Origin of the sequence: Ancylobacter koreensis (assembly GCF_023016525.1) — a bacterium.
GTDB lineage: Bacteria > Pseudomonadota > Alphaproteobacteria > Rhizobiales > Xanthobacteraceae > Ancylobacter > Ancylobacter koreensis.
In genome coordinates, this window is sequence record NZ_JALKCG010000002.1 from 1 (window position 1) to 57,076 (window position 57,076).

Below are 57,076 nucleotides of genomic sequence, written 5' to 3' on the forward strand. Positions count from 1 at the left end.
CGCTCCGCACGCCCGAGAGGGAAAATCCAACCGTCAGGGCGAACTCACAGCTGGATAGAAGTTGGGGGCAACGTCACGACGGAAATATATTGATGCGCTGCTGGACGAGGAAGTGGCTACCGGAGTGCTGACGCTCGATCCGCTGACATCCGATGAGATGGCGCAATCTCAGGCGGGCAATTTCCGCCATCGTCGGGACGGGCTCTCCTTACGGCTTGCCGACGACGTGCGCGAGGGACGCAAAGTCCCCCGAAAGCGCGTCGCGCCTGGGGAGATACCGCTTCCATTTCTGCGTCGCAGGATTGTCCGACTGCGCCGCCGTCTTGCCGCGAAAAGTCATGCGGCATTTCTAGAGGCTCTTCGGGAGGAGGATTTCTCCATATATATTCATCGAATCTCGCCGTTTAAGGCAGCTATGAGGCGTGTATATTTCTATAATAAGCTTTTATCGTCAAATGCGATTTTCTCTAAAATACGAAAAATTATCAATATAAGATCTTAGTTTTGCAAGCCTCCCGCCGGAGCGGTGATCGATAGCCCCCTCCCGGGAAAAAAGGGGCTATTTGAGACGTTTCAGCATCTCTGCCTTGACCTTCTTCGCCCACACATCCCAGTTAAGCCGGTCGCGGGAATCTGCGAGGCAGTTTTCAGAGAAGCGTCGATAGCGGTCCTTGTCGCGGACGAGTTCGGCGATAGCGTCGGCCATCTCCTCGGCGGAGCCGTCGACAGGGAAAAGCAGCCCCGTCTCACCGTCCTTGACCACCGAGGGCACGCCGCCGGTTCGTGTGCTGATGATCGGCAGGCCATAAGTGGCCGCCTCCGCGAAGACCATGCCGTAGCATTCGAACTGGGTCGGCATGATGAAGAACTGAGCCTGATCGTAGAGTTCGTTCAGGCGCGCAAACTCCTCCGCATTGGATTTCTTCAACCGACCGTGAAACGTTACGCCGTCATGCGTCTCGCGCAGGCCGGTCGGCCGGTAGCCCACGACATCCAGCCGCGCCGAAATTCCTCTCTCACGCAGAATACGCGTCACTTCGACCGCCTTCGGTCCGCCTTTTCGGTGCCAGGAGATTCCCACGAACAGGAGCCGCAATTCGCCGCCGAGTTCGCGTACCCTGCCTCTCAACTCATGTTGGAGATTGGGTCCCCAGGCGATCTCAATAACGTCGTCCGGTGATTTTCCGTAATCATGTATTGCTGATGTGCACGCCCAAGAGGATGGGTATAGGCAAAATGAGCTTTCCGTAACCGATTCCGTAGAAAAACTTATCAAATTTCTCCTAAAATAAGACAATAAACGATCGTACTCAGGGTAATAAGAAGAAATAAGTTTTCCAGTGGCGTCATTTATATTAATTGTACGATGTTTTTCCGAAAGTATTTTACAGATCGAAGCGCAGCCAATGACGAAGATATAATCGCAATCGACGGCCGCCAGCCGCCGCCGGGCGGGCAGTGTGCCCAGCCACGCGGCCAGAGGTGACCAAAGGAGGTTGATGCGTCCGCCGGTAATGCGGCGTACTATCTTGAGAACGGCCATATATAAAAATAAAAATGGCCTGCGTTCGACGTATACAACGTTCGTATACTCGGACAAGTATTTTACCATGTAATACGGCGTCCCCGACCACAGAATGGGGTTGAGGACGTCGCCCGCGCCGACAATGGCGATGCGCACGTTGCCGGTCTTTCTATCCTCAGGCATCGATATGGATGTCTCTGTAACTGAAGAGCGTCCGAAATCGTCCAAGTCTTTGGGCCTTGTCTGAGTTGGAGCACTTCGCTTTCCGGGGGAGGCTCAGCCGGCGCTCGATTTGCGTCTAATGCACGCGGCTGGCTTTCGGTCAAGCTGATCGGAGCTCCGCAGATGTTTCCGATTTGAGCATTTGCCGAAAGGTGACCAATCCAGGACGCTCGGTCCGATACCGACTTCGATCGCCTCGGGTCGTCTGCGCGCGCTGGGTCACGATCGAGCGCCCAGCTCAATAGGCGTTGCGGTGAATGATGACCCGTGGCGTCATCGCCAGGATCTTGATGTCGAGCCATAGCGACCAGCCATTTATATATTCGAGGTCAGCCGCCACGCGCTGCTCGATATCCTCCCGGCATTCTGTGGCGCCTCTGAGGCCGCGCACCTGCGCAAGCCCGGTGATGCCGGGTTTCATCGCGTGCCGGCTCCAATATTCGGGCACCACGTCCCAGAAGAGCTGCTCCTCGGCGCGCGAGCCGAGCGCGTGCGGCCGGGGGCCGACGAGGCTCATCTCGCCGGCCAGCACGTTGAGGAGCTGCGGCAACTCGTCGATGCTGGTCAGGCGCAGGAAGCGGCCCACACGGGTGATGCGGGCGTCGGCGCGCGCCGTCGAGGCCGAGCCTTTCGTATCCAGCTTGTGGACATGCATGGTGCGCAGCTTGATGCAGCGATAGGCCCTGTTGTTGCGCCCCACCCGGGGCTGCAGGAAGAAAACGGGCCCGGGGGTATCGATCCTGATGGCGATTGCCGCCACCGCGAGGATCGGCAGCACGGCCGGCATCAGCGCGAGCGTCACGACGAGGTCGAACAGGCGCTTGGCGGCGCGCTCGGCGGTGGAGAGCGGCCGGCGCGAGATGATGAGGGTGGTGTGTCCCTCCCAGTGCGACAGGTCGAGCGGCCGGACATCGCCGAGATCGGCGACGATCTCCGCGTCGAAGCCGCTAAGCTGCATGACCGCGCTCCACTCTACCCGTTCGTCCGGGTCGTCGAAGGACAGCACGATGCGGTCGGCGTCCTGGACGATACCTGTCAGCCTGCCGAAGAACCTGGGGTCACGGATCGCCGGGACGAGGCCTTCGGTGCGCACGTTCAGCGTCCGCGTGAAGCGGTCGGGTGCGGCATTCGAGGACGACAATCCATCGGTCATGACCAGCGTCCGCGTCGCGACGATGGCGTTGAAGAAATATTTCATCAGCCAGCGGAGCAGCGACCTGGCAATGACGAGAAGCAGTATGGCGACGATCAGCGTATAGCCGGTCGCCAGGCGCGAGGCTTCGTTCGATATCTTAAGCGCGAAGACGACGGCCAGGCTGAACGCGACACTGACGAGGAGCGCGGAGATCGAGGCGAAGACTGAGCGCGCTACGGAAAGCAGGGTTTTCAGCGCGTAGCCGCGCAGAACCAGCGAAGTGAGAAAATAGACTGGAAACGCCAATATGAAGGTCTGCAGCCAATCGCCGGTCCCCAGCGCGCGAAAGCGTATCCATTCGCCGATCAGGCACGCGAGGAGAATAACCACGGCATCGAGTACCATCGCGCCGCACGAAACGCCCAGCCGAACCGCTTGTCGCAAGGATGTCTTCATCGCCGGTGTTCGTTCTCCGTCCGCGTCGAATCGCTATTCAGGAATAACAATGTTGTTCACCGTGAAATACTAAAATCCAGACGAAAGCGCAAAAATATATGCACGCAATCGATTTCAATTCATATGGAATCTCGCATAGGTTGTCTTGATGTTAACTTTAGGAATATCAGATGCGACATGAATGCCTAACATTATGAGGGGCGTTGTCTCTCTGCCGCGGGTGCGGCGCGTGATGGTATCTAATTGCTATTTCGCGATAGTCTTTCAGGTCGAGGGACAGGCGGTCACGACGTTTTTCGTCGGGGGGGGGGGGGGGCTGTTCAATGCGGTGATCGCACAGGGGCCATCGTTCACGCGAGCGCCCGTTCGAGGTAGGCGGCGGACTGCTCGCGCAGCGAAGCAAGCCTAGGCGCCACGGCCGCGTAATCAATGGCCGTCGCCGCCAGCCGCTCGATCTCTGCGGGGCTCGGCCGCACCACCAGCCGCTCCAGCAATCCCAGCTGGCCCAGCAGAGAGGTGAAGCGGTCGGCACCCCGTCCCTCGTTCAGAATCGCGATGAAGGGCTTCTCGAAGAGGATCGAGAACACCGTGCCGTGAAAGGAATCCGTCACGACGAAGTCGGTGTCCATGAAGGAACGGAGCCAATCCGGGATGCTGCCTGCAATGTGAGATTCATGTATCGAAGTATGAAGGGTACAATAGCTTGGACCGAGTGCTTGTAGTGCCGTACTGAATATCGAGTGACTGGCTGGCGTGTTGTCCAGGATATATTGGAGAACAGAATGTCCACCTACCTCACGACGAGCCGCCGCGAGGTGATCGTAAAAAGCGCAATCGTGAAGTAGTGTTGGATCAAGTACGTGGATGGCGTCCTGCCGGTTGAATGTATCCGAGCATATGGCAAGCCCCGAGTCTTCTCGGACCGAGATTGAATTGAATTTCTCCAGAAGCATAGTCACTCTGGATGTCCATTCCGGGTATCGCCATTCGCCATACCCAAAGGAGGCGGCATATGAAATCTTTCGCAGGGGCATGTCCTCTGCGAAGCCGAAGAAAAAATCGCCTTCCATGCCTCGGGGAAGATAATCGAGGCGCCAGACCTGATCGGATCCAACAATCAGCGTATCGAGATCGAATTTTTTCACCGCTCCAATCATTTGACGCGAGTCATCAATAGCACCGGAGCGAATGCTGATATGTCGGTTGATAAATGATCTGAATCGACCCTCGACTTGCAATCGGACAATCTTCTGAATTGTCAGTCCGAGATATTTATCATAAAATGAGTGTATATTATCGAAGCAACTTAGTTTAAGTCTTGCCTTATACTCAAATATAAATGATAAATCCGGCATACGGGCGAGCGTGATTGATAATTTACTCAATAACAATTGACGACGTGAGGGTGAGTGGCGCGCCTCTAGAAGTACAACAGTGTGCCCAGCATCGGTCAAGTGCTTGTACAGAGCAAGGGCCTGAAGAATGCCCCCGTAATTATGCCTCAGTGGTAGTGTCAAGAGACCGATACGTCTGACCACGCTAAGCTTCCTATCATTTCGTCTCGCGCCCGCGCCATCGGCTCCGGCGGTTCAGCTAGCGCCCATAATAATCGCGATACCACGCCACGAACCGGGCGACGCCTTCGCGGAACGGCGTTGCCGGCCGGAAGCCGGTCAGCGACTGGATCAGCGCCGCATCCGCCCATGTCGCCGGCACGTCGCCGGCCTGCATGGGCAGGTAGTTGCGGATCGCCTTGCGGCCGATCTCGGCCTCGATGGCGTCGACGAAGTCGAGCAGGCGTACCTTGTCGGAATTGCCGATATTGACGACGCGGAACGGCGCCGCCGGGCTCAGGCTGTCGCCGGGCACGGCCTCGTCGCGGGCACCGGGCAGCGGCGGCACGGTGTCGATCAGCAGGCGTATGCCGCGCGCGAGGTCGTCGACATAGGTGAAGTCCCGCCACATCTCGCCGTGATTGTAGATATCGATCGGCGTGCCTTCGAGGATGCCGCGGGTGAACTTGAACAGCGCCATATCCGGCCGTCCCCACGGTCCGTAGACCGTGAAGAAGCGGAACATCGTCGTCGGCAGGCCGTAGATGTGGGCGTAGGAATGGCCCATCGCCTCGCCCGCCTTCTTGGTCGCGGCGTAGATGGTGAGCGGCGTGTCCGCCTTGTCGGTCTCGCGGAACGGCATCTCCTCATTGGCGCCGTAGACCGACGAGGTCGAGGCCATCAGGAGGTGCTGCACCGGCACGGCGCGCGCGCATTCCATCACGTTGAAGGTGCCGACGATGTTGGCGTCGATATAGGCGCGCGGATTCTCCAGGCTGTAGCGCACGCCAGCCTGCGCGGCGAGATGGACGATGATGTCGGGGCGAAAGCTCTCGACCGCGCTGCGCAGCGTCTCGAAATCCTCCAGCATCGCCTCGGTGGCGCCGAAGCCCTCATTCTGCGCCAGCATGGCGTGGCGCCGCTGCTTGAGGCGCACGTCGTAATAGTCCGTCATCCCGTCATAGCCGTGGATGACGAAGCCTTCCGAAAGCAGCAGGCGCGCGAGGTGGAAGCCGATGAAGCCGGCCGTGCCGGTGATGAAGACGCGTCGTCCGGCCAAGCCGCTCTCCCAGTCTCGCGCCCGCGTGCCGTAACGCTACGGTCCGGAGTCGTGAGGGTCCGGGCCGGAGTGTTACGTCGTGTCACGCGGCTTGGGAAGCGGGATCGCCGCGGCGCGTCAGCCCACCGCGCGCAGATGGCGGATCGGCCGGCCCGGCGTCATCGCCTGCGCGGCGCGAGCGATGCCCTGTGCGTCGATGCCGAAATGGCGGTAGAGATCGGCAATCGTGCCCGTCTGCCCGAAATGCTCGACACCCAATGCGCGCGAGCGGTGGCCGTGGACGGAGCCGAGCCAGGCCAGCGTCGCCGGGTGGCCGTCGACCACGGTGACCAGCGCGCAGCCGGCGGGCACCGCGTCGAGCAGGCTCTCGACATGGGCGCGGGCACCGTACTCGCCGGCCTCGCGCGACCGCTGCGCCTGCGTCCAGCCCGCGTGCAGCCGGTCGGCGGAGGTGACGGCGAGCAGCCCGACGTCGCGGCGGTCCTCGGCGATCAGCCCCACCGCCTCGATGGCTTCCGGCGCCAGCGCGCCGGAATAGGCGACGACGACCTGCGCGTTCGGTCCCGGCCGGCGCAGCCAGTAGCCGCCCTGCACGATCTCCTCCGCCAGTGCGGCGTTGATGGTCCGGCGTGGCTGCTCGATGGTGCGGGTGGAGAGGCGCAGATAGGCCGAGCCGCCATCTTCCGCCTGGGCGTGGGCGAAGGCGAAGCGCAGGATCACCGCCAGTTCGTCGACGAAGGCCGGCTCGAAGCTCGCCAGCCCGTCCTGCGCCATGCCGATCAGCGGCGTGGCGATGGACTGGTGCGCGCCGCCCTCCGGCGCCAGCGTGACGCCCGAGGGGGTGGCGGCGAGGATGAAGCGGGCGTCCTGGTAGCAGGCATAGTTCAGCGCATCGAGCCCGCGCTCGATGAAGGGGTCGTACAGCGTGCCGACGGGCAGCAGCCGCTCGCCGAAGATGGAGTGCGACAGGCCGAGCGCCGACAGCATGGTGAACAGGTTCATCTCGGCGATGCCGAGCTCCATGTGCTGGCCCTTGGGCGAGAACTCCCAATTATAGGTCGAGGGGATGCGCTCCTTCCTGAAGGTATCGGTCAGCTCCTCGCGGGCGAAGAGTTGCCGCCGGTTCACCCAGGCGCCGAGATTGGTCGAGACGGTGACGTCCGGCGAGGTGGTGACGATGCGGCGGGCGAATTCGTCGTCGCGCTTGCCGATCTCGTTCAGCAGCAGGCCGAAACCCTGCTGGGTCGACATGGCGGGCTGCAGCGGTACGTCGAGCGCCGCCGGCACCGGGACGGGTGCCGCCTCATACCGGCGCGGGCCGTGTGCGATGAACGGCACTGCCTTGAGGAAGCCCTCCAGCGTCGCCGCCGGCGTCGCCAGCCCCTCGAACCTGTCCCATTCGTGGCCCTGACGCACGCCGTGGCGCGCGCGCAGGCTCTCCACCTGCGTCGGCGTCATCAGGCCGGCATGGTTGTCCTTGTGGCCGGCGAGCGGCAGGCCGAAGCCCTTGATGGTGTAGGCGATGAAGCAGACCGGGCGGTCATGGCCGCGCGCCGCCTCGAAGGCATCGACCAGTGACGGCAGGTCGTGGCCGCCGAGATTTCCCATCAGAGCGGCCAGCTCGTCGTCGGTGCGGCGCTCCAGCAGGGCCGAGACCGCGCCTTGGTCGCCAAGGTCGTCGGTGAGGCGCTTGCGCCACGCCTTGCCACCCTGGAAGGTCAGGGCCGAGTAGAGCTGGTTCGGGCAGCTGTCGATCCAGTCCTTCAGCGCCTGCCCGCCCGGCTCGTTGAACGCCGCCTGCTGCAGCCGGCCATATTTGAGGATGACGACGTCCCAGCCGAAGCTGCGGAAGATGGACTCGAAGCGCTCCCACAGCCCCTCGCGCACCACGGCGTCGAGGCTCTGGCGGTTGTAGTCCACGATCCACCAGGTGTTGCGCAGGCCGTGCTTCCAGCCCTCCAGCAGCGCCTCGAAGATGTTGCCCTCGTCCATCTCGGCGTCGCCGACAAGGGCGATCATCTTGCCCTCCGGTCCGTGGCCGAGCCCCTTGGCGGTGAGATAATCCTGCACCAGCGAGGCGAACAGCGTCTGGGCGACGCCGAGCCCGACCGAGCCGGTGGAGAAGTCGACGTCGTCAATGTCCTTGGTGCGCGAGGGATAGGACTGCGCGCCCTTGTAGCCGCGGAAATTCTCCAGCTTCGCGCGCGTCTGGTTGCCGAACAGGTACTGGATGGCGTGGAAGATCGGGCTCGCATGCGGCTTCACCGCCACCCGGTCCTCCGGCCGCAGTGCCTTGAGGTAGAGCGCCGTCATGATGGTCGCCATGGAGGCGGAGGACGCCTGGTGGCCGCCCACCTTCAGCCCGTCCGTGCTGGGCCGCACATGGTTGGCGTTGTGGATCGTCCATGTGGCGAGCCACAGGATCTTGCGCTCCAGCTCCTCCAGAATGGCGAGGTCGTTCGCGCTCGTCTCGGCGGTCTTTTCGGCGATGCTGGCCATGGTCGGCGCTCCGGGCTTGCCCATGGGAACAGCCTAGGCACGGGCGTCGGGCGTTTGGAGCTATTCTTGGCCGCCGGCTGGGCCTAAATTGGCTCAAATCACCAAGCTGACGCCATTGAGCGGTGCTTCATGCCAGAATCGAAGATCGACGAGACCGACCGCAGGATCCTCGCCGCGCTCCAGCAGGATGCGCATATGACGATGGAGCGCCTCGCCGAGCTGGTCGGCCTGTCGCCCTCGCCCTGCGCGCGGCGTGTGCGCAATCTGGAGGCCGCCGGCGTCATCAAGCGCTATGTCGCCGTGGTCGATCAGGAAAAGGTCGGCCTGCCGGTCAGCGTCTTCGCCTCGATCCGGCTGGAGCGCCAGCGCGAGGACGAGCTCGACCGCTTCGCCCGCGCCATCGCCCGCTGGCCGGAGATCGTCGAATGCTATCTGATGACTGGCCAGCGCGACTATCTGCTGCGCATCGTGGTGAAGGACCTGCCGGCCTACGAGGCCTTCCTCAAGCGCACGCTGACCCGGCTGGAGGGCGTCGCCTCCATCGAATCCAGCTTCGCGCTTAGCCAGGTGAAGCACGCCCAGGCGCTTCCCGTCGACTGAGCGCCCCTCGCTCCTAGTCCTTCGCGCCCCTGCCGATGCCGACATAGCGGAAGCCCCGGCTGGTGAGGTCCGCGGGCGGGTAGATGTTGCGCAGGTCGACGACGACGGGCTGGCGCAGCAGCGTCTTCAGCCGGTCGAGATCGAGGGCGCGGAAAGCGTCCCATTCGGTGACGATGACGAGCCCGTCCGCCCCCTCGGCGCAGTCATAGGGGTCGTTGGCGTAGTCAACGGCGGGGGGCAGCACCTTGCGCGCCTCGGCCATGCCGACGGGATCGAAGGCGCGCACGCGCACGCCGCGGTCGAGCAGCGACTGCACGATGTTGATCGCCGGGCTGTCGCGCATGTCGTCGGTGTTCGGCTTGAAGGTGAGGCCGAGCACCGCCACCGTCGCGCCGCGCGGCGGCGTGCCGATGGCGTCGAGCACGCGCCGACCCATCGCCGCCTTGCGGCTGTCGTTCACCGTCGTCACCGTCTCGATGAGGCGCAGCGGCGTGCCGGCCTCCTGCGCCGTGCGCATCAGCGCCAGCGTGTCCTTGGGAAAGCACGAGCCGCCATAGCCGGGCCCGGCATGCAGGAATTTCGGGCCGATGCGGCGGTCGAGGCCGATGCCGCGCGCCACTTCCTGCACGTCGCCGCCCACCTTCTCGCACAGGTCCGCCAGCTCGTTGATGAAGGTGATCTTCATGGCGAGGAAGGCGTTGGAGGCGTATTTGATCAGCTCGGCGGTGGCGCGCTCGGTGAACATGACCGGCGCGGCGTTGAGCGAGAGCGGGCGGTAGAGCGCGGCCATCACCTCCCGCGCGCGGGGGTCGCTGGTGCCCACGACGATGCGGTCGGGCCGCTTGAAGTCCTCGATGGCGGCGCCCTCGCGCAGGAATTCCGGGTTCGACACCACGGCGATATCGGCGTCGGGCGCCTCCTCGCGGATGATGTGCTCGATATCCGCGCCGGTGCCGACGGGCACGGTCGACTTGGTGACGACAACCGTGAAGCCCTGCGCGGCGCGGGCGATCTCGCGGGCGGCGGCGTGGACATAGGAGAGGTCGGCATGGCCGTCGCCGCGCCGCGAGGGGGTGCCCACCGCGATGAACACCACCTCGGCCTCGCGCACGGCCTGCGTCAGGTCGGTGTCGAACTGGAGCCGGCCGGCGGCGGCGTTGCGGCGCACGAGATCGTCGAGGCCCGGCTCGAAGATGGGGATCTCGCCCTGCTTCAGCCGGGCGATCTTGTCGGCGTCCTTGTCGATGCAGACGACCTCGTGGCCGAAATCCGAGAAGCAGGTCCCGGACACGAGCCCGACATAGCCGGTTCCAATCATCGCGACGCGCATGGAAATCTCACTGTCTGCACTCGGAAACGGGACGGAGCCGATGGCGGCCGCGCCCGTTCGTAGCCCATCGTCCGCGCCGTTTCGAGGGGGCCGGCGCACCGTGCGGAACGACGCCGGCCCTGCGCCCGCGCGGGCGAACCTCTTTGCAGAGTCGTGCGTCGGTTTCGCGACAGCACCTTGCCGGCCTGCACGCGGAAGTGATGACGCGACGTCAAGACGACGCCCGCGGGATAAAGTAAAAGAGAATGTATAAATCCAGCAAATCCACATTAGACTAATTAAAAACAAGCAATTACGAAATGTTTAGTTGACACAAAGGGTGCTGCGGGCGGATTAGGCGACCAGAAATTGGTTCCTCGCCGGTGTTTCCCGCCCATGTGCCTGCCCCTGCGTCCGCTCTTCCTTGCCATGCTGCGCGTCTGGTCGGCCAAGGCCGACACCGTGTTGCTTGGGCGGAGGCTGGCGTTCCTGGTGCTGGCCTTCGCCGCTCTGGCTGTGCCGGCGCGCGCCGACATCGCGCTGAAGGACGTCACCGGCCGCGAGGTGACGCTGGCCGCGCCCGCAAGCCGGCTGCTGATCGATGACGGGCGCTTCCTCGTCGCGCTGGCGCTGATCCATCCCGATCCGGTGAGCGTGCTCGCGGCGTGGCCGCGTGACATCAACCGGATCGGCAAGAGCACCTTCGAGGCCTACAAGGCGAAGTTCCCGGCCATCGAGAGTCTCGCCAAGGTGGCGAGCTCAGCCGGCGCGCTCTCGGTCGAGCAGGTGGTGGCGGCCCGCCCGGACCTTGCCGTGTTCTCGCTCGGTTCGCAGCCCTCGCCCGAGGAGCGCGCGCGCATCGAGGCGGCCGGCATTCCGGTCGTGGTGATCGACTTTTTCACCCATCCGCTGGTCAATCTGGAGCCGAGCCTCACCCTGCTCGGCAAGGCGACCGGGCGCGAGGCGCAGGCGCAGGACTTCCTCGCCTTCCGCCGCGCCCGTCTCGACGCGGTGAGCGCGAAGCTCGCCGGGCTGGCGCCCGAGGCGCGTCCGCGCGTGTTCCTCGAACCGCATGCGGCGATGACGGCGGATTGCTGCAATTCGCCCGGCAAGGGCAATGTCGGCGACATCATCGAGGCGGTGGGCGGCACCAATATCGGGGCGGCGGTCATCCCGCGCGCCTTCGGCAAGCTCAACCTCGAATATGTCGTGGCGCAGGACCCGCAGGTCTACATCGCCACCGGCGGCAGCCACATGGAGGGCACCGCCGGGCTGCTGATCGGGCCGGAATACAGCCTTGAGAAGGCGCGCGAGACTCTGGCGCGGGTCGTCGCCCGCCCGGGCTTCTCAGGCCTTGCGGCGGTGCGCGACAAGCGCGTGCACGGCCTCTCCCACCAGATGCTCAACTCGCCGCTGGATCTCTTCACCGTCGAGATCCTGGCGAAATGGATTCATCCCGAACGCTTCGCCGACCTCGACGTCGGCAAGACGGTCGCGGAGGTGAACGCCCGCTTCCTCGCCGTTCCTGTCGAGGGGCCCAACTGGATCGATCTCGACTGAGCGCGCACGCAGCCGGGGCCTGCGCGCTCCCAACGCCCGAAACCTGTCCTCAACGGAGACACCCGATGCCGATCGACGCGACCTTTGCCCGGCCCCGCCTGCGCAGCCTCGCCCTCGCCACCGTCGCCCTGTTCGGCTTCGCCGGCGCGGCCTTCGCCGACCCCGAGTTCGTCAAGTCGGTGAAGCCGGGCGACGGCCTCTACGAGATCGTCTTCAGCGGCGCGACCAACCGCGTCTATGTCGCCGCCGCCGGCGCGCGCGGCGCGAACGAGACCTTCGTCTACGCGCTCGATCCCAAGACGCTGGAGACCAAGGAGACCATCGCGCTCGGCGACGATCCGGTGTTCGGCCTCGGCATCAACAACAAGACCAAGACGCTCTACGGCACCCAGACCCGTGACGGCTCGCTGGCGGTGATCGACCTCGCGAGCGGCAAGGTCGTCGCCAAGATCGCTCAGGGCGAGAAGGCGCATGTGCGCGAGGTGGCGGTCGACGAGGCGGCGAACCGCGCCTATGTCACCATCACCGGCCGCCGTGACAGCTCCTCCTCGGTGTGGATCGTCGACGGCGCCAAGAACGAGATCGTCGGCACCATCGACGATCTGCCGGGCGCGGTGACCGGCATCTCGCTCGACGCCAAGGGTGGGCGGCTGTTCCTCTCGGCGATGGAGGGCAACCTCGTCCACGTCGTCGACATCGCCAGCAAGAAGGTCACGACCTTCCCCTCGGGCGGCGAGGGCGCCATCAACCTCCTCTACGACGCCTCGGGCGATCAAGTCTTCGTCGCCCATCAGGGCTCGGGCGAGGTGGTCGCGCTCGACGCCAAGGACGGCAAGGTGATCAAGAAGATCCCGACCGGCGCCGGCGCGCTGAGCCTGGCCATCGACCCCTCGCGCAGCATCCTCTACGTCACCAATCGGCAGGCCGGATTCACCAGCCTCGTCGACACCAAGACGCTGGAACCCATCGCCAATGTGGTGACCGGCTCGATGCCGCAGACGGTCGCGGTCGATGCCGCCACCGGCAACGCCTATGTCTCCAACAAGCTGAAGACCGCCGGCCGTCCGCGCCCGCCCGCGCCGCCGGCTGATGCGCCCCCTGCCGGTGCGGCTCCCGGCGCTGCGCCGCAGCCCGTCTCCGCGCCCGCCGGTGCGCCCACCGGTGCGCCTCCTGCGGGCGAGCGCGCCCGCCCGGTGCCGATGGTCGACCCCTATGGCGACACCGTCACCCTGATCAAGCCCTGACCGGTCGCCGGAGCCCGATGGTCGATGACGTCTTTCCACGGAGCGACACGCATGCGTGACGGTGCGCAGCCGGCCGGCGCCGACAGGGCGGCCTTCGCCCCGGTCCTGCCCTTCGCGCTGGGTTCCGCCGGCGAGACGCTCGTCGCCCGCGGCTGCCTCGACCTCGTGCCGGCCGGCGATGCGGCGCCGGGCGAGCGGGTGCGCCGCCTGCTCGCCGGCGGCACGGCCGGCCCGCGCCTCGTGGTCGGCGCGCTGCCCTTCGCGGTGGACGCGCCGGCCCATCTCTACCGCCCGGCCGAGGTGACCTTCAGCACCGGCCGGGCCTGCTTCGCCGCCGCCTTCACCCCGCCCGCGCTGGTGAAGGCGCAGGCAAGCCCCGCACCGCGCTGGCAGGTGAGCGCCGAGCCCCCGCTCGCCGCCTATCGCGCGGCGGTTGCGCAGGCGCTCTGCCTTCTCGCCCGCGAGGAGGAGGGGCTGCGCAAGATCGTGCTGTCGCGCAGCCTCAAGCTCGTCGCCGACTGCCCGGTCGAGGCGGCGGCGCTGCTGCGCGCGCTGGCGCGGGACGAGAGCGTGACCGCCTTCTGCGTGCCGCTGCCGCGTGGGCGCATCCTCGTCGGCGCGACGCCGGAGCTGTTGGTGTCGAAGCGCGGCGCGGCCGTGACCTCCCGTCCGCTCGCCGGCTCGGCGCGGCGCTCGTCCGATGCGGGCGAGGACCGGGCGGCGGCGCAGGCCCTTCTCGCCTCGGCCAAGGACCGCCGCGAGCACCGCGAGGTGGTCACCGCCATACTCGACCAGCTCGCCCCGCATTGCGAGGAGCTTTTCGCGCCGGAGCCCGAGCTGGCCGCCACCGCCAGCATGTGGCACCTCGGCACCCCGATTTCCGGCCGCCTGCGCGATCCCTCGTTTTCCGCGCTCGATCTCTCGCTGCTGCTGCATCCGACCCCGGCCGTCTGTGGCTCGCCGCGCCTTCCCGCCGCCCGCGCCATCGCGGCGCTGGAGGGCTATGAGCGCGGCTTCTATGCCGGCGCGGTCGGCTGGTGCGACGCGCAGGGCGACGGCGACTGGCACGTCGCGATACGCTGCGCGGAGATTGCCGGCAACGAGGCGCGGCTCTATGCCGGGGCCGGCATCGTCACGGGTTCCGACCCGGTGGCGGAGGGCGAGGAGACCTCGGCCAAGTTCGCCGCCCTGCTCACGGCGCTCGGCATCGACGAGGACGGCCATCCGCTCGCGGAGGAAGGTGCGTGATACCCCTGAAGCAGGCGTGGCCGGCCGAATTCGCCGCCCGCTACCGGGCCGCCGGTTATTGGCGCGGCGAGACCTTCACCTCTTTCCTGCGCGAACGCGCGGCCGCGATGCCCGAGCGCATCGCCGTGGTCGGCGGCGACCAGCGCTGGAGCTTCGCCGAGCTGGAAGCGCGCGCCGAGCGCATCGCCCGCGGCCTGCTGGCGCTGGGGCTCAAGCCCGGCGACCGGGTGGTGGTGCAATTGCCCAACATCGCCGAATTCCTCTCGGCGGTGTTCGGCCTGTTCCGCGCCCGGCTGGTGCCGGTCTATGCGCTGCCGGCCCACCGCATCGTCGAGATCGCCCATTTCGCCCGCACGGCGCAGGCACGGGGCTACATCGTCGCCGCCGGTCACGAGGGCTTCGACTACCGCACGCTGGCCGCCGAGGCGCGGCGCGAGGTGCCGGCGCTCGACCATGTCGTGGTGGTGGGCGACGGCGGCGATTTCCCTTCGCTCGACACGTTGCCGCCGGGAGACGAGGTGAAACTCCCGGCCGACGCCGATCCGTCCGAGGTCGCCTTCCTGCAGATTTCCGGCGGCTCGACAGGGCTTTCCAAGCTCATCCCGCGCACGCATGACGACTATATCTATTCGTTCCGCGCCAGCGCCGAGATCTGCCGGCTCGGACCTTCCAGCGTCTATCTCGCCGCGCTGCCGGTGGCGCATAACTTCCCCATGAGTTCGCCCGGCGTGTTCGGCGCGCTTTATGCGGGATCGCGCGTGGTGCTCGCGCCCTCGCCGAGCCCGGAGGTCGCGTTCCCGCTGATCGCACGCGAGAGCGTGACCATCACCGGTCTGGTGCCGCCGCTCGCCCTGCTCTGGCTGCAGGCGGCGCCGGGGACGGCGCACGACCTCTCCTCGCTCGACGTCCTGCAGGTCGGCGGGGCGAAGTTCCTCACCGAATCCGCCCGCCGGGTGAAGCCGGTGCTCGGCTGCACGCTGCAGCAGGTGTTCGGCATGGCCGAGGGGCTGGTGAACTACACACGGCTCGACGATGACGAGGAAACCATCGTCTCGACGCAGGGCCGCCCGATCAGCCCCGACGACGAGGTGCTCATCCTCGACGACGCCGGCAGCCCGGTGCCAGAGGGCGAGGCGGGCAACCTGCTGACGCGCGGGCCCTACACCATCCGCGCCTATCACAACAATGACGGCGCAAACGCCCGTGCCTTTACGCCGGACGGCTTCTACCGCACCGGCGACGTGGTGAAGCGCACGCCCGAGGGCTATCTCGTCGTGCAGGGCCGGGCGAACGACCATATCAACCGCGCCGGCGAGAAGATCTCGGCCGAGGAGATCGAGGATCATCTGCTCGGCCATGCGAACGTGTTCGACGCGGCGGTGGTCTCGCTACCGGACGAGTTCCTCGGCGAGCGTTCCTGCGCCTTCGTCATCGCGCAGGGTGAGAGGCCGAAAGCGGCGGCGCTGAAAGCGTGGATGCGCACGCGCGGCCTCGCCGACTTCAAGGTGCCGGACCAGATCGTCTTCGTCGACGCCTTCGAGACCACCGCCGTCGGCAAGGTCTCGCGCAAGGAGCTGCGCGCCAGCTTGCGCCGACGCTTTCTCGAACAGGCGGAGGGCTGAGCATGGCCGCGACCAAGGGGCTGCCGACGATTGCTCCCTACGAGCTGCCGCGCGCCGACGAGCTGCCGGCGGCCCGCGCCCCGTGGACGCTGGAGCGCGACCGCGCGGCGCTGCTGATTCACGACATGCAGAACTATTTCCTGCGCGTCTTCATGCCCGATGCCCCACCTCTCGCGCCCGTCATCGCCAATATCGCGGCGCTGGTCGGCGCCGCCCGCGCGGCTGGCGCGCCGGTGTTCTACACCGCGCAGGAAGGCAACCAGGACCGGCGCGACCGCGGGCTTCAGGCCGATCTCTGGGGACCGGGCATGAGCGCGGCGGCCGAGCACCAACCAATTGTGGCCGCGCTCGCGCCGCAGCCGGGCGACTTCACACTGGTGAAGCACCGTTACAGCGCCTTCCAGCGTTCGAACCTCGAAGCGCTGATGCGCGCGCGCGGGCGCGACCAGCTGATCGTCTGCGGCGTCTACGCCCATATCGGCTGCACGCTCACCGCCGCCGACGCCTTCATGCGCGACATCGAGCCCTTCATGGCCGCCGACGCGCTGGCCGATTTCTCGCGCGCGAAGCACGACCTCGCGCTGTCCTATGTCGCTGATGTCTGCGGCGTGCCGCTGCCGACCGCGCGCATTCTGGAGCTGCTGTGATGGCCATCGAGCCCGGCGACATCAAGCGCATCGTCACCCCGGCCGCGCCGGTGACGCGCGAAAGGATGCGCGCGGACATCGCGAAGATGCTGCACGAGGACCCTGAGGAGATCAGCGGCGGCGACAGCCTGATCGACCTCGGGCTCGATTCCATGCGCGCGATGAACCTCGTGCTGGCGTGGAGCGAGGGCGGGCTCGACCTCGAATTCTCCGAATTCGCCGAAGACCCGACGCTCGACGGCTGGTGGGCGCTGGTCGACGCGCGCCAGAAGGCGCGGGGCGGCTGACGTCATGAACGACCGGCCGGGCGCGGCGCATCCGCTCACCGAGGCGCAGTCGGGCCTGTGGTACGCGCAGCGGCTCGACCCCGCCAATCCGCTGTTCAACACCGGGCAATATATCGAGTTGGCCGGCCCGCTCGACCGCGCGGTCTTCGAGACCGCGCTGGCGCAGGCGGTGGCGGAAGCTGAGGCGCTGGCGCTGCGCATGGTCGACGCTCCCGCCGGGCCGATGCAGATTGTCGATCCCGCCCGCCGCCCGGCGCTGGAGGTGATCGACGTCTCGCAGGCGCCCGACCCGCTCGCCGCCGCCAAGGCCGACATCGCCCGCGACATGGCGGGGCCTGTCGACCCGGCGCGCGACCCGCTGGCCGCCGAGCGGCTCTTCGTGCTCGGCCCCGAGCGCCATGTCTGGCAGCAGCGAATCCATCACCTCGCCATCGACGGCTACGGGATGATCCTGCTCACCCAGCGTGTCGCCGAGCTTTACAATGCGCGCCGCCGCGGCAGCGAGGCGGGGGCAAAGCTTCCCGGCCTTGCCATCGCGCTCGATGAGGATGCCGCCTATCGCGCCTCCGAAAAGCGGGAGAAGGACGGCGCCTATTGGCGCGAGCTGTTCGCCGACCGGCCGGAGGCGGCCAGCCTCGCGCCCGGAATGCCGACCAGCGCGCCGCGCTTCCACCGCAGGGCGGTCGAGATCGACGGCGCCGCCTTCGCCCGGCTGCGGGAGGCGGGCGAGCGCACCGCCGTGCCGTGGCCGGATGTCGTCACCGCGTTGACGGCCGCCTATGTGCGTCGCCACACCGGCACGGCCGAAGCGATTGTCGGCGTGCCCTTCATGGCGCGGCTGGGCAGCGCAGCGGCGCGGGTGCCGGCCATGCTGATGAACGTGCTGCCGCTGCGCGTGACGCCGGACGAGGCGGCGCCGCTCGACGACGTCCTCGGCACGGTGGCGAAGAGCCTGACGCGCGCCCGCCGGCACGGGCGCTACCGCTCCGAGCAGCTGCGCCGCGACCTGCGCCTCGTCGGCGGCCAGCGCCGGCTGCACGGCCCGCTGATCAATCTGCTGCCCTTCGACGAGACGCCGCGCTTCGACGGGCTGGCGTGCCGGCTGGAGGTGCTCTCCACCGGCCCGGTGGAGGACATCACCTTCACCTTCCGCCTGCACGGCACGGAGGGGCTGCGCCTTGAGGTCGACGCCAACCCGGAGCTGTACGACGCCGGCACGGTGGAGGCGCATGCGGCGCGGCTGAAGCACTTCATCGAGGCGGCGAGCGCGGCCGCAACGCTCGCCGAGGTGCCCACCGCCACCCCCGCTGAGGCGCACCGGCACCTCTTCGCGCTCAACGCCACCGACCATGACGTGCCCGACACCACGCTCGCCGCGCTGATCGAGGCCCAGATGCGCGCGACGCCCGATGCGCCGGCGCTGCGTTTCGATGGGCGTACGCTGGACTACGCCACGCTCGATGCCCGCAGCGCGGCGCTGGCGGGTGCGCTGGCGGCGCGCGGCGTCGGTCCGGGCAGCCTCGTCGCGGTGGCGCTGCCGCGCTCCCTCGAACTGGTGATCGCTCTCGTCGCCATCCTGCGGGCTGGCGCGGCCTATCTGCCGCTCGACCTCGCCCAGCCCGACGCGCGGCTTGCCCGCATAATCGGCTCGGCGAAGCCCCGGCTGGTGCTGGCGCAGGCGGATGCCGAAGAACGGTTTGCCGGCGAATATAAGATTTTTCCTCCTGAAAAATGGCCAGCGGTGCTGGCCGATCGGGTGCCCCCCGGACCGGCGCCGGGCGACGCCGCCTATGTGATCTACACCTCCGGTTCGACGGGCGAGCCGAAGGGCGTCGTCGTCGAGCACCGCGCCATCGTCAACCGCCTGCTCTGGATGCGCGAGCATTACGGATTTACCGCCGCCGACCGTATCCTGCAGAAGACGCCGGCGACCTTCGACGTCTCGGTGTGGGAGTTCTTCCTGCCCTTTCTCGCCGGCGCCTGCCTCGTCGTCGCGCCGCCCGAGGCGCATCGCGATCCCGTCGCGCTGGCGCGGATCATCCGCGAGGAAAAAATCACCACGGCGCATTTCGTGCCCTCCATGCTCGCCGCCTTCCTCGCCGAGCCGCACGCGCAGGGTCTGTCGCTGGCCCGCGTCTTCTGCTCCGGCGAGGAGCTGCCGGCGGACCTGCGCGACCGCTTCCACCGCACCGTCCAGGCCGAGTTGCACAATCTCTACGGGCCGACCGAGGCGGCGGTGGATGTGAGCTACTGGCCGGCCGGGGCCGACGACCGCTCGCGCCCGGTGCCGATCGGCTTTCCCGTGTGGAACACGCGGCTCTACGTGCTGGACGAGGCCGGCCGGCCGCAGCCGCCCGGCGTGCCGGGCCATCTCTCTCTCGGCGGCGTGCAGCTCGCGCGCGGCTATCTCGGCCGCGACGACCTGACCGCCGAGCGCTTCCGGCCCGATCCGTTCCGGCCCGGTGCGCGCCTCTACGCCACCGGCGACCTCGCTTTGTGGCGGCCGGACGGGGCAGTGGTGTTCCTCGGCCGCTCCGACCATCAGGTGAAGATACGCGGTCTGCGGATCGAGCTCGGCGAGATCGAGGCGGCGGTGATGGCCTCCGGCCTCGTCCGGCAGGCCGACATTCTCGCGCGCGAGGATCGCGGCACCACGCGCATCGTCGCCTATGTCGTGCCCGAGCCCGGCGCGGACCTCGCCGGGCTGAAGGGCTTTCTCGCCACGCGGCTGCCGGACTACATGGTGCCGGCCGCCTTCGTCGCGCTCGACGCGCTGCCGGTGAACGCCAATGGCAAGCTGGACCGCGGCGCTCTGCCGGCGCCGGATTTCGCCGGCTCCGGCGCGCGCGCGCCCGAAACGCCGAGCGAGGTTCGCGTCGCCGCCCTGTTCGCCGAATTGCTGCGGACGGAGGCGCCGGTCTCCGCCGAGGACGATTTCTTCACGCTGGGCGGCGATTCGCTGCTGGCGGTGGCGCTGCTGCTGCGCGTGCGCGAAGCCTTCGGGCGCGATCCCGGCCTCGGCGCGCTGTTCGCCCAGCCGACGGTCGCGGGCCTTGCGTGCCTGCTCGACGGGGATGAGGGCGTGACCGATGCCGGGCTGACACCGCTGGTCACGCTGGTGGAGGGCGATCCCGCTCTGCCGCCGCTCTTCGCCATCCACCCCGCCGGGGGCATCGCCTGGTGCTATGGAAGGCTGGCGCGCGCGCTTGAACCCCGCCGCACTGTCTACGGCGTGCAGGCGCCCGCGCTCGCCCCCGGCGTGGCGACGCCCGAGAGCCTGGAGGCGCTGGCCGCCGATTATGTCGAACGCCTCCGTGCCGTGCGGCCGGAGGGACCTTATCACCTTGTCGGCTGGTCGGTCGGCGGCATCGTCGCGCAGGCCATGGCGGTACGGCTGCGCGCGCTGGGTCTCGACGTCGGCGTGGTGGCGATGCTCGATTCCTACCCGGCCGACTGCTGGCGCGCCGAGCCGGAGCCGGACGAGGGCGCCGCGCTGAAGGCACTGGTCGCGCTGGCCGGTCACGACCCCGACCGGCTTCCCGCGCTGGCGCTCAACCGCGCCTCGGTGCTCGCCTTCCTGCGCGCCTCGGACAGCCCGCTCGGCATGCTGCCGGATGCGGTGCTGGACGGCGTGGCGCGCGTGGTGGCGTCGAACAGCGCGCTGGTGCGCGGCCATTATCATCGCCGCTACGAGGGCGAGGTGCTGCACTTCCGGGCGGCGCTGGACCACAAGGAGCGCGATCTCTCGCCTTCCCTGTGGGCGGAACACGTGGCGGATATCCGCGTGATCGACATTCCCGCGCTGCATGCCCATCTCACCGGCCCGGAGGCGACCGCTCTCGTCGCGCCCGTGCTGGCGCGGGCGCTGGCGGAGCGCGAGACGAACATCAGGGAGACGACGGCATGCGCGACAGCGGTCTGAGCGGGCGGCTCGCCCTTGTCACCGGCGCGGCCGGTGGCATCGGCACGGCGGTGGTGCGGGTGCTTCTCGACGAAGGCGCCCGCGTGGTGGCGACCGACCGCGACACGGCCGGCCTCACCGCGCTGGCGGACCTACCGGGCGTGACGACGGCGCCGCTCGACGTGCGCTCCAGCGAACAGGTCGACGCCCTCGTCGCCCGCATCGAGCGCGAGAGCGGCCCCATCGACCTGCTGGCCCATGTCGCCGGGGTGCTTTCCTACGAGCCGGTGGTGAGCCTGTCCGATGCCGAATGGGAGCGGGTGCTCGACATCAATGTCGGCGGCGTCTTCCGCGTCTGCCGGGCGGTGGCGCGGGTGATGCAGGAGCGCAAGCGCGGCGCCATCGTCACCGTGTCGTCGAACGCCGCCGGCATTCCCCGCCACGCCATGGCGGCCTATGCCGCCTCCAAGGCGGCGGCGACCATGTTCACCCGCTGCCTCGGGCTGGAGCTGGCGCCGCACGGCATACGCTGCAACATCGTGGCGCCCGGCTCGACGCTGACGCCGATGCAGACCGGCATGTGGGCGGATGCGGGCGGCGCGGCGCGGGTGATCGCCGGCTCGCCGGAGACCTTCAAGTCCGGCATCCCGCTGGGCAAGCTGGCGACGCCAGAGGATGTGGCGGAGGCGGTCGCCTTCCTGCTGTCGGAGCGCGCCAGCCACATCACCATGGCCGATCTCTATGTCGACGGCGGCGCGACCTTGAGGGGGTGACGTCGTCGCCTCACACCGCGCGATCCACGATCACCTGCAGGAAGCCGCGCGAGCAGGCCTCCACCCGGGCCTCCACTCGGTAGACGCGCGCCAGCATCTGCGGCGTGATGGCCTCGTGCGGCGTGCCGTCGGCGGCGATGGCGCCGTTCTCCAGCACGACGATGCGGCGCGCATAGCGGGCGGCCTGCGCGATGTCGTGCAGCACGATGACGACGATGATGGCGCGCTCGCGCGCCAGCTCCTCGACAAGCTGCATGACGCGGAGCTGGTGGTGGATATCGAGCGCGCTGGTCGGCTCGTCGAGCAGCAGCACGGTCGGCTCGCGCACGATGGACTGGGCGAGGCTGGCGAGCTGGCGCTGGCCGCCGGAAAGCTCGTCGAGCCCGCGCAGGGCAAGGTCGGCGATGCCCAGGCGCTCCAGCGCGGCGAGGGCGCGGGCATGCGCCTCGGGCGTGGAGATCGTCTCGTCCCGCGCCGACATCAGCGCCGAGAGCGTCGCCTCGAACACAGTCAGCGCCACGCGCTGGGGCAGGGCCTGCGGCATGTAGGTGACGAAGCGGGCGTGGCCGGCAACCGAGAGCCCGGTCAGCTCGGTGCCGTCGAGGCGGATCGAGCCCTTCGCGGGCACGAGGCCGGCGAGCGCGCGCAGCAGCGTCGTCTTGCCCGCCGCATTGGGGCCGATCAGCGCGGTGACGCCGCCGCCCTCGATGGCGGGGAGGCTCAGCCCGTCGAGGATGCGGCGCTTGCCGTAGCCGGCCGACAGGGCGTCGATGACGAGGCGGGGAGCCGCAAGCGGGTTCGGCGCCATCACAGCCGCTCCCGCCGCGAGAACACCAGCGCCATGAAGAAGGGCACGCCGATCAGCGCGGTGACGATGCCCACCGGCAGCAGCGCGCCGGGCACCAGCGTCTTGGAGGCGACGGAGGCGAGCGACATGATCGCCGCCCCCGCCAGCATGGAGGCCGGCAGGAAGAAGCGGTGGTCTTCGCCGACCAGCAGCCGGGCGATGTGCGGCGCCACGAGCCCGATGAAGCCGATGGTGCCGACGAAGGCGACCGAGGTCGCCGCCAGCAAGCTCACCCGCAGCAGCGAGAAGAAGCGCAGCCGTGCGACCGAGATGCCGAAGGAGCGCGCCCGGTCCTCGCCGAGCCGCAGCGCCGTCATCCGCCAGGAGGCGCGCAGCGCAAAGGGCGCCACCGCCAGCAGCATGATGCCCAGCACGCCGAGCTTGGGCCAGGTGGCGCGCGAGAGGCTGCCCATGCTCCAGAAAACGAGCTGCTGCAGCGCCTCTTGGCTGGCGACGAACTGCACCAGCGCCACCAGCGCGTTGAAGGTGAACACCAGCGCGATGCCGAACAGCACCAGCGTCTCCACCCCGGTGCCGCGCAGCCCGGCGAGCGCTTGCAGCAGCAGCACCGAGCCGAAGGCGAAGAGGAAGGCGAAGGCCGGCAGGTTCCAGTCGGCCGGCAGCAGCGGCAGGCTGACCCCCAGCACCAGCGCCAGCGCCGCGCCGAAGGAGGCGGCGGAGGAGACGCCGAGCGTGAAGGGGCTGGCCAGCGGGTTGTTGAGGATGGTCTGCATTTCCGCCCCCGCCAGCGCCAGCGCGGCGCCGACCAGCACCGCCATCAGCGCATAGGGGAGACGCACTTCCCAGATAATGACGCGTGCGGGGGCGTCGAGCGCGGCAGGGTCGAGAAGGCCGATCACGACAGTATGCACGGACAGGTTGGACGGGCCGGTGGCGATGTCGAGCACCAGCGCCACCAGCATCAGTGCGCCAAGCCCTCCGAGGATGGCGAGCCGCCGCCGCACGAGGCGCGCATAGGCGGCCAGATGTGCGTGGCGCGCGGCATCCGGCTCGCCCGCGCCGGGCGGCGCTGTCTGCTCGGCTCTGGCGGAAGGCTGGCTCAATCCTGTCTCCGGCGGCCGCTGCGGGCACCGGGCGGTTCTGCATGAGCCTTCGGGGGCGGTCAAGTTCCTGCTGCGGAAAGGAAATTCCTTGGAATGGTTCCATTCTCGACGCGTCGGCTTGCGCGACCGCGCGCTTGCGCTAGAGCTTGGCCCGCGCCCCGTCCCCTAGCCCCATGTGGCGAACGCCGATGAATCCCGTCACCGTGCCCGACGCCGAATGGTTCGATCTCGCGCCCGAGGGCGGCGAAGGCGCGCGGCCGTGGCGCATCTTCCTCGCCCGCCCGCCGGGCGAGGCGCCGGCGGCGGGCTTTCCGGCGGTCTTCGTGCTCGACGCCAATGCGGGCTTCGCCACCTTCGCCGAGGTGATGCGGCGCGGCGCCGTGCGCCCGGCAGCGACGGGCATCGCGCCGACCGCCATCGTCGGCATCGGCTACCCCGAGGGCGACGACCACCGGGTGCGACGAACCTTCGACTACACCGCCGGCCCCGGCGCGGAGGCGGCCCGCACCGGACAGGCGCGCGCGACCGGCGGGCGCGACGCCTTCCTCGCCTTCATCGAGCGCACGTTGAAGCCGCGCATTGCCGGAATGCTGCCGCTCGATCCGGCGCGTCAGGCGCTGTTCGGCCATTCGCTGGCCGGCTGGCTGGTGCTCGATGCGGCGTTGCGCGGGGGCGCGGGCTTCCGCTCGCATGTCGCGGTGAGCCCGTCGGTCTGGTGGGACGAGGCGCGGCTGGTCGACGGGCTGGCGCTCGCTCGGGGGCGGCCGGTGCGCCTGTCGATCCTCGTCGGCGAGTGGGAGCAGGCGCTGGCGCCCTGGCAGGCATCGCGGCCGGAGGCGGCCGAGATGGCGGCCCGCCGCGCGCGCCGCGCCATGGTCGACGGCGCCCGCGACTTCGCCGCCCGCGCGGCGCACGAACTGGGGCCGCAGGCGCGGGTCGCGTTCGAGCTGATGGCCGGCGAGGACCACGCCTCGATCCTGCCGGCGGCGATGGCGCGGGCGCTGCGCTTCGCGCTGGCCGAGTGAGGCCCGCCTTTTCGGACGCGTGACTTGCGCGGACAAGTGACTTGCGCCCGCACAGCCAGCGGCTAGTTGTAGCGCGATCCGACCGGATGGGGCTTTTCATGACCGCTTCGCAGACCGCCGCCGCGCCGCTTTCCTCGCCTGCCGTGCGCAACCGCCAGATCACCGCGGGGCTCATCGTCGCGGTCATCGGCGCGGGCACGCTCGCGGGCGCCTGGTATTTCCAGCTCGTCGTCGGCCTCGCCCCGTGCCCGCTCTGTCTCGAACAGCGCATTCCCTATTACATCGGCGTGCCGCTGGCGCTCGTCGGTGCGCTGCTGGCGCTCGTCCGCCGTCCGGGACAGGCGCGTATCGCCATCGTGCTGGCGGCGATGCTGATGGCGCTTGGCACCTTCCTCGCGGTCTATCACGCCGGTATCGAATGGGGCTTGTGGGCCGGGCCGACCGCCTGTTCGGGGGCCGGGGCGGGGATGGAGAACGGCAACATTCTCGGCCAGCTCCAGCAGGCGCGCGTCGTGCGCTGCGACGAGGCGCCGTGGCGGCTGCTCGGCCTGTCGCTGGCCGGCTACAACGCCTTCATCGCCGCCGCGCTGACCGTGGTCGCCATGTGGGGCGCGTCCGCCCGCAACTAAGGCGCCGCGCGCAGGCGCTCAGGGATCGAGCTCGGTGTCCCAGTAGAGATAGTCGACCCAGCTGTCGTGCAGGTAGTTGGGCGGGAAGTGCCGGCCGTTCTGGTGCAGGTCGAACACCGAGGGCTGGAAGGGGCGCTGGCGCGGGATCATGTGCGCCTCGACCGGCATCATGCTGCCCTTGCGCAGGTTGCAGGGCGAGCAGGCGGCGACGACGTTCTCCCAGGTGGTCTGGCCGCCGCGCGAGCGCGGGATCACGTGGTCGAAGGTGAGGTCGTCGCGCGATTCGCAGTACTGGCAGGAGAAGCGGTCGCGCAGGAACACGTTGAAGCGGGTGAAGGCGGGCTGGCGCGACGGGCGGATGAAGGCCTTGAGCGAGACGACGCTCGGCAGGCGCATCTGGAAGGTCGCGCTGGAAACCTGCCGCTCGTAATACTCGACAATGTTCACCCGGTCGAGGAACACTGCCTTTATCGCGTCCTGCCAGGACCAGACCGACAGCGGGTAATAGCTCAGCGGCCGGTAATCGGCGTTGAGCACGAGGGCAGGCCAGGCACCCGGAGACAAAGTCGCCGTCAACGCTCGCTCCCTGCTTGAAGCGCCGTCACGGCTGAATCGGCGCCGCGCGACGCACGGCGATACTCTATATGTAGCGTGTCAATCTTGTGAAGCGGCTGTATGCGCGGGGCCGGCTTGCGCCGCCTTCAGGCGAAAACTTCGCTCAGGAAGTTGCCGGCGAGCGACAGTCCGGTGCGGTCGATGCCGTGGCCGAGCCCGTTGGACAGATGCGCCCGCACGGCGATGCCGCGCGTCTCCAGGCTCTCCACCGCGCGCGGCAGAGCGATGGGCGGGACGATCTGGTCGAGGTCGCCATGGACCAGCAGCACCGGCGGGCGTGCGACGATCTCCGCGTCGAAGGCCTCCATGGCCCGCTCGGGCGGCAGCACATGTATGCCGGAGAAGCCGACGATGCCGGCCGGCGCCACCTTGCGGCGCAGGCCCGTGTGCAGCGCCATCATCGTGCCCTGGCTGAAGCCGACGAGGGCGAGGCGCGAGCCGGGCAGGCCCAGCCGCGCGAGCTCGGCGTCGAGGAAGCCGTCGAGCGCGGCATGGGCGCTTTGCACGCCGGTCCAGCGCTCGCGGTCGTCGCGCTCGACATAGCCGAACCATTGCCGGCCGACCGGGGCGACGGCCAGCGGCTCGGGCGCGTGCGGGGAGACGAAGGCGGCGTCGGGCAGCAGGGGCGCCCAGTATTCGCCGAGGTCGATCAGGTCGCGCCCGTCGGCGCCATAGCCGTGCAGCAGCACGACGAGCGCGGTGGCCGGGCGGCCGGAGCGGGGCGGCAGGCGCGGTCCGTCGAGCATGGCGGCCTCAGTTGGTGCCGTCGTCGCGCAGGTCGGCGCCGGAGGCGACCTTGGCGGCCGGGCCGTGATTAAGCAGCGCGTCGATGCGGGTGCGCTCCTGCTCGAAGGAGGCGAGGATGCGCCCGTCGAGCGCCCGCCCGCGCGGCAGGCGGATGCGCATCGGGTCGACGAAGCGCCCGTTCACCAGCACCTCGTAGTGCAGATGCGCGCCGGTGGAGAGGCCGGTCGAGCCGATATAGCCGATGAGCTGGCCCTGCCGCACGCGCAGACCCTCGCGAATGCCCTTGGCGAAGCCGGACTGGTGCGAATAGGTCGTCACATAGCCGTTGGCGTGCTGGATCTCGATGCGCCGGCCATAGCCGGAGGTCCAGGCCGCCTTGGCGATGACGCCGTTGCCGGCGGCGTAGATCGGCGTGCCGGTGCGGTCGGCCCAGTCGACGCCGGAATGCAGGCGGCTGTAGCCGAGGATCGGGTGGCGGCGCATGCCGAAGCCGGAACGCAGCTGGCCGCCCGAGATCGGCTTGCGCACGAGGAACTTCTTCGCGCTCTTGCCGGCGTCGTCATAGAAGTCGATGAGCCCGTCATCGGGCGTCTGGTAGCGGTAATAGCGCCGCTCCTCGCCGCCGACCGTCAGCCCGGCATAGAGCACGCCGCCGGCGCCGCCCGCCTCGTCCGGCTCGTACACCACTTCGAGCGAATCGCCTGTGCGCACGCGGCGCTGGAAGTCCACGTCGAAGGAATAGACGCGGATCATGCTTTCGATGACCGGACGCGGCACCTCGTGGCGCAGCGCGGTTTCCCAAATGCTGTCATAGAGGGTGATGCCGCGACCGCCGCCCTCGTCGCTGTCGTCGTCCGGCGCCACGTCGGCCACCTGCATGTCGGCCGGCTCCTGCACGGGCAGGAACTTGCCGAGATCGGACAGCGCGACCGTGCCCTGGTGGCCATTGTCGCCGAACACGCCCACCCGCAGAGGCACCACGCCGTTGCCCGAGGCGTCCAGCAGCACCTTGAGACGCAGGCCGGGCGACAGCCGGCCCTGCAGTTCGCGCGCGTTGAAGGCGGCGGCGGCGGCATCGGCGGAGACCTGCGCGACGCCCATGTCGACGAGGATGGAGGCGACCGTGTCGCCGGCCTTGGCGACGACGGTGCGCTCCGACCAGTCATTGCCGCCGGAGGCGTCGTCGGCCGATTTGTCGACTGAGCTCATATTGTCGGGCTGGTGCAGCGCGTTCACCGGATCGGCCGCGCCGGAAGGCGCATAGGCCAGCGCGCCGGCCTTGGTACCGATGGCGCCGGCCATGCCGGCGGCAGCGACGCCGGGCAAAGCGGGCGCGCGGTTCTCGGCGGGAAGGCTGAATTCGGCGGTCTCGCGCACCTTCATCAGCACGTCTTCCATCGGAAGCTCGGCGGCGAAACGGGCGCTCGGCGGCAGGGAGCCGATGTCGCGCAGCGCGATGGTGAGTTCGCCCGTGGGCTCGGCCTGCGCGGCGTCGGCGTCGCTGTTGTCGGTGGATTCGGCGACCAGCTTGGCCGGGTTGAAGCGCGGCACGTCGACCGAGGCGGAGGTGACGGCCTGGGCGAGGTTGGTGGCGACCTTGGTGACGGCGCGCACCTTGATGATCTCGCGGTCGCCGTCCTTCGAGGTGGTGGAGAGGCGCAGCGTCTGCTTGGCGCTGAAGCTCTCGGAAAGGAGCGACATGCGGTCGCCCTTGCGGGCGACGTTGGAGGGGCGCTCGCCGGCGGCCAGCGCGCCGCGCAGGGCTGAGCGGACGGTCTCCGGAGACTGCGCGAAGCGGTATTCGCCGTCGAGCGCGGCATAGACCGCGCCGCCCATCAGCGCGGCGCCGCAGATGCCCGTCAGCAGCGTGGCCATGAGCCAGCGGATGGACACCCGGCGGCGGTTGATCGGCTCCTCGGCGTCGCCGTCGACACCGAGCGGCGGCTCGTCGCCGAGGTCGAAGCCCGCGGCCTGGGAGCGCCGTGCGCCGGCTGGTCCGCGTCTGCTCTCCAACGGGTTCCCCGCGTTTCCCCGCGTTCCGTTACCGCGGTCGCTGACCGCCGCCGGACGCACTGTTCGACTTGGAGCCCGCCGCGGCGGACCTTTTCGGATGGTTCGGCAATACCCCTTGGCGGGGCCGGTCGCGACGATGCCGCCGGCGACCCTTGCCGTCAACCCGCACGGCCGGCGAATCGCCTCCCATACGGAGCCGGCGATCTAAATCCGGCCCTCACGGCGAAAGCATGGCGGGCGCCGATTATCGCAGGCCGGCCATCACTGCGCGCTGGCGGAGCGGCGCCGCAGCGGCGAGGGCGGCGGCAGCGGCACCCGCGCGAGGGTGGCGGGCGCGGCGGCGTTCGGCGGCGCGGTGTCGGCCCGCACGAAATCCGCCTGCAGCGGCATCGGCGCGCCGATGGCGAGCGGCTTGTGCAGGGCGGGCACCGTCGCCTGCGCGGCCACGATCTGCGTGCCGGCCGGCGGTGCGATGCCCTGCCAGGCGGTGGCCGGAGATTCGGGATTGCGCAGGATCGGCGCGGGGCCGGAGAGCGGGGCGGACGTGCCGCCCGTCGTCGAGGCGAGCGCCAGCGCGGCGACGGGCTTCGGTGCCGCCGGGGGAGCCGGTGCGAGCGGCGCGGCACGGGCGACGAGGGCCTCCGGCGCGGCCGAGGGGCCGCCATAGCGCTTGAAGAAGCTCCAGATCTCCTGCGGCGCGTCGAGCCCGCTGCGGCGCGGGCCGAGCAGCACCGAGGCCAGCGCGTCCACCGCATCGGTCGACTGCGAGGGCGGCTGGTGGCCGCCGGCGACCTCGTAATAGGCGACCTCGCCGCCGGGCGCGCAGCGCGTCCACCGGGTGATGCGCGCATGCGGGGCGCTGGCGACCTCCGGCTTGGCGCAGCCGTCGAGGCGGGCGAACAGGGCGGCGGTGGCGTCCGCCGACATCAGCCGCGCGCCGGGCGTGGGGCGGCCGAACATCGGCACGATGGGATCGTAGGTGCCGTTCATCAGCAGGATCGGCACCGGCTTCGAGGGCCGGCAGCTGTCGGAATAGCCGACCGGCACCGTCATCATCATCGTCGCATAGGCCTGGAAGCGCTCGGCAAAGCGGCAGGCGACATAGGCGGTCAGGAAGCCGCCATTGGAGAAGCCCATGAGATAGGCGCGCGAGGGATCGGCGATGCCCTGCGCCGCCAGCTTGTCGAGCAGGTCGACGACGAAGCGACCATCGTCGCGCTTGTAGAGCAGCGGGATGAAGCCGGCGATCGAGCTGCGCCCGTCGTTCCACAGGAGGTTCAGCCCCTTGGGATAGGCGACGGCGAAGCCCTCGCGGTCGGCCACTGCGTCGAGGTCGAGATAGCGCTGCATCATGCCGGCGGGCTGGAGCGCGCCATGCAGGGCGATCACCAGCGGCAGCGGGCCGGGTGGGGCGTTCTTCGGCAGGTGGAGAATATATTCGCGCGTCAGCCCGCCCGAGACGAGGGTGCGCTCGCTGTTGCGGGCCGCCTCGCGGGTCTGTGCCTGCGCGCCGCCCGCGAGCGCCATCCCGGCGAGCAGGAACAATGCGCCGATCACGACACTGGGTTTCGCGAAATGCATGGAACGCAACCTCGAACACGACGGGTTTCGCGTGGAACCCGTTAAGACAGCCGATTTCCGACAATTAAAAGGCGAAGATGGTTAACGCCCCGTCTCCATGCCGCTTCGCGCGTCATTCCGGTGTGGCGCAAAGCGGCTAAAAGAGGGTGGCCTCGCCGCGAAGCCTTGGGCTAGGGTGCCCGTGCTGCGGCGCAACCGGAACAAGAAGCGCCGCGGGAGGAACGATAGACGCCACCTTTGGAATGATTGCGAACTGCAATCGTTTCCGCTACGCACACATCATATTCCTGAGTGATCTGGGACACCGACATGGCAGGAGCGGCCGAGCGGCCTCTTTCCCCGCATCTGCAGATTTACCGGCCGATGCTGACGATGATGATGTCCATCGTGCATCGCATTACCGGCGTGGCGCTTTATTTCGGCACGCTTCTGCTCGTGATCTGGCTGATCGCCGCCGCGAGTTCCGAGCGCGCCTTCGACGTCGTGAACGGGCTGTTCGGCAGCTGGCTCGGCCTTCTCGTGCTGGTCGGCTACAGCTGGGCGCTGATCCACCACACGCTGGGCGGCATCCGCCACTTCGTCTGGGACACCGGCGCCGGCTTCGGCCCCGAATGGCGTGAGGTGCTGGCCCGCGCCACCATCGGCGGCTCCATCGGCCTCACCGTGCTGCTGTGGATCGCCATCTGGCTGGTGAAGGGCTGATCTCATGAGCGCAACTCCGGGTTCTTCGCTGCGCACGCCGCGCCGCCGGGTCGCCGGCCTCGGCTCGGCCCGCTCCGGCACCGGCCATTTCTGGCTCCAGCGCGTCACCGCGCTCGGCAATCTCATCCTGATCCTGATCGCCCTGCCCATCGTAATATGCGTGGCGGGCAGCGGCTACGCGGCGACCGTGGCCACGCTCGGGCACCCGCTGGTGGCCATCGTGCTGCTGCTGATGCTGCTCTCGGTCTCGCTGCACATGCGCATCGGCATGCAGGTGGTGATCGAGGATTACGTCCATCACGAGGGGGCGAAAGTGCTGGCGCTGATCGCCAACACCTTCTTCACGACGGCAGTCGGGCTGGCCGGCGCCTTCGCCATCCTCAAGATCAGTTTCGGAGGCTGACGACCATGGCCGGGGCCACTTCCGCCAATGGCGCTTCCAACGGGGCGGCGCACGCCGCCTACCCGATCACCGACCACACCTATGACGTGGTTGTGGTGGGCGCCGGCGGCGCCGGGCTGCGTGCCGTCGTGGGCTGCTCGGAAGCCGGGCTGCGCACCGCCTGCGTGACCAAGGTGTTCCCCACCCGCTCGCATACGGTGGCGGCGCAGGGCGGCATCGCCGCCTCGCTCGGCAACATGGGCAACGACGACTGGCGCTTCCACATGTACGACACCGTGAAGGGGTCGGACTGGCTGGGCGACCAGGACGCCATCGAATATCTGGTGCGCCACGCCCCCGCCGCCGTCTACGAGCTGGAGCACTGGGGCGTGCCCTTCTCGCGCACCGAGGAAGGCCGCATCTACCAGCGCCCCTTCGGCGGCATGACGGTGGAGTACGGCAAGAGCCCGGCGCAGCGCACCTGCGCCGCCGCCGACCGCACCGGCCACGCTATCCTGCACACGCTCTACGGCGCCGCGCTGAAGCATTCCGCCGAGTTCTTCATCGAGTATTTCGCGCTCGACCTGATCATGGACGATGACGGGCGCTGCCGCGGCATCGTCGCCCTGAAGATGGACGACGGCACGCTGCACCGCTTCCGCGCGCAGACCGTGATCCTCGCCACCGGCGGCTATGGCCGGGCCTATTTCTCCGCGACCAGCGCCCACACCTGTACGGGGGATGGGAATGCAATGGTTCTCCGCGCGGGCCTGCCGCTGCAGGACATGGAGTTCGTGCAGTTCCACCCGACCGGCATCTACGGCTCGGGCTGCCTGATCACCGAGGGCGCGCGCGGCGAGGGCGGCTATCTCACCAATTCGGACGGCGAGCGCTTCATGGAACGCTACGCGCCTTCCGCCAAGGACCTCGCCTCGCGCGACGTGGTCTCGCGCTCCATGACCATGGAGATCCGCGAGGGCCGGGGCGTCGGCAAGAACAAGGATCACATCTACCTGCACCTCGACCATCTCGACCCGGCGATCCTGCATGAGCGCCTGCCGGGTATCTCCGAGAGCGCGAAGATCTTCGCCGGTGTCGACGTGACCAAGGAGCCGATCCCGGTGCTGCCGACCGTGCACTACAACATGGGCGGCATCCCGACGAACTTCCACGGCGAGGTCGTCACCAAGAAGGCCGGCAATCCCGACCATGTGGTGCCGGGCCTGATGGCGGTGGGCGAATGCGCCTGCGTGTCGATCCACGGCGCCAACCGCCTCGGCTCCAACTCGCTGACCGACCTCGTGGTGTTCGGCCGCGCGGCGGCGCTGCGCTGCGCCGAGCTGCTGACCCCCGGCGACAAGCAGCCCGAGCTGCCGTCGAATTCGGCCGAGCTGGCGCTCTCGCGCCTCGACCGCTTCCGCAATGCCCATGGCGGCACGCCGACCGCCGAGCTGCGCCTTTCCATGCAGAAGGTGATGCAGAACAACTGCGCGGTCTACCGCACCGGCGAGGTGCTGGAGGAGGGCCGCAAGCTGATCGCCGACGTGTTCGCCGGCACCGGCGACATCGACGTTACCGACCGCTCGCTGATCTGGAACTCCGACCTCATCGAGACGCTGGAGTACGACAACCTCATCGCGCTCGCCACGGTGACGATGGAAAGCGCCGCCGCCCGCACCGAGAGCCGCGGCGCCCATGCGCGCGAGGACTTCCCCGAGCGCGACGACGCCCACTGGATGAAGCACACGCTGGCCTTCGTGGATTTCGAGAAGCAGAGCGTGCGGCTCGACGAGCGCCCGGTGCACACCTACACGCTGTCCAACGACATCCAGTACATCGAGCCGCGCAAGCGGGTTTATTGAGCCGGGGAACGATCTTTCGCCATGGTCCAGCTCACGCTTCCGAAGAACTCGCAGATCACCGAAGGCAAGGTGTGGCCCAAGCCCGCCGGCGCCAACCGGCTGACCGAGTACAAGATCTATCGCTGGAACCCGGATGACGGGAAGAATCCGAGCGTCGACACCTATTATGTCGATCGCGACGACTGCGGCCCGATGGTGCTGGACGGGCTCATCTACATCAAGAACGCCATCGACCCGACGCTGACCTTCCGCCGCTCCTGCCGCGAGGGCATCTGCGGCTCCTGCGCGATGAACATCGACGGCACCAACACGCTGGCCTGCCTCAAGAGCATGGACGACGTGACGGCCTCCTCGGTGAAGATCTACCCGCTGCCGCACATGCCTGTCGTGAAGGACCTGGTGCCCGACCTCACCCAGTTCTACGCCCAGCACGCCTCGGTCGAGCCGTGGCTGCACACGCAGACGCCGGCGCCCGAGAAGGAATGGCGGCAGGCGCGCGGCGACCGCGAGAAGCTCGACGGGCTCTACGAGTGCATCCTGTGCGCCTGCTGCTCCACCTCCTGCCCGAGCTACTGGTGGAACGGCGACCGCTATCTCGGCCCGGCGGCGCTGCTGCAGGCCTATCGCTGGCTGATCGACAGCCGCGACGAGGCGACGGGCGACCGGCTCGACGATCTGGAAGACCCGTTCCGGCTCTATCGCTGCCACACCATCATGAACTGCGCCAAGGCCTGCCCGAAGGGGCTGAACCCCGCCAAGGCGATCGCCGAGATAAAGAAGATGATGGTGGCGCGCCAGTTCTGACGCGCAGCCGCCAGGCAGAACACCGTCATGGCCGGGCTTGTCCCGGCCATCCACGTTTTCGGGGCCTGAGCGCACGGAAGGCGTGGAGGCCCGGCCCGAGGCCGGGCATGACGTGGTTGGGCATGACTTGGTTTGGCATGACGTGGTTCAGTTTGAATCATCGTCATCCCGGACGAAGCGCAGCTTCGAGCCGGGATCGCGTGCCGCTCTCTTTCCTGACGACGATCCCGGATCGGCCTTTCGGCCGTCCGGGATGACGGCGGCGGGGACGACGGCGGAGGGTGCGACCGCCCGGCTTGCACGCCGCCTCCGCGCCTGTCTCTCTAGGCGCATGTCCGCCGCCCGCCCCACCTTCCGCTTCGCGCCGAGCCCGAACGGGCTCCTGCATCTCGGCCACGCCCGCTCGGCGCTGCTGAACGCCGATATGGCGAATGCGGCCGGCGGGCGGCTGCTGCTGCGCATCGAGGATATCGACGCCGCGCGCTGCCGGCCGGAATACGAGGCGGCGATCCTCGACGACCTCGCCTGGCTCGGCCTCGATTGGGAGCACCCGGTGCGGCGCCAGTCCGAACATTTCGCCGACTACGCATCGGCCCTGGCGCGGCTGGAGGCGATGGGCCTCGTCTATGCCAGCTTCGAGAGCCGGGGCGACATACGCCGCGCGCTGGCGGGCCGGCCGGATGCACCGCGCGACCCGGACGGGGCACTGCTTTCTCCCTTTCCCCGTTCGGCCATGACTGAGGCGGAGCGCACGGCGCGGCGTCAGGCGGGCGAACCCTATGCGCTGCGGCTGGACATGGCGCGGGCGGCGCGTTTCGCGGGCCCGCTCGGCTGGTGCGAGGTGCCGGCGGAAGGGGGCGAGGGCGAGAGCGTCGCCGCCGATCCGCTCGCCTGGGGCGACGTGGTGATCGCCCGCAAGGAGGTGCCGACCTCCTACCATCTCGCCGTCGTCGTCGACGACGCGCTCCAGGGCGTTACCCATGTGGTGCGCGGGGCGGACTTGAAGGCGGCGACCTCGGTGCACCGGTTGCTGCAGGTGCTGCTCGGCCTGCCGGCGCCGCTCTACACCCATCATTCCCTGCTGCTGGATGCGGAGGGCCACAAGCTGTCGAAATCCATCGGCTCGGAAAGCCTCGCCGCCCTGCGCTCTGCGGGCGTCACGCCGGACGAGGTGCGCAGGCGCGCCGGGCTGTAGCGCGCGCCCGCGATCGGGGCTACCGAGAAGGGCAATTTACCAACGGGATGCCCGATGATTCCCTGGATCCTGCTCGACACCGCGCCCGTGCCCGGAGGGGCCGGCGAACTGCGCCTCAAGCGGCGGGGTGCCGAATTCTCCATCATGGCCGGGGCGACCGAGCTGATGAACAGCCGCCTGAGCGGCTCCGAGCAGGCGCTTGCCACGCTTTCCTGCGCGCGCCTCGCCGGGCACCCGGCACCGCGCCTGCTGATCGGCGGGCTCGGCATGGGCTTCACCTTGCGCGCCGCGCTCGGTGAGGTCGGGCCCGAGGCGCGCATCGTGGTGGCCGAGCTGGTGCCCGCGGTGATCGCCTGGGCGCGCGGGCCGATGGCGGAACTGTTCGCGGGCAGCCTCGACGATCCCCGCGTCAGCCTGCACGAGGGCGACGTCGCCGAGGCGATCCGTGCCGGCCGGGCGGGCTACGACGCCATATTGCTCGACGTCGACAACGGGCCGGGCGGGCTGACGCGCGCCGCCAATGACGGGCTCTACAGCCCCGCCGGGCTCGGCGCCGCGCGCGCGGCCCTGCGCCCCGGCGGCGTGCTGGCGGTGTGGTCTTCGGCACCCGATGACGGCTTCACCCGGCGCCTGCGCCACGCCGGCTTCGCGGTGGAGGAGGCGCGGGTGCGCGCCCATGGCAAGAGCGGGGCGCGGCATGTGATCTGGCTGGCCGTCAGGCCGGACCGCCGGGCGCCGCAGGAGTAAAGGCGCTGGAAACCTCGCTCTATCTGCCGATCAAGCGCTTTCTCGAAGAGCGCGGCTTCTCCGTGAAGGGGGAGATCGGCGGCTGCGATCTGGTCGCGCTGTCCGACGACGAGACGCCGCTGGTGGTGATCGGCGAGCTGAAGCTCAGCTTCAACCTCGAACTGGTGCTGCAGGCGGTCGACCGCGCCGGCGCGGGGGACGAGGTATGGCTGGCGGCGCGGGCCTCCGCGCGCGGCAAGGGGCGCGAGAGCGATTCGCGCTTCCGAAATCTGTGCCGCCGGCTCGGCTTCGGCATGCTCGCCGTTTCGCCGGAGGGCGAGGTGAGCATCGTCGTCGCCCCCGATGCGCCGATGCCGCGCAAGGACCCGCGCCGCCGCTCACGGCTGGTGGCCGAGCATCGGCGGCGGCTGGGCGATCCGGCGGTCGGGGGCGGCTCGCGCGTGCCGATCATGACCGCCTATCGCCAGCAGGCGCTCGCCTGCGCCGCCGCCATGGTGGCGGGCCCGATGCGCCCGCGCGACCTGCGCGCCGCCGCGCCCGATGCCGGCAAGATCCTGCTCGACAATGTCTATGGCTGGTTCGTCCGCGCCGAGCGCGGCGTCTATGCGCTGACCCCCGCCGGGCACGAGGCGCTCGCCCGCTGGCCGCAACCCGCGCCGTCGGCCGATTAACTGACCCCGAGGATCAGGAACCAGATCGTCACGGTGAACAGGCTCGCCGCTGTCGACAGCGAGACGGCGCTGGCCGAGGCGGCGACGCCCGCCTGATAGCGCTGCGCCAGCAGATAGGCGTTGATGCCGCACGGCATGGCGGCGAACACCACGGCGACGTCCGCCCACACCGGCGGCATCGGCAGCACCCGCGTCAGCGCGTAGACGATGGCCGGGTGCACCGCGAGCTTCAGCGTCGAGATGACGATAGCCGGGCCGACGTCGCCGCGTATGGGATAGCGGTGCAGGGCGAGGCCGAGCGAGACCAGCGCGCAAGGCACGGCGGAGGCGGCCAGCATGTCCAGCGTCTGCTTGAGCACGCCGCCCGGCGCGTAGCCGACGAGTTTGGCGATGCCGCCGGCATAGATGCCGAGCAGGATCGGGTTGAAGGCCAGCATCCGCCCGAGCCGGCGCAGGCTGGCGAGCGAGATGCCGGCCGCCGCGCCTTCCGCCAGCACGGTCGCCAGCACCATCATGATCGGCAGGTGGATGGCGATGAGCAGGAACAGCGGCACCGCGCCCTCCGGCCCGAAGGCCTGAAGGATCAGCGGCACGCCGACGAACACCGTGTTGGCCTGTCCCGAGGTGAAGCCCTGGATCACCGATTCGGTGTGGCCGCGCTTGAAGACGCGCTTCGCCACCAGCATGCCGATGGCGAAGACGAGGAAGGCGCCGGTGAAATAGGCGATCCAGTAGCCCCAGGGCTGGCCTTCCTCAGGCAGCCGCGCCTCGGCCAGCGTCTTGAAGATGAGCACCGGCACGGCCAGCCCGAACACATATTCGGACAGGCCTTCGGCGGCGCGCTCGCGCAGATGGCCGGACAGGGAGGCGACGAAGCCGAGGCCGATGAGCCCGAAGACCGGCGCCACGACGAGGGCGATGGCGCCGAGCTGGGCGAGCATGGCGTCAGGCCGCCGCTTCGGCCGATGCGCTCGACACGAGGTGGGAGGTGCGCACCGGTACCATCACGTCGATGCGCGCCCACAGGCGCTCGGCGAGCTCATGGGAGGCGACGAAAGCGATCTCCGCCCGCATGTCGCCGAGATTGGCGGGGTCCACCTTGCCGTCCGGCGGGCCGTCGAGCCGGATGCGGGTCGGCTGGACGTCGTGGACGGCGAAGGGTTCGAGCAGGCGGAGCATGAGGTTGGGATGGGCGTCCGCCTCGACGACGAGGCGATGGCGGGAAAGGCCGGCGGTCATGGCTGTGTCCGATGACAGGAGGATCGGGAAAAGGTCGCGCGTCAGAAATCCCGGCCGATCATGTCGGCCGGGCGGCGAATTCGCCGATCCGCGCGGGGGAGCCCGCTCTCATGCGTCACGCACATCATGGCCGGGAAGCTAGGCGCCGCGCGCGCGCCCGTCAATGGCGCGCATGCGGAGCTGTCATGCGCCCCTGCCATGCACGATTACGGCGCGGGGGAGGTTTCGCGCGCCGGTCCGTCGATCAGCAGATAGCCTTCCGGATTGTCCGGGCACAGGCCGCCGGCGCATTCGAGCACGGTGGAGACGCCGTTGCCGAGTGCCAGCAGGGCGATCAGCACCGTCGCTACCAGGGCCAGCCCCGTGAGCCGGTAAAGCCGGCCGGGCAGCTCGAACTGTCCGTCGAACAGCAGCAGCACGGCACAGCCGGCGACGATGACGATGAACAGCGCCAGCGCCCAGCTGTAGAAATGCAGGCCGAGGAACGGGTCGCCATAGGTCCCGGTTCCGGGCACGATATGCAGCAGCACCTGCCGCGCCGAGATCGCCCCGCCCGCAATGCCCGAGACGATGGCGATGCCGTAATGGCTCGGCCGGGCAGGGCAGGTCGCCGCCGACGATCTGGTCGTAGAAGGCGAAGAGCAGCACCGCGCGCGCCGGCTTCGTCGGGGTCGGCGTCGGGCTGGCGCTGAATGTGCGCTTCGGCCCCCGGCAGACAGCAAGGAGGCCGAGCGCGTTGAGCTGGCGCGACAGCGCCGGGGTGAGGAGGCCGGAGGCGTGGCCGGTCGACAGGCTCATGGCGCCCTCACAGCACGATGTCGAGGGGATCGGTGGCGTGCAGGCGGAACAGCGCCAGCAGCACGCCGATGGAGACCAGCCAGACGAGGATGGCGAGTGTCCGCTGGCCCGCCCCGGCGAAGACCAGCGCGAGGAACAGGCCGAAGAAGGGAAGGCTCATCATGGCCGGGCGCTCCGCTGGGCCGGAAAAAGATACCGCCGCAGCAAAGCAGGTGCACGCCGCAATGTCATGACGCACTGCGGCAGTCGCGACGGGTGCAACGCGAGGGGTGGCGCGAAGCGGCGCGTCCGGCGGGGTGCGGTCGCAGGAACGTCGCATCGCATGGTTAATCCCAGTTGACGCTGCGGATGCCGGGCGGCACGCTCCCTGTCGCCGGCGGCCGGGGAAGGCCGCTCACAGCGCCAAGAACGATACCCTTTCATCCAGTTCGGGGACTATCCGATGAGGTTGCTTTCCGTGGGCCTTGTGCTCGCTTCCGCGCTGCTCGTCGCTTCCTGCGGCGAGCCCACTCCCGGCCCGGCGGGCCCCGCCGGCCCCAAGGGCGAGACCGGCCCCGCCGGCCCGGCTGGAGCGGCCGGTCCTGCCGGCCCCGCCGGCCCGGCCGGTCCCAAGGGCGATGCCGGCGTCGCCGGCCCCGCCGGCCCGGCGGGTCCCGCTGGCCCTGCCGGCCCCGCCGGTCAGGACGGTGCCGCCGGCGCGGCGGCCGCCGCGAGCTCGAATGTGCGGGTCTATACCCGCCGCGAGTGCTTCTCGCCGGAAGGCTGCCACATGACCTGCGAAGCCGACGAGGTAGTGGTGAACGCCTATCTCGCGCCGCATGAGGGCGAGACGACCATCCGCAGCGAACGCGAGGTGCATTTCGCGCCCAAGCCGGCCGATGCCTCGCGCGCGCCGCTGATGGTTCTGATCTGCGCCAAGCCGTAGACTAGAGGAAGCTCTGCGGGTCGATGTCGATCTCGACCCGCAGGCTGCCGCTCGCGCGAGGTGCGCCGGCCATCCAGGCGCGCACATAGGACGACAGGTCGAAGCCGCGCTCCGAGCGGGCAAGCAGGCGGTAGCGGTGCCGTCCGCGCACCAGCGCCAGCGGCGCCTCGGCCGGACCGAGCACGCGCACGGCCGGCGTCATCGGCGAGCAGGCGGCGAGCGCGCGGGCATGCGCCTGCGTCGCGTGCGGGTCCGTGCCCGAGACGATGAGCGCGCAGAAGCGGGCGAAGGGCGGCAGGTGCGCCTCCTCGCGAATGGCGATCTCGCGGTCGTAGAAGGCGTCACGGTCGCCCTCGACCAGCGCCTGCATCACCGGATGTTCGGGCATGTAGGTCTGGAGAAAAGCCCGGCCTTCGACATTGTGCCGCCCGGCGCGGCCGGCCACCTGATGCAGGAGCTGGAAGGTACGCTCGGCCGCGCGCGGGTCGCCGTGCCCCAGCCCGACATCGGCGTCGATCACCCCGACCAGCGCAAGGCCGGGGAAATTATGCCCCTTGGCGACGAGCTGGGTGCCGACGATGACGTCGACCTCGCCCTCCTCGATGGCCTTCAGCTCGGCGCGCAGCCGCTCCACCCCGCCGGCGAGATCGCTTGAGAGCACCTGCAGCCGGGCGGTCGGCATCAGCTTGGCCACCTCCTCGTGCAGCCGCTCGACGCCGGGTCCGCAGGGGATCAGCGAATGCGGCTCGTGGCAGTTCGGGCAGGCCTCCGGCACCGGCGTGGCGTAGCCGCACTGGTGGCATTCGAGCCGGCGGCGGAAGCGGTGCTCGACCAGCCAACTCGAACAGGAGGGGCATTTGATGCGGTGGCCGCAGGCGCGGCACAGGGTGAGCGGGGCGTAGCCGCGCCGGTTGAGGAAGAGCAGCGCCTGCCCGCCGGCCTCGATGGTGCGCTCCACCTCCTGCGCGAGGCGCGGGGCGATCCACTGGCCGCGCGGCGGCCCCTCGCGGCGCAGGTCGATGGGCTCAAGGCGCGGCACCTTGGTGCCGGCGAAACGCTCGGGAAGATGCAGGCGGCGGTAGCGCCCGCGACGCGCGTTCACTTCCGTCTCCAGCGAGGGGGTGGCGGAGACCAGCGCGATGGCGGCGCCCTCCAGTCGCGCGCGCACGACCGCCATGTCCCGGGCGTGGTAGTGGACGCCGTCCTCCTGCTTGTAGGCGCCGTCGTGTTCCTCGTCGACGATGACCAAGCCCAGTTCGCGGAACGGCAGGAACAGCGCCGAGCGCGCGCCCGCCACCACGCTGACCTCGCCCGAGGCGACGCCCCGGAAGATGCGCCCGCGCCGCTTTGTCGACACGGCGGAATGCCACTCCGCCGGGCGCACGCCGAAGCGGCGGGCGAAGCGGTCGAGAAAGGCCTGTGTGAGCGCGATCTCCGGCATCAGGATCAGCGTCTGCCGCCCCTGCCGGATGGCCTGCGCCACCGCCTCGAAATAGGCCTCCGTCTTGCCCGATCCGGTCACGCCGTCGATCAGGAAGGGCTGGAAGGCGCGCGCCTCCACCGCTTCGACCAGCCGGGCGGCGACCTCGGCCTGCGCCGGCAGCAGTTCCGGCGTGGAATGGTCGGGGTCGGGCGCCTCGGCCGCGGGCTCGGGCGGCAGCACGACGGTCTCCAGCACGCCGTCGTCGACGAGGCCGTCGACCACCGAGGGCGAGACGCCGGCCTCGCGCGCGGCGTCCGCCTTGGCGCGGACGAAGCCGTCGGCGAGTGCCTCGATCACCCGCCGGCGCGCCGGTGTCGCGCGTTCGGGGCGGCGATCGGTCAGCCGCACGCCGGTGCGCTCGCGGGCGATGCCGGCGCTCTCGTCATGGCGGAGCGCGAGGCGCAGCACCATGCCGGGCGGCGTCACCGTGTATTCGGCGATCCATTCGATGAAGGCGATCATCTCCGGGCGGAGCGGGGCGACGTCGTAGCGGCGCTGGATCGTCTTCAGCTTGCCGGGATCAACCGCCCTGGCGTTCTGCGCGCGCGGCCAGACGCAGCCGAGCATGTTGCGGGTGGCGAGCGGCACCACCACGATGTCGCCCACCGCCACCTCCATGCCCTCCGGCACGCGGTAGGAATAGGCCGAGCCTACCGCGACCGGCAGCAGCACGTCGACGACGCGCACCGGGGCGGCGAAGAGGGAGGGGGAATCGGCGGCGTCGGGGCTCGGCATGGCGTCTTCATAGCGCATCGCAGCAGCGAGCGTCGCCGGCTCATCATCCCGGCCGACGCGCAGCACGGAGCCGGGATCGCTCTCCATTCTGGCAACGATCCCGGATATTGCCTGCGGCAATTCCGGGATGACGAATTTTAACAATGACTCCTCTACCATGGCCCCAATACGGAGGGCCGCATGGCGAGCACCGATGCGCAGAAGGCGGCGCGGGCCGAGCGGGGGCTGCTCGCCGGCGCGGAGCCGGAGGTCGCGGCCGCGCTTTCGGGCTGGCTGGCCCGGCTCGGCCATGAGCGCCGGCTGTCGCCGAAGACGCGCGAGGCCTATGCGCGCGACGTCGCGACCTTTCTTGGGACGCTGGCGCAGCATCTGGGCCATCGGCCGACCCTCGCCGATCTCGACGGGCTGCATCCGCGCGACGTGCGGGCGGTGATCGCCGCCCGCCGCGCCGAGGGCATCGAGGCGCGCACGCAGATGCGCTTCCTCGCCGCCGCGCGCTCCTTCGCCCGGCATCTGGAACGCGAGGGGCTGGGCAAGGTCGGCGCGCTTTCCGCCGTGCGCGCGCCCCGCATCGCCCGCACCCTGCCGCGCCCGCTCTCGCCGGGCGATGCACGCGCGCTGGCCGACCCGGCGACGCGGGCGGGCGACGAACGCGAGCCGTGGATCCTTTCCCGTGACGCGGCGGTGCTGGCGCTGCTCTACGGCTCGGGCCTGCGCATCTCCGAGGCGCTGGGCCTCATGCGCCGCGACATGCCCGAGCCCGGGCGCGGCGACCAGATCCTCGTGCACGGCAAGGGCGGCAAGACGCGCATGGTGCCGGTGCTTCGGCAGGTGATCGAGATGATCGACGCCTATGCGCGCGCCTGCCCCTATGATCTGGAACCCACCGGTCCCCTGTTTCGCGGCGCCAAGGGCGGGCCGCTCTCCCCGCGCATCGTGCAGCTCGCGGTGGAGCGCATGCGCGGCGCGCTCGGCCTGCCGGACAGCGCGACGCCGCACGCGCTGCGCCATTCCTTCGCCACCCATCTGCTGGGTCGGGGCGGCGACCTGCGCTCGATCCAGGAACTTCTCGGCCACGCCTCGCTTTCCACCACGCAGATCTATGCGGCGGTGGATTCGGCGGCGCTGATGGCGGCGTGGAAATCGGCCCATCCCCGCGCCACCGCGAAATGAGGAGGAGGCAATGACGCCCGTTCAGCCGATGATCGAGCACATGTCGCTCGGCGTCTCCGATTATGCGCGCTCGCTCGCCTTCTACGACGCGGTGCTGGCGCCGCTCGGCTTCGTGCGTGTCTCCTCGCACGCCGAGGCGGAGGGCGAATCGGCCTGCTGGGGGCCGGAGGGCACGCTGCCCTCGCCGGAAGGCGTGCCCGGCGCGGCGCCGTTCTGGATCCAGCACCGGGCCGAATCCATCGTGCCGGTGCCCGGCTTCCATCTGTGCTTCATGGCGCCGACCCGGCTGGCGGTGCAGGCGTTCCACGAGGCCGGGCTCGCGGCCGGCGGGCGCGACGGCGGCCCTCCGGGCCTGCGCCCGCATTACGGCGAGGGCTATTACGCGGCCTTCCTGTTCGATCCCGACGGCTGGAAGATCGAGGCCGTGACCTACACGGATGCGTGAGATGCCCGTTATTCGGGCGGTTGGCGGCACCAAGGTGCCGTTGCCGGTCTTTTCATCGGCGCGGCGCTGGGGGAGACTTTCCCCATCGGCAACATCTCCAGAGGAGACCCTACCATGAAGCGTCTCGTAACCGCTCTGTGCGCCCTTGCCTTCACCACCGCCGTGGCGGGCACCGCGCTCGCGGACTGCTCGCCCGGCCATGCGGCGGCCAAGCCCGCGCCGACCGACACCAAGGGCTCCTGAGCCCCGGTGCTTCCCCTGAAAATGCCGACGGCCCGGAGGTGACTCCGGGCCGTTCGTGTTTGAAAGACCGAACCCGGCCATTCAACGCGACGTCATGCCCGGCCTTGAGCCGGGCATCCACGACTTCACCGGCTTTACAGCAGAAGGCATGGATGGCCGGGTCAAGCCCGGCCATGACGGCTAATCAGCGTATCCGCCGTATCCGCCTCACATGTGGATGGCGCGCTTCTCCACTGCCATGGCGGCTTCCTTCACCGCTTCCGAGCGGGTCGGGTGGGCATGGCAGGTGCGGGCGAGGTCCTCGGACGAGCCGCCGAACTCCATCAGCACCGCCGCCTCGTGGATCAGCTCGCCAGCCTCGACGCCGATGATGTGGACGCCGAGCACGCGGTCGGTGGCCTCGTCCGCCAGCACCTTCACGAAGCCGTCGGTCTCGTCATTCGCCTTGGCGCGGCCATTGGCGAGGAAGGGGAACTTGCCGACCTTGTAGGCGATGCCGGCCTGCTTCAGCTCTTCCTCGGTCTTGCCGACGGAGGCGACCTCCGGCGAGGTGTAGACCACCGCCGGAATGACGTCGTAGTTCACATGGCCCGCCTGGCCGGCCAGCAGCTCGGCCAGCGCCACGCCCTCGTCCTCGGCCTTGTGGGCCAGCATCGGGCCGGCGATGGCGTCGCCGATGGCGAAGATGCCGGGCACGTTCGTGCGGAAATAATGGTCGGTGACGACGCGGCCGCGCTTGTCGGTCTCGACGCCGAGCGCCTCCAGCCCCAGCCCTTCCGTGTAGGGCACGCGGCCGATGGCGACGAGCACCACGTCGGCCTCGATCGCCTGCGCCTCGCCGCCGGCGGCGGGCTCGACCGTGACCTTCGAGACCTTGCCCTTGGTGTCGACGCCCGTCACCTTCGAGCCGAGCTTGAAGGCGATGCCCTGCTTTTCGAGAATGCGCTGGAAGGACTTCGCCACGTCGAGGTCCATGCCCGGCAGGATGCGGTCGAGGAACTCGACCACCGTCACCTGCGCACCCAGGCGGCGCCACACGCTGCCGAGCTCCAGCCCGATGACGCCGGCGCCCACCACGACGAGCTTGCCCGGCACCTTGTCCAGCGCGATGGCGCCGGTGGAGGAGACGACGCGCGCCTCGTCGATCTCGACGCCCGGCAGCTTCGCCACGTCCGAGCCGGTGGCGATGACGATGGCGGTGGCCTCGACGGTCTGCACCGAGCCGTCCTCCGCCTTGACCTCGACCTTGCCGGGGGCGGTGATGGTGGCCGTGCCGCGATAGGGGGTGATCTTGTTCTTCTTGATGAGGAAGTCGACGCCCTTGGTGTTGCCCTCGACCGCCTTGTCCTTGAAGGCAAGGAAGGCGGCGTGGTCGAGCTTGGGCGTGTCGACCACGATGCCGAGCTTGGCGAAATTGTGCGCGGCCTCCTCGAACAGGTGGGAGGCGTGCAGCAGCGCCTTGGACGGGATGCAGCCGATGTTGAGGCAGGTGCCGCCGAAGGTGGCGCGCTTCTCGACCACCGCGACCTTGAGGCCGAGCTGGGCCGCGCGGATGGCGCACACATAGCCGCCGGGGCCGGTGCCGATGACGATCAGGTCGTAGGACATGCTCATCTTCTCGTTGGGATGGAGTGCCTGCCGGGAATGCCTGCGCGGAACAAGGCGCCGCGGGAATAGTCAGGCGGTGGAGCCTCTTGGGCGCGCGGGGAAACTACATGCCGCCTGCCCGGAAGTCACGTGCGCTCAGGGCGGACCAGACACACGCTTTTGGCGGAGGTTGACGTTGCGTAATATTCGTGTGCGACTTTAGTCTAAGTTGCAACTTTATTGCGTTCAGGCACCCTAATAGAACAACAATAATTACATTACCTAGGGGAAGGTTCCGCAATGTGGAGTCAAGTATACGACCCTCTGAATAACATGGTATTGTCGACGCTGGCGGCGGCGGTACCGGTTGTTCTGCTTCTGGTTCTGATCGCGTCGGGCAAGATGAAGGCCCATCTGGCGGCGGTAACGGCGCTTGTCGTGGCCATTCTGATCTCGGTCGCCGTGTTCACGATGCCTGCGGGGCTGGCCATCCGCGCCTCGATCCTCGGCATCGTCACCGGCCTGTTCCCGATCGGCTGGATCGTCCTCAACGTCATATTCCTTTACCGCCTCACCGTGGCGACGGGGCGGTTCAAGATTCTCGAACAGGCCATCGGCGGCGTGACGCCGGACCGGCGCCTGCAGCTCCTGCTCATCGCCTTCTCCTTCGGCGCCTTCTTCGAGGGTGCATCGGGCTTCGGCACGCCCGTCGCCGTCACCGGCGCCATTCTTATGGGGCTCGGCTTCTCGCCGCTGGCGGCGTCCGGCCTGTCGCTGATCGCCAACACCGCCCCCGTCGCCTATGGCGCCCTGGGCACCCCGATCGTCGGCCTCGCGAGCGTGACCGGGCTCGACCCCTATCTGCTCGGCGCCATGGTCGGCCGGCAGCTTCCCTTCTTCTCGCTGCTCGTGCCGTTCTGGGTGGTGTGGGCCTTCGCCGGCTTCCGCGGCATGCTGGCGGTGTGGCCGGCGATCCTCGTCTGCGCGCTCTCCTTCGCCATCCCGCAATTCGTCATCTCGAACTTCATCAACCCGTGGATCGTCGACATCGGCGCTTCGCTGATCTCGATGGCGGCGCTGATCCTGTTCCTGAGGGTATGGAAGCCCAAGCAGCTCTGGCTGTCGCCGGCGCTGCGCTCGAAGGACGAGTCGGCAAGCACCATGCCGCCGCCCTCCACCGAGCCGCCGGTGAAGCCGACCCGCCCCGAGATGTGGAGCGCGCTGCTGCCGTGGATCATCGTCTGCGTGCTGCTGCTGATCTGGGGCTCGGGTTGGTTCAAGAACCTGGTGAACCCGATCTTCACCTGGAACTACACGGTCGATGGCCTGCACAAGATGGTGCAGAAGGTGCCCCCGGTCGTGGCGCAGCCGGCGACGGAGAGCGCGATCTTCTCCTTCACCTACCTGTCCTACACCGGCACGGCGATGCTGATCGCGGCGCTCATCTACGGCGCGGTGATCCGCTTCTCGCCCTGGCGGCTGATCCAGGAATATGGCCGCACCATCTGGCTGCTGCGCGCCTCGCTCGCCACCATCGCGGCGATGCTCGCCATCGGCACGCTGACGCGCTTCTCCGGCCTCGACGCCACGCTCGGGCTCGCCTTCGCGGCGACCGGCGTGCTCTACCCCTTCTTCGGCACGCTGCTCGGCTGGCTCGGCGTGGCGCTGACGGGATCGGACACCGCATCGAACGTGCTGTTCGGCGGCCTGCAGAAGATCACCTCAGAGCAACTCGGCCTGTCGCCCATCCTCATGGGCGCGGCGAACTCCTCGGGCGGCGTCATGGGCAAGATGATCGACGCGCAGTCCATCGTCGTCGCCTCCACCGCCACCGGGTGGTTCGGCCACGAAGGTACGATCCTGCGCTTCGTGTTCTGGCACTCCATCGTGCTGGCCTGCCTCGTCGGCGGCCTCGTGATGCTGCAGGCCTATGTCCACCCCTTCACGCTGATGGTCATCCATCCGTGAGGCCATGAACGAAGAAGCCCCCGCGACCGGCCGGTCGCGGGGGCTTCTGTTTGTTTATCGTCATCCCGGCCCCTCGGGTCTTGCCGTTGGCAACCCCAGGGGCAGGCTCCGCGCAGCGTAGAGCCGGGATCGCTCGCCATGCTGCCTGCGATCCCGGATCGGCCTGCGGCCGTCCGGGATGAGGGTCATCGGGGGACGTCAGAGATCGAGGACCAGCCGGGTCGGGTCTTCCAGCGCTTCCTTGACGCGCACGAGGAAGGTCACGGCACCCTTGCCGTCGACGATGCGGTGATCGTAGCTCAGCGCCAGATACATCATCGGGCGCACCACCACCTGGCCCTTCACCACGACCGGGCGCTCCTCGATGCGGTGCATACCGAGAATGCCGGACTGCGGCGCGTTGAGGATCGGGGTCGACATCAGCGAACCGTAGATGCCGCCATTGGTGATGGTGAAGGTGCCGCCCTGCAGGTCCTCGATGCCGAGCTTGCCGTCGCGCGCCTTGCGGCCGAGACCGGAGATCGCCTTCTCGATGCCGGCGATGGAGAGTTCGTCGGCGTCGCGCACCACCGGGACCACAAGGCCCTTGTCGGTGCCGACGGCGATGCCGATGTGGTAATAGTTCTTGTAGACCAGGTCGGTGCCGTCGATCTCGGCATTGACCTCGGGCACGTCCTTGAGGGCCTGGATCACCGCCTTGGTGAAGAAGCCCATGAAGCCCAGCTTCACGCCGTGCTTCTTCTCGAACACGTCCTTGTACTGCGCGCGCAGGCTCATCACCGCCGACATGTCGACGTCGTTGAAGGTGGTGAGCATTGCGGCGGTGTTCTGCGCGTCCTTCAGCCGGCGGGCGATGGTCTGGCGCAGCTTGGTCATCTTCACGCGCTCTTCGCGCGAGGCGTCGTCCGCGTTCGACGGCGCGCGGGCGGCGACCGGCGCGGCGGGAGCCGCCGCCGGGGCGGTGGAGCCGGTGGCAATGGCGGCGAGCATGTCGCCCTTGGTCACGCGGCCGTCCTTGCCGGAGCCGGCGAGGAGGGACGGGTTGATGCCGCTCTCGGCGGCGAGCTTGGCGACTGCCGGGCCATTGGTGCCCGTAGGCGCCGCTGCCGGGGCTTCCGACTTGGCCGGAGCCGCAGCGGCAGGAGCGGCAGCCGGCGCGGGGGCCGGAGCCGGAGCGGCGGCGGGTGCCGGCGCGGGCGCCGCCTTGGCGCCGGCCGCGCCTTCGCCGATCGAGCCGAGCAGGGCACCGACGCCGACCGTCTCGCCATCCTTGGCGACGATCTCGGAGAGCACGCCGGCCGCCGGCGCGGGCACCTCGATCGTGACCTTGTCGGTCTCCAGCTCGACGATGGGCTCGTCGGCGGCGACCGCCTCGCCCGCCTTCTTGAACCACTTGCCGATGGTTGCCTCGGTGACCGATTCGCCCAGCGTCGGAACGCGGATCTCGGTGGCCATGCTCGTCTTTCCTCGCCTTTTGCCGGCCCGGAGCGGCCGGTGCTCCCTCGTCTCGTGAATGGTCAGCCCAGCGCGTCCTGAAGGAAGGACTTGAGCTGAGCGAGATGCTTGGACATCAGGCCGGTCGCCGTGGCGGCCGAGGCCGGACGGCCGGTATAGCGCGGACGCGCCGAGGCCGAGCCGGCCTGTTCGAGCACCCATTCCAGATAGGGCTGGACGAAGGCCCAGCCGCCCTGGTTCTTCGGCTCTTCCTGGCACCAGACGATCTCGGCCTGCTTGAAGCGGCCGATCTCCTGCGCCAGCGTCTTGAGCGGGAAGGGGAAGAGCTGCTCGACGCGCAGGAGGTAGATGTCGTCGATGCCGCGGCGCTCGCGCTCCTCATAGAGGTCGTAATAGACCTTGCCCGAGCACAGCACGACGCGGCGGATCTCGCCATCCTCCTTCAGCTTCACCGCCTCGGCCGGCAGGGCGGCGCTGAAGTTGCGGTCGGCATCGTCCCACAGCACGCGATGGAACGTGGTCTGCGGGCCGAACTCGGCGAGCGTGGAGACGGCGCGCTTGTGGCGCAGCAGGCTCTTCGGCGTCATCAGGATCAGCGGCTTGCGGAAGTCGCGGTTGAGCTGGCGGCGCAGCGCGTGGAAGTAGTTCGCCGGCGTCGTCAGGTTGGCGACCTGCATGTTGTCCTCGGCGCACATCTGCAGATAGCGCTCGAGACGGGCCGAGGAGTGCTCGGGGCCCTGGCCCTCATAGCCGTGCGGCAGCAGGCAGACGAGACCGGACATGCGCAGCCACTTGCGCTCGCCCGACGACAGGAACTGGTCGAAGATCACCTGCGCGCCGTTGGCGAAGTCGCCGAACTGGGCTTCCCACATGGTCAGCGCGTTGGGCTCGGAGAGCGAGTAGCCGTATTCGAAGCCGAGCACGGCCTCTTCCGAGAGCATCGAGTTGATGACCTCGTACTGCGCCTGCCCCTCGCGCACATGGTTGAACGGGGTATAGCGCTCCTCATTCTCCTGGTCGATCAGCACCGAATGGCGCTGGGAGAAGGTGCCGCGCTCGCTGTCCTGGCCGGACAGGCGCACCGGATGGCCGTCGACGAGGAGTGACGAGAAAGCCAGCGCCTCCGCCGTGGACCAGTCGATGCCGGCGCCGTCATCGAGGATCGCCTTGCGGCGGGCATCGAGGAAGCGCTGGATGGTGCGGTGGAGGTGGAAGCCTTCCGGCACCGAGGTGATGCGCCGGCCGATCTCGCGCAGCGTGTCGAGCTCGACGCCGGTATTGCCGCGGCGCGGGTCGTCGGCATCCGCTGCCGCCTTCAGGCCGGCCCAGCGGCCGTCCAGCCAGTCGGCCTTGTTCGGCTTGTAGGCCTGGCCTGCCTCGTATTCGATGTCGAGCCGGGCGCGCCAGTCGGCCCGCATGCGGTCGAGCTCGCCCGTCTCGATGACGCCCTCGGCCTCCAGCTTGCGGCCGTAGATCTCCAGCGTCGTCGGGTGCTGCTTGATGAGCTTGTACATCAAGGGCTGGGTGAAGGCCGGCTCGTCGCCCTCATTGTGGCCGAAGCGGCGGTAGCAGAACATGTCCACCACCACCGGCTTGCGGAAGCGCTGGCGGAACTCGGTGGCGATCTTCGCCGCGAAGGTCACGGCTTCCGGGTCGTCGCCGTTCACGTGGAAGATCGGCGCCTCGATGGTCTTGGCGACGTCCGACGGGTAGGGCGAGGAGCGCGAATTGCCGGGATAGGTGGTGAAGCCGATCTGATTGTTGATGATGAAATGGATCGAGCCGCCGGTGCGGTGGCCCTTCAGGCCGGAGAGGCCGAGGCACTCGGCCACCACGCCCTGGCCGGCAAAGGCGGCGTCGCCGTGCAGCAGCAGCGGCATCACCTGCGTGCGATCGGCGTCGCGCAGCAGGTCCTGCTTGGCGCGCGCCTTGCCGAGCACGACGGGGTCGACGATTTCGAGATGCGAGGGGTTGGCGGTGAGCGACAGGTGCACCTGGTTGCCGTCGAACTCGCGGTCCGACGAGGCGCCGAGGTGGTACTTCACGTCGCCGGAGCCTTCCACCTCGTCGGGAGCCCAGGAGCCGCCCTTGAACTCGTGGAACAACGCGCGGTGCGGCTTGCCCATCACCTGCGTAAGCACGTTGAGGCGGCCGCGATGGGCCATGCCCAGCACGATCTCCTTCACGCCGAGATTGCCGCCGCGCTTGATGATCTGTTCGAGCGCGGGGATCAGGCTCTCGCCGCCGTCGAGGCCGAAGCGCTTGGTGCCGGTGTAGCGTACATCGAGGAACTTCTCGAAGCCCTCGGCCTCCACCAGCTTGTTGAGGATGGCGCGCTTGCCCTCGCGGGTGAAGCTGATCTCCTTGTCCGGACCCTCGATGCGCTCCTGGATCCACGCCTTCTCCTCGGGCGAGGAGATGTGCATGAACTCGACGCCCAGCGTGTTGCAATAGGTGCGCTGCAGGATGGCGACCATCTGGCGGACGGTGGCGAACTCCATGCCGAGCACGTGGTCGATGAAGATCGGCCGGTCGAGGTCGGCTTCGCGGAAGCCGTAGGAAGCGGGGTCGAGCTCGGGCGCCGCGCGCACCGGCTCAAGACCCAGCGGGTCGAGCTTGGCGTGCAGGTGGCCGCGCATGCGGTAGGCGCGGATCATCATCAGCGCCTTGACGGAATCGCGGGTGGCCTGCTGCACATCGGCGGAGGTCAGCTCGACGCCGGCCTTCTGCGCCTTCTCGGCCGCCTTGGCCTTGAGCTTGTCGCCGACCGCCTTCTCCACCTCGATCCAGTGGCCGTCGAGCGCCGAGACAAGTTCGCCGTTGGCGTGGATCGGCCAGCCGGGCTGCTTCCACGAGGCGCCGCGCGCGCTCTTCTCCACATCCGCCGGCGCGTCCTTCAGGCCGGCGAAGAAGGCCTGCCATTCCGCGTCGACGGAGGACGGGTCGGCCTCGTAGCGGGCGTAGAGGTCTTCGATCCAGGCCGCATTGGCGCCGTAGAGGAAGGAGGTGTTGAGGAAGGTCTCGTTCAAGTCCGCGCGCGACATCGTCGGCTCCTGGGGGACCGGTTCGGTCCGTTGGCGTGCTTTCGTGCCGAAGATTGCCCATGAGACTGTCATCGGGCTGTCTTGCGGTGCTCCGGTGGGCGGAGCGAAAGTCGGTAGGCTTGTATATACGTCCCGTATTCACGTCAGGAATGCCGCAGGAATGCGGCGCAACGATGCGAAAATGCATCGCCGGCAATCAAGCAATATCGGCACCACTGGCCGGACCTTCCAGCGGCGGGAGGGTCCCGCCGCCGTCGTCCGGCTCTTCAGTCCATCACGTCCGCGCGACCTTGCCGGACGCGCGGACACAAACGAGGTTCACGCGACGCTCACTTGCCGAGATCGGGGGCGATCTTCTGGCACTCGGCGACGAGCTCCTTCACCGAGGCGACCGACTTGTCGAGCATGGCCTGCTCGGCGCCGTCGAGCGCGATCTCGACGATCTTCTCGACACCGTTGGCGCCGATGATCACGGGAACGCCGAGATAGAGGTCGTTCTGCCCGTACTGGCCGGAGAGGAAGGCGGCGGCCGGCAGCAGGCGCTTCTTGTCCCTGAGATAGGAGGTCGCCATCTCGATGGCCGAGGCCGCCGGGGCGTAGAAGGCCGAGCCGGTCTTCAGCAGGTTGACGATCTCGCCGCCGCCCTTGCGGGTGCGCTCGACGATGGCGTCGACCTTCTCCTGGCTCGTCCAGCCCATCTTCACGAGGTCGGGCAGCGGGATGCCGGCGACGCCGGAATAGCGCACCAGCGGCACCATGTCGTCGCCATGGCCGCCGAGCACGAAGGCGGTGACGTCCTCGACCGAGACATCGAACTCGTCGGCGAGGAAGAAGCGGAAGCGGGCCGAGTCCAGCACGCCGGCCATGCCGACGACCTTGTGGGTCGGCAGGCCGGAGGCCTTCTGAAGCGCCCACACCATGGCATCGAGCGGGTTGGTGACGCAGATCACGAAGGCGTCGGGGGCGAATTTGGCGATGCCCGCGCCGACCTGCTGCATGACCTTGAGGTTGATGTCGAGGAGGTCGGAACGGCTCATGCCCGGCTTGCGCGGCACGCCGGCGGTGACGATCACCACATCCGCGCCTTCGATGGCTTCATAGCCATTGGTGCCCACCAGCTTGGCGTCGAAGCCGAGAACCGGGGCCGCTTCGGCAATGTCGAGGCTCTTGCCCTGAGGAATACCTTCCGCGACATCGAACATAACGACGTCGCCGAGTTCCTTGAGGCCGGCGAGAAGGGCGAGAGTACCGCCGATCTGGCCTGCCCCGATCAGTGCAATCTTTGCGCGAGCCATGAGATTTCCTGACTTTCCGAGGGGAGGGTGCGGCGGTCCGCCGCGCGGGGTTCCGATAAACCTTATCGACGTGTGGTTCAAGCCGGGGGCCGGTCAGCTTATCGGCGCCCGGCTACGACTTTCGAACATTTGTTTTGGTATACGAAATACCGGATGCGTTACCGCCGACGCTGCGCGAGATCTTCCATAAGCTCGATCTGGATCGCCTGTATCTCGGCGAGGCGTTCCCATTGCCGGGTGAGCATGTGGTCGATCTTCTCGTGCAGGTGGCGGATCTCCAGTTCCGCCTTGAGGTTGATGCGGTAGTCGTTCTCCGAGCGCAGCCGGTCCTTCGCCTCCTGCCGTTTCTGACTCATCATGATGACGGGGGCTTGAAGGGCAGCGATGCAGGACAGCACGAGGTTCAGCAGGATGAACGGGTAGGGGTCGAAGGCGCCGAGCGCGCCCGCCACGTTCAGCGCCATCCAGACCGAGATGAACACCATGAAGGAGATGATGAAGGTCCAGCTGCCGCCGAAGGAGGCGATGACGTCGGCGGCGCGCTCACCGAAGGTGCGCTCGCTCTGGATCGCCTCCTCGATATTCTCGGTCAGTATGTCGTTGGCGGCGAGGCTGTCGATGACGTCGTGGTCGAGCCGGCTGAGGTCGCCGCGCTCGGCCTGCAGGGTGGCGGCGATGAAGGCGGCGCGCTCCTTGGCCAGCGCCGCGCGCGAGATGTAGGCGTCCGCCGCGATGTCGGGATGCAGCGCGCGTATATGGTCGGCAAGTGCGGGGCGGATCATGTCCAGCCGGATCCCGCCGCGCGGGGCGAGGACATGCCCCGTGAGCGCGCAGACATGGGGCGGCGTGTCGGACCTGTGGTGATGTGTTCTCATGACGGAACGGTCCGTGGGAAGCTGTTACCGTCGAGATGTGCGCCCGGCCGCCTCACGATCAAGCCCCGCCGTCAGGTTTCCACGAGGCCGGTCGTGTTTCCACTGGCCTGCGAGTCGCCGCGACCGTGCGGACGCGCAAGATAGTCGTCCGAGCGCATTTCGTGCAGGCGCGAGACGGTGCGCGCCCATTCGAAGGCTTCCGCGCCCTCCGTGCCGAGATAGAGCTTTTCCGGCTCGGCCGGCGCCGAGGCGACCAGCTTCACGCCCTTCTCGTACAACTCGTCGATCAGCGTGATGAAGCGCTTGGCCTCGTTGCGCGTGTCCTGGTCGAGCACGGGAATGTGGTCGATGACCAGCGTGTGGTAGGCGCGGGCGAGGCGCAGATAGTCCGAGGCGCCGAGCGGCACGCCGCACAGATCGTGGAAGGAGAAGCGCGCCGCGCCGCCGCCGGCGCGCGGCACCCGCAGTTCGCGCCCGCCGGAGGCGAGGCTTGCCGGCGCGCCGCCATCCGTGCCGGCGACGCGGTGCCAGACCTTGTCCATTTCGCGGTCGACGTCGGCCATCGTCTCGTGGGCGGCGGGCACGTACCAGACGCGCGCGCCGCCGAGCTTCTCCATGCGGTAGTCGGTCGGCGATTCGATGCGCACCACTTCCATGTGCTGCTCGATCATGCCGATGAAGGGCAGGAACAGCGCGCGGTTGAGGCCGCCCTCATAGAGGTCCTGCGGCGCCACGTTGGAGGTGGCGACGATGACGACGCCGAGGTCGAACAGCTTCTCGAACAGCCGGCCGAGAATCATCGCGTCCGCGATGTCGGTGACGTGGAACTCGTCGAAGCACAGCAGCCAGGCTTCCTCGTAGAGCGCGGCGGCGACGAGGGCGATGGGGTCGCCATCCCTCACGCGGCCCTGCTTCATGTCGGCGCGCACCTGGAAGATTCGGGCGTGCACGTCGGCCATGAACTCGTGGAAATGGGCGCGCCGCTTGCGCTTGCGCACCGCTACGCTCTCATAGAACAGGTCGACCAGCATGGTCTTGCCGCGGCCGACCGAGCCGTGGATGTAGAGGCCGCGCACCTTGGGTATGGCGTCCTCGCGCTTGGCGAACAGCCAGCCGAGCGCCGAGGTCTTGCGGGCGAGGCGCCGCGAGGCGATGCGCTGCTCCAGCCGCGCCAGGGCCGCGACCACCTTGGCCTGGCCGGGATCGGGCAGGATGTCGCCGACCGCCATGCGGGCGACATAGCGTGCCGCCAGCACCGAGCCGCCGGCCTCTGCCGTGACCGTATCCGTCATGTCGGGCCATCCCCGCTTTTTTGCAGCGCACGCTTAGACCCGCCGAGCCGCATCAGCAAGCCGGGAAGGTAAACGGGCGCCGCGCCGCCTCGCCGGATTGTGCTTTACGCATGACAGCTCTGCGGGAACCGAAGGCGGCGCCATCGCGTTGCGCCCCTCTTGCCTTGACGGCGTCACGGTTGTCCACGCACTGTTCACCCTCTCTCACGAGGCGAGGCGGGCAGCTTATGCGGGTGCGGTGCGTTCACAAGGGCGTCAGTGGCGGTCCGGCGCTGGCGGTTGCCGCTCTCGTGCTTGCGGGTCTCGCGCTCTGCCATATCACCGGTCCGGCCGCCGCGCAGGAGCGCAAGAACGTTGCGGCGCGTGACCTGCCGCCCTCGGCGGTGGTGATCGACCAGGACGATCGCCTCTCCCGCGCCGACTTTGCCCGCGTCAACGGCCTGCCGCTCTCCGTGGTGAACGCCCGCTTCGGGGCGACCGGGCTGGTGCGCTGCGGCTCGGCCGTCGGCACCGGCCAACTCGTCGGCGCCAGCAACGTGCTGGTCACGGCAGCCCATGTGCTCTTCGCTCCCGGCGGCAAGCCGCGCGGCGACGGCGGCGGCTGCACCTTCCAGATCGATGCCGGCGGCCGCCGGCAGGTGGTGCCGATCGACGTCGAGGGCGTCGTGTGCGGTGCCCGCGAGCCCTATAACGAGCCGGCGGTGAAGGACTGGGCGGTGGTGCCGCTCGCCGGCGCGGTCATCGGCGCCAAGCCCTACATGCCGGCGAGGTCCATCGCCGTACCCTCCGACATCGTGCTCGGCGCGGCGGCCAAGTCCGGCGGCGTCGAGGCCTTCTCGCTGCAGAGCTGCCGTGCCCGCCAGGTCACCGCGCGGGCGCCGAGCGGCCTGCGCGAGGTCGCGCTCGACTGCGACGCCGAGGGCGGCGTTTCTGGCGCCGGGCTGCTGACGCCCGAGGGTGCGTTCGTCGGCGTCTATGTCGGCTTCCGCTCGGCGCATCCCGGCAAGGCCGGTCCCTATTCGATGAGCCACTACAATTTCGGTGTCACCGCCGAGGGCACGCTGCGCGAGGCGATCGACGAGGTGGTGGGTCGCAACCGCTCGGCGAGCGTCGCGCCCTGAGGGCAGGCGCGCCTGCGTGCGGATACGCATTGGCCGGCGTCCGAATGCGGCGTAGTCTCGATGCTGGCTCGCTTGCGTCGCATGTGAGCCATGCAGGCGCGTGAGTTGTATTGTTGTGCGGTGCGCATAGTTATGCTGCGCCGCAATAATTCAGGCGGCCCCATATCAGGCCTGCGCCATGAACACGACCGCGAGTGCCTCCGTTCGCGAGGAGACCGCTTCTTCCGCCCCCGCCGCGCATCCTGCGCATGAGCGGCTGGAAGGCCACATCCGCAAGCTCATCCCCGCCGAGCGCCAGCTCATTCTCGATCATCTGCTGCGGCTCGATCCGCTGAGCCGCTTCATGCGCTTCGGCGGCGTCGTGTCCGACAGCGCGCTGTCGCGTCACGCCACCCGCGTCGTCTCGAACGAGGTGAGCGCGCTCGGCTATTTCGTCGATGGCGAGCTGCGCGCGGTGGCCGAGCTGCACCCGCTCAACCCGCGCCCCGGCAAGCCCGCCGCCGCCGAAGCCGCCTTCAGCGTGGAAAGGCCATGGCAGGGCAGGGGCGTCGGCTCGGCGCTGATGCGCCATCTCGTGCTGCTGGCGCAGAATCGCGGCATCGAGGAATTGCAGGTCGTGTTCCTGCCGAATAATGGCCCGATGAAGAACCTCGCCGTGCACAGCGCCGCCGAGCTGAAGCTCGACGACGAGGAGGTGGTCGGCCGCATGCGCGCCCCGCGCGCGACGCCCTTCTCGCAGGCGCGCGAGTTCCTCGGCGATGTCTTCGCCGTGTTCTCCTCCGCCTTCGACATGCAGGAGCGGATGCTGCCGCCGAACCTGCGCGGGAACTGATGCCGCGCCGCCATTGGCGCCCCACGCCTCGGTCGGGACGC

The 57,076-nt window shown here is 68.8% G+C and carries 48 protein-coding genes; 25 read left to right on the plus strand and 23 right to left on the minus strand.

The window, feature by feature from the left end; translation table 11 throughout:
• Positions 1-559 precede the first annotated feature (559 nt).
• The 5 genes from MWN33_RS07160 to MWN33_RS07180 all read right to left on the minus strand — a co-directional run bounded on the left by MWN33_RS07160 (position 560) and on the right by MWN33_RS07180 (position 8,450).
• Positions 560-1,681: a glycosyltransferase family 4 protein gene (locus MWN33_RS07160; protein ID WP_247199814.1), complete on the minus strand. Its 1,122-nt coding sequence runs from the start codon at positions 1,679-1,681 to the stop codon at positions 560-562.
• 304 nt (positions 1,682-1,985) lie between these two features.
• Positions 1,986-3,338 carry an exopolysaccharide biosynthesis polyprenyl glycosylphosphotransferase gene (locus MWN33_RS07165; protein ID WP_247199815.1) on the minus strand — a complete coding sequence of 451 codons (1,353 nt, stop codon included), beginning with the start codon at positions 3,336-3,338 and terminating at the stop codon, positions 1,986-1,988.
• A 350-nt stretch (positions 3,339-3,688) separates the two neighbouring features.
• Complete coding sequence (locus MWN33_RS07170; RefSeq protein ID WP_247199816.1) at positions 3,689-4,876, minus strand: polysaccharide pyruvyl transferase family protein; 1,188 nt, start codon at positions 4,874-4,876, stop codon at positions 3,689-3,691.
• Between the two features lie 55 nt (positions 4,877-4,931).
• Positions 4,932-5,951 (minus strand): NAD-dependent epimerase/dehydratase family protein, encoded by a 1,020-nt coding sequence (locus MWN33_RS07175; RefSeq protein ID WP_247199817.1) that lies wholly within the window; start codon positions 5,949-5,951, stop codon positions 4,932-4,934.
• 117 nt (positions 5,952-6,068) lie between these two features.
• A complete protein-coding gene (locus tag MWN33_RS07180) occupies positions 6,069-8,450 on the minus strand; it encodes a transketolase-like TK C-terminal-containing protein (RefSeq protein WP_247199818.1) in 2,382 nt (793 codons plus the stop codon).
• Positions 8,451-8,579: 129 nt separating this feature from the next.
• On the opposite strand from MWN33_RS07180, the gene MWN33_RS07185 reads away from it, so the two are divergent.
• Positions 8,580-9,050: an Lrp/AsnC family transcriptional regulator gene (locus MWN33_RS07185; RefSeq protein ID WP_247199819.1), complete on the plus strand. Its 471-nt coding sequence runs from the start codon at positions 8,580-8,582 to the stop codon at positions 9,048-9,050.
• A gap of 13 nt (positions 9,051-9,063) precedes the next feature.
• On the opposite strand, the gene MWN33_RS07190 is transcribed toward MWN33_RS07185, so the two are convergent.
• The gene (locus tag MWN33_RS07190; protein ID WP_247199820.1) at positions 9,064-10,380 is read right to left on the minus strand and encodes a UDP-glucose dehydrogenase family protein; all 1,317 of its coding nucleotides are present in this window, start codon (positions 10,378-10,380) and stop codon (positions 9,064-9,066) included.
• 375 nt (positions 10,381-10,755) lie between these two features.
• On the opposite strand from MWN33_RS07190, the gene MWN33_RS07195 reads away from it, so the two are divergent.
• The 8 genes from MWN33_RS07195 to MWN33_RS07230 all read left to right on the plus strand — a co-directional run bounded on the left by MWN33_RS07195 (position 10,756) and on the right by MWN33_RS07230 (position 21,641).
• Positions 10,756-11,919, plus strand: a complete 1,164-nt coding sequence (locus MWN33_RS07195; RefSeq protein ID WP_247199821.1) for an ABC transporter substrate-binding protein — start codon at positions 10,756-10,758, stop codon at positions 11,917-11,919.
• Between the two features lie 65 nt (positions 11,920-11,984).
• Positions 11,985-13,163 (plus strand): YncE family protein, encoded by a 1,179-nt coding sequence (locus MWN33_RS07200; protein ID WP_247199822.1) that lies wholly within the window; start codon positions 11,985-11,987, stop codon positions 13,161-13,163.
• A 51-nt stretch (positions 13,164-13,214) separates the two neighbouring features.
• Entirely contained in the window at positions 13,215-14,411 is a 1,197-nt protein-coding gene (locus MWN33_RS07205; RefSeq protein ID WP_247199823.1) for an isochorismate synthase, read from the plus strand.
• Complete coding sequence (locus MWN33_RS07210) at positions 14,408-16,033, plus strand: (2,3-dihydroxybenzoyl)adenylate synthase (RefSeq protein WP_247199824.1); 1,626 nt, start codon at positions 14,408-14,410, stop codon at positions 16,031-16,033. The genes MWN33_RS07205 and MWN33_RS07210 overlap by 4 nt, the downstream gene beginning before the upstream one ends.
• A 2-nt stretch (positions 16,034-16,035) precedes the next feature.
• Positions 16,036-16,680 carry an isochorismatase family protein gene (locus MWN33_RS07215; protein WP_247199825.1) on the plus strand — a complete coding sequence of 215 codons (645 nt, stop codon included), beginning with the start codon at positions 16,036-16,038 and terminating at the stop codon, positions 16,678-16,680.
• Positions 16,680-16,967, plus strand: coding sequence for a phosphopantetheine-binding protein (locus MWN33_RS07220; RefSeq protein WP_247199826.1), 288 nt, complete (start codon positions 16,680-16,682; stop codon positions 16,965-16,967). Before MWN33_RS07215 ends, MWN33_RS07220 begins: the two co-directional genes overlap by 1 nt.
• A gap of 4 nt (positions 16,968-16,971) precedes the next feature.
• The gene (locus tag MWN33_RS07225; protein WP_247199827.1) at positions 16,972-20,889 is read left to right on the plus strand and encodes an amino acid adenylation domain-containing protein; all 3,918 of its coding nucleotides are present in this window, start codon (positions 16,972-16,974) and stop codon (positions 20,887-20,889) included.
• Complete coding sequence (locus tag MWN33_RS07230) at positions 20,871-21,641, plus strand: 2,3-dihydro-2,3-dihydroxybenzoate dehydrogenase (RefSeq protein WP_247199828.1); 771 nt, start codon at positions 20,871-20,873, stop codon at positions 21,639-21,641. Before MWN33_RS07225 ends, MWN33_RS07230 begins: the two co-directional genes overlap by 19 nt.
• Before the next feature lie 10 nt (positions 21,642-21,651).
• On the opposite strand, the gene MWN33_RS07235 is transcribed toward MWN33_RS07230, so the two are convergent.
• Positions 21,652-22,449, minus strand: coding sequence for an ABC transporter ATP-binding protein (locus MWN33_RS07235; RefSeq protein WP_247199829.1), 798 nt, complete (start codon positions 22,447-22,449; stop codon positions 21,652-21,654).
• Complete coding sequence (locus MWN33_RS07240; RefSeq protein WP_247200325.1) at positions 22,449-23,474, minus strand: FecCD family ABC transporter permease; 1,026 nt, start codon at positions 23,472-23,474, stop codon at positions 22,449-22,451. The genes MWN33_RS07235 and MWN33_RS07240 overlap by 1 nt, the downstream gene beginning before the upstream one ends.
• A gap of 266 nt (positions 23,475-23,740) precedes the next feature.
• Between MWN33_RS07240 and MWN33_RS07245 the strand changes: the two genes are divergently transcribed.
• Both MWN33_RS07245 and MWN33_RS07250 read left to right on the plus strand, forming a co-directional pair.
• On the plus strand, positions 23,741-24,577 hold the full coding sequence (locus MWN33_RS07245; protein WP_247199830.1) for an alpha/beta hydrolase: 837 nt from the start codon (positions 23,741-23,743) through the stop codon (positions 24,575-24,577).
• A gap of 98 nt (positions 24,578-24,675) precedes the next feature.
• Entirely contained in the window at positions 24,676-25,206 is a 531-nt protein-coding gene (locus MWN33_RS07250; RefSeq protein WP_247199831.1) for a disulfide bond formation protein B, read from the plus strand.
• A gap of 18 nt (positions 25,207-25,224) precedes the next feature.
• On the opposite strand, the gene MWN33_RS07255 is transcribed toward MWN33_RS07250, so the two are convergent.
• The 4 genes from MWN33_RS07255 to MWN33_RS07270 all read right to left on the minus strand — a co-directional run bounded on the left by MWN33_RS07255 (position 25,225) and on the right by MWN33_RS07270 (position 30,162).
• On the minus strand, positions 25,225-25,782 hold the full coding sequence (locus MWN33_RS07255) for an HNH endonuclease (RefSeq protein ID WP_247199832.1): 558 nt from the start codon (positions 25,780-25,782) through the stop codon (positions 25,225-25,227).
• Between the two features lie 125 nt (positions 25,783-25,907).
• The gene (locus tag MWN33_RS07260) at positions 25,908-26,567 is read right to left on the minus strand and encodes an alpha/beta hydrolase (RefSeq protein ID WP_247199833.1); all 660 of its coding nucleotides are present in this window, start codon (positions 26,565-26,567) and stop codon (positions 25,908-25,910) included.
• Between the two features lie 7 nt (positions 26,568-26,574).
• Positions 26,575-28,581: a M23 family metallopeptidase gene (locus MWN33_RS07265; RefSeq protein WP_247199834.1), complete on the minus strand. Its 2,007-nt coding sequence runs from the start codon at positions 28,579-28,581 to the stop codon at positions 26,575-26,577.
• Between the two features lie 261 nt (positions 28,582-28,842).
• Entirely contained in the window at positions 28,843-30,162 is a 1,320-nt protein-coding gene (locus MWN33_RS07270) for a CE1 family esterase (RefSeq protein WP_247199835.1), read from the minus strand.
• Between the two features lie 309 nt (positions 30,163-30,471).
• Here MWN33_RS07270 and sdhC point away from each other — a divergent pair, with 309 nt between their 5' ends.
• The 7 genes from sdhC to MWN33_RS07305 all read left to right on the plus strand — a co-directional run bounded on the left by sdhC (position 30,472) and on the right by MWN33_RS07305 (position 36,525).
• Positions 30,472-30,864 (plus strand): succinate dehydrogenase, cytochrome b556 subunit, encoded by a 393-nt coding sequence (gene sdhC / locus MWN33_RS07275; RefSeq protein WP_247199836.1) that lies wholly within the window; start codon positions 30,472-30,474, stop codon positions 30,862-30,864.
• Positions 30,865-30,868: 4 nt separating this feature from the next.
• Positions 30,869-31,267, plus strand: coding sequence for a succinate dehydrogenase, hydrophobic membrane anchor protein (sdhD, locus tag MWN33_RS07280; RefSeq protein WP_247199837.1), 399 nt, complete (start codon positions 30,869-30,871; stop codon positions 31,265-31,267).
• 5 nt (positions 31,268-31,272) lie between these two features.
• A complete protein-coding gene (gene sdhA / locus MWN33_RS07285) occupies positions 31,273-33,108 on the plus strand; it encodes a succinate dehydrogenase flavoprotein subunit (RefSeq protein ID WP_247199838.1) in 1,836 nt (611 codons plus the stop codon).
• A gap of 21 nt (positions 33,109-33,129) precedes the next feature.
• Complete coding sequence (locus MWN33_RS07290) at positions 33,130-33,912, plus strand: succinate dehydrogenase iron-sulfur subunit (protein WP_247199839.1); 783 nt, start codon at positions 33,130-33,132, stop codon at positions 33,910-33,912.
• Between the two features lie 331 nt (positions 33,913-34,243).
• A complete protein-coding gene (gene gluQRS / locus MWN33_RS07295; protein ID WP_247199840.1) occupies positions 34,244-35,107 on the plus strand; it encodes a tRNA glutamyl-Q(34) synthetase GluQRS in 864 nt (287 codons plus the stop codon).
• A 54-nt stretch (positions 35,108-35,161) separates the two neighbouring features.
• Entirely contained in the window at positions 35,162-35,854 is a 693-nt protein-coding gene (locus MWN33_RS07300) for a spermidine synthase (RefSeq protein WP_247199841.1), read from the plus strand.
• Between the two features lie 5 nt (positions 35,855-35,859).
• The gene (locus tag MWN33_RS07305; protein ID WP_247200326.1) at positions 35,860-36,525 is read left to right on the plus strand and encodes a DUF2161 domain-containing phosphodiesterase; all 666 of its coding nucleotides are present in this window, start codon (positions 35,860-35,862) and stop codon (positions 36,523-36,525) included.
• Here the strand turns inward: MWN33_RS07305 and MWN33_RS07310 are convergent.
• The 4 genes from MWN33_RS07310 to MWN33_RS07325 all read right to left on the minus strand — a co-directional run bounded on the left by MWN33_RS07310 (position 36,522) and on the right by MWN33_RS07325 (position 38,725).
• Entirely contained in the window at positions 36,522-37,466 is a 945-nt protein-coding gene (locus MWN33_RS07310) for an AEC family transporter (RefSeq protein WP_247199842.1), read from the minus strand. The genes MWN33_RS07305 and MWN33_RS07310 overlap by 4 nt on opposite strands.
• Before the next feature lie 4 nt (positions 37,467-37,470).
• A complete protein-coding gene (locus MWN33_RS07315) occupies positions 37,471-37,764 on the minus strand; it encodes a hypothetical protein (protein WP_247199843.1) in 294 nt (97 codons plus the stop codon).
• A 206-nt stretch (positions 37,765-37,970) separates the two neighbouring features.
• Positions 37,971-38,294 carry a hypothetical protein gene (locus MWN33_RS07320; protein ID WP_247199844.1) on the minus strand — a complete coding sequence of 108 codons (324 nt, stop codon included), beginning with the start codon at positions 38,292-38,294 and terminating at the stop codon, positions 37,971-37,973.
• A 275-nt stretch (positions 38,295-38,569) separates the two neighbouring features.
• Positions 38,570-38,725 (minus strand): DUF5993 family protein, encoded by a 156-nt coding sequence (locus tag MWN33_RS07325; RefSeq protein WP_247199845.1) that lies wholly within the window; start codon positions 38,723-38,725, stop codon positions 38,570-38,572.
• A gap of 279 nt (positions 38,726-39,004) precedes the next feature.
• On the opposite strand from MWN33_RS07325, the gene MWN33_RS07330 reads away from it, so the two are divergent.
• Positions 39,005-39,487: a hypothetical protein gene (locus MWN33_RS07330; protein ID WP_247199846.1), complete on the plus strand. Its 483-nt coding sequence runs from the start codon at positions 39,005-39,007 to the stop codon at positions 39,485-39,487.
• A 1-nt stretch (position 39,488) separates the two neighbouring features.
• On the opposite strand, the gene MWN33_RS07335 is transcribed toward MWN33_RS07330, so the two are convergent.
• Positions 39,489-41,705, minus strand: a complete 2,217-nt coding sequence (locus MWN33_RS07335) for a primosomal protein N' (RefSeq protein WP_247200327.1) — start codon at positions 41,703-41,705, stop codon at positions 39,489-39,491.
• A 180-nt stretch (positions 41,706-41,885) separates the two neighbouring features.
• On the opposite strand from MWN33_RS07335, the gene MWN33_RS07340 reads away from it, so the two are divergent.
• From MWN33_RS07340 to MWN33_RS19025, 3 genes are all read left to right on the plus strand, one after another.
• Positions 41,886-42,878, plus strand: coding sequence for a tyrosine recombinase XerC (locus tag MWN33_RS07340; protein ID WP_247199847.1), 993 nt, complete (start codon positions 41,886-41,888; stop codon positions 42,876-42,878).
• Positions 42,879-42,906: 28 nt separating this feature from the next.
• The gene (locus tag MWN33_RS07345; RefSeq protein WP_425531985.1) at positions 42,907-43,323 is read left to right on the plus strand and encodes a VOC family protein; all 417 of its coding nucleotides are present in this window, start codon (positions 42,907-42,909) and stop codon (positions 43,321-43,323) included.
• Positions 43,324-43,437: 114 nt separating this feature from the next.
• Positions 43,438-43,566 (plus strand): hypothetical protein, encoded by a 129-nt coding sequence (locus MWN33_RS19025; RefSeq protein WP_281493684.1) that lies wholly within the window; start codon positions 43,438-43,440, stop codon positions 43,564-43,566.
• 207 nt (positions 43,567-43,773) lie between these two features.
• Here MWN33_RS19025 and lpdA read toward each other — a convergent pair whose 3' ends face one another.
• On the minus strand, positions 43,774-45,174 hold the full coding sequence (gene lpdA, locus MWN33_RS07350) for a dihydrolipoyl dehydrogenase (protein ID WP_247199849.1): 1,401 nt from the start codon (positions 45,172-45,174) through the stop codon (positions 43,774-43,776).
• Between the two features lie 279 nt (positions 45,175-45,453).
• Between lpdA and MWN33_RS07355 the strand changes: the two genes are divergently transcribed.
• Positions 45,454-47,121, plus strand: a complete 1,668-nt coding sequence (locus MWN33_RS07355; RefSeq protein ID WP_247199850.1) for an L-lactate permease — start codon at positions 45,454-45,456, stop codon at positions 47,119-47,121.
• A 198-nt stretch (positions 47,122-47,319) separates the two neighbouring features.
• Here the strand turns inward: MWN33_RS07355 and odhB are convergent, their stop codons facing one another.
• The 5 genes from odhB to zapE all read right to left on the minus strand — a co-directional run bounded on the left by odhB (position 47,320) and on the right by zapE (position 55,082).
• A complete protein-coding gene (gene odhB, locus MWN33_RS07360) occupies positions 47,320-48,576 on the minus strand; it encodes a 2-oxoglutarate dehydrogenase complex dihydrolipoyllysine-residue succinyltransferase (protein ID WP_247199851.1) in 1,257 nt (418 codons plus the stop codon).
• A 62-nt stretch (positions 48,577-48,638) separates the two neighbouring features.
• On the minus strand, positions 48,639-51,620 hold the full coding sequence (locus tag MWN33_RS07365) for a 2-oxoglutarate dehydrogenase E1 component (RefSeq protein WP_247199852.1): 2,982 nt from the start codon (positions 51,618-51,620) through the stop codon (positions 48,639-48,641).
• Positions 51,621-51,949: 329 nt separating this feature from the next.
• Positions 51,950-52,915 (minus strand): malate dehydrogenase, encoded by a 966-nt coding sequence (mdh, locus tag MWN33_RS07370; protein ID WP_247199853.1) that lies wholly within the window; start codon positions 52,913-52,915, stop codon positions 51,950-51,952.
• 158 nt (positions 52,916-53,073) lie between these two features.
• Positions 53,074-53,790, minus strand: a complete 717-nt coding sequence (locus MWN33_RS07375; RefSeq protein WP_247199854.1) for a DUF1003 domain-containing protein — start codon at positions 53,788-53,790, stop codon at positions 53,074-53,076.
• Between the two features lie 71 nt (positions 53,791-53,861).
• Entirely contained in the window at positions 53,862-55,082 is a 1,221-nt protein-coding gene (gene zapE / locus MWN33_RS07380; RefSeq protein ID WP_247199855.1) for a cell division protein ZapE, read from the minus strand.
• A 290-nt stretch (positions 55,083-55,372) separates the two neighbouring features.
• Here zapE and MWN33_RS07385 point away from each other — a divergent pair, with 290 nt between their 5' ends.
• Together MWN33_RS07385 and MWN33_RS07390 are read left to right on the plus strand one after the other, a co-directional pair.
• Complete coding sequence (locus tag MWN33_RS07385) at positions 55,373-56,203, plus strand: trypsin-like peptidase domain-containing protein (RefSeq protein ID WP_247199856.1); 831 nt, start codon at positions 55,373-55,375, stop codon at positions 56,201-56,203.
• 178 nt (positions 56,204-56,381) lie between these two features.
• A complete protein-coding gene (locus tag MWN33_RS07390; RefSeq protein ID WP_247199857.1) occupies positions 56,382-57,035 on the plus strand; it encodes a GNAT family N-acetyltransferase in 654 nt (217 codons plus the stop codon).
• The last annotated feature ends 41 nt before the right edge of the window (positions 57,036-57,076 follow it).

Bases quoted from the DNA above. Each gene is read 5' to 3' on its own strand.
- MWN33_RS07165 (WP_247199815.1), bottom strand. From the start codon at position 3,338: ATGAAGACATCCTTGCGACAAGCGGTTCGGCTGGGCGTTTCGTGCGGC.
- MWN33_RS07180 (WP_247199818.1), bottom strand. From the start codon at position 8,450: ATGGCCAGCATCGCCGAAAAGACCGCCGAGACGAGCGCGAACGACCTC.
- MWN33_RS07185 (WP_247199819.1), top strand. From the start codon at position 8,580: ATGCCAGAATCGAAGATCGACGAGACCGACCGCAGGATCCTCGCCGCG.
- MWN33_RS07190 (WP_247199820.1), bottom strand. From the start codon at position 10,380: ATGCGCGTCGCGATGATTGGAACCGGCTATGTCGGGCTCGTGTCCGGG.
- MWN33_RS07195 (WP_247199821.1), top strand. From the start codon at position 10,756: ATGTGCCTGCCCCTGCGTCCGCTCTTCCTTGCCATGCTGCGCGTCTGG.
- MWN33_RS07200 (WP_247199822.1), top strand. From the start codon at position 11,985: ATGCCGATCGACGCGACCTTTGCCCGGCCCCGCCTGCGCAGCCTCGCC.
- MWN33_RS07205 (WP_247199823.1), top strand. From the start codon at position 13,215: ATGCGTGACGGTGCGCAGCCGGCCGGCGCCGACAGGGCGGCCTTCGCC.
- MWN33_RS07215 (WP_247199825.1), top strand. From the start codon at position 16,036: ATGGCCGCGACCAAGGGGCTGCCGACGATTGCTCCCTACGAGCTGCCG.
- MWN33_RS07220 (WP_247199826.1), top strand. From the start codon at position 16,680: ATGGCCATCGAGCCCGGCGACATCAAGCGCATCGTCACCCCGGCCGCG.
- MWN33_RS07225 (WP_247199827.1), top strand. From the start codon at position 16,972: ATGAACGACCGGCCGGGCGCGGCGCATCCGCTCACCGAGGCGCAGTCG.
- MWN33_RS07230 (WP_247199828.1), top strand. From the start codon at position 20,871: ATGCGCGACAGCGGTCTGAGCGGGCGGCTCGCCCTTGTCACCGGCGCG.
- MWN33_RS07235 (WP_247199829.1), bottom strand. From the start codon at position 22,449: ATGGCGCCGAACCCGCTTGCGGCTCCCCGCCTCGTCATCGACGCCCTG.
- MWN33_RS07245 (WP_247199830.1), top strand. From the start codon at position 23,741: ATGAATCCCGTCACCGTGCCCGACGCCGAATGGTTCGATCTCGCGCCC.
- MWN33_RS07250 (WP_247199831.1), top strand. From the start codon at position 24,676: ATGACCGCTTCGCAGACCGCCGCCGCGCCGCTTTCCTCGCCTGCCGTG.
- MWN33_RS07260 (WP_247199833.1), bottom strand. From the start codon at position 26,567: ATGCTCGACGGACCGCGCCTGCCGCCCCGCTCCGGCCGCCCGGCCACC.
- MWN33_RS07270 (WP_247199835.1), bottom strand. From the start codon at position 30,162: ATGCATTTCGCGAAACCCAGTGTCGTGATCGGCGCATTGTTCCTGCTC.
- sdhC (WP_247199836.1), top strand. From the start codon at position 30,472: ATGGCAGGAGCGGCCGAGCGGCCTCTTTCCCCGCATCTGCAGATTTAC.
- sdhD (WP_247199837.1), top strand. From the start codon at position 30,869: ATGAGCGCAACTCCGGGTTCTTCGCTGCGCACGCCGCGCCGCCGGGTC.
- sdhA (WP_247199838.1), top strand. From the start codon at position 31,273: ATGGCCGGGGCCACTTCCGCCAATGGCGCTTCCAACGGGGCGGCGCAC.
- MWN33_RS07290 (WP_247199839.1), top strand. From the start codon at position 33,130: ATGGTCCAGCTCACGCTTCCGAAGAACTCGCAGATCACCGAAGGCAAG.
- gluQRS (WP_247199840.1), top strand. From the start codon at position 34,244: ATGTCCGCCGCCCGCCCCACCTTCCGCTTCGCGCCGAGCCCGAACGGG.
- MWN33_RS07300 (WP_247199841.1), top strand. From the start codon at position 35,162: ATGATTCCCTGGATCCTGCTCGACACCGCGCCCGTGCCCGGAGGGGCC.
- MWN33_RS07310 (WP_247199842.1), bottom strand. From the start codon at position 37,466: ATGCTCGCCCAGCTCGGCGCCATCGCCCTCGTCGTGGCGCCGGTCTTC.
- MWN33_RS07315 (WP_247199843.1), bottom strand. From the start codon at position 37,764: ATGACCGCCGGCCTTTCCCGCCATCGCCTCGTCGTCGAGGCGGACGCC.
- MWN33_RS07325 (WP_247199845.1), bottom strand. From the start codon at position 38,725: ATGATGAGCCTTCCCTTCTTCGGCCTGTTCCTCGCGCTGGTCTTCGCC.
- MWN33_RS07330 (WP_247199846.1), top strand. From the start codon at position 39,005: ATGAGGTTGCTTTCCGTGGGCCTTGTGCTCGCTTCCGCGCTGCTCGTC.
- MWN33_RS07335 (WP_247200327.1), bottom strand. From the start codon at position 41,705: ATGCCGAGCCCCGACGCCGCCGATTCCCCCTCCCTCTTCGCCGCCCCG.
- MWN33_RS07340 (WP_247199847.1), top strand. From the start codon at position 41,886: ATGGCGAGCACCGATGCGCAGAAGGCGGCGCGGGCCGAGCGGGGGCTG.
- MWN33_RS07345 (WP_425531985.1), top strand. From the start codon at position 42,907: ATGATCGAGCACATGTCGCTCGGCGTCTCCGATTATGCGCGCTCGCTC.
- MWN33_RS19025 (WP_281493684.1), top strand. From the start codon at position 43,438: ATGAAGCGTCTCGTAACCGCTCTGTGCGCCCTTGCCTTCACCACCGCC.
- lpdA (WP_247199849.1), bottom strand. From the start codon at position 45,174: ATGTCCTACGACCTGATCGTCATCGGCACCGGCCCCGGCGGCTATGTG.
- MWN33_RS07355 (WP_247199850.1), top strand. From the start codon at position 45,454: ATGTGGAGTCAAGTATACGACCCTCTGAATAACATGGTATTGTCGACG.
- odhB (WP_247199851.1), bottom strand. From the start codon at position 48,576: ATGGCCACCGAGATCCGCGTTCCGACGCTGGGCGAATCGGTCACCGAG.
- MWN33_RS07365 (WP_247199852.1), bottom strand. From the start codon at position 51,620: ATGTCGCGCGCGGACTTGAACGAGACCTTCCTCAACACCTCCTTCCTC.
- mdh (WP_247199853.1), bottom strand. From the start codon at position 52,915: ATGGCTCGCGCAAAGATTGCACTGATCGGGGCAGGCCAGATCGGCGGT.
- MWN33_RS07375 (WP_247199854.1), bottom strand. From the start codon at position 53,790: ATGAGAACACATCACCACAGGTCCGACACGCCGCCCCATGTCTGCGCG.
- zapE (WP_247199855.1), bottom strand. From the start codon at position 55,082: ATGACGGATACGGTCACGGCAGAGGCCGGCGGCTCGGTGCTGGCGGCA.
- MWN33_RS07390 (WP_247199857.1), top strand. From the start codon at position 56,382: ATGAACACGACCGCGAGTGCCTCCGTTCGCGAGGAGACCGCTTCTTCC.